General features: G+C 71.1%; 46 protein-coding genes and 7 pseudogenes (1 of these 53 running past the window's edge). 28 read left to right on the top strand and 25 right to left on the bottom strand.

Annotated features, from left to right (window positions below):
• Positions 1-134: 134 nt before the first annotated feature.
• Positions 135-758, bottom strand: a complete 624-nt coding sequence (locus tag ACZ58V_RS19700) for a TetR/AcrR family transcriptional regulator (RefSeq protein ID WP_471291723.1) — start codon at positions 756-758, stop codon at positions 135-137.
• 120 nt (positions 759-878) lie between these two features.
• Between ACZ58V_RS19700 and ACZ58V_RS19695 the strand changes: the two genes are divergently transcribed.
• Entirely contained in the window at positions 879-1829 is a 951-nt protein-coding gene (locus tag ACZ58V_RS19695) for an alpha/beta fold hydrolase (protein ID WP_471291090.1), read from the top strand.
• A gap of 235 nt (positions 1830-2064) precedes the next feature.
• Here the strand turns inward: ACZ58V_RS19695 and ACZ58V_RS19690 are convergent, their stop codons facing one another.
• The 3 genes from ACZ58V_RS19690 to ACZ58V_RS19680 form a co-directional block, all read right to left on the bottom strand.
• Positions 2065-2418 (bottom strand): class I SAM-dependent methyltransferase, encoded by a 354-nt coding sequence (locus tag ACZ58V_RS19690; protein ID WP_471291088.1) that lies wholly within the window; start codon positions 2416-2418, stop codon positions 2065-2067.
• Between the two features lie 170 nt (positions 2419-2588).
• The gene (locus tag ACZ58V_RS19685; RefSeq protein ID WP_471291086.1) at positions 2589-3959 is read right to left on the bottom strand and encodes an RICIN domain-containing protein; all 1371 of its coding nucleotides are present in this window, start codon (positions 3957-3959) and stop codon (positions 2589-2591) included.
• A gap of 31 nt (positions 3960-3990) precedes the next feature.
• Complete coding sequence (locus tag ACZ58V_RS19680; RefSeq protein ID WP_471291084.1) at positions 3991-5421, bottom strand: endo-1,4-beta-xylanase; 1431 nt, start codon at positions 5419-5421, stop codon at positions 3991-3993.
• A gap of 792 nt (positions 5422-6213) precedes the next feature.
• On the opposite strand from ACZ58V_RS19680, the gene ACZ58V_RS19675 reads away from it, so the two are divergent.
• Positions 6214-7680 carry a non-reducing end alpha-L-arabinofuranosidase family hydrolase gene (locus ACZ58V_RS19675; protein ID WP_471291082.1) on the top strand — a complete coding sequence of 489 codons (1467 nt, stop codon included), beginning with the start codon at positions 6214-6216 and terminating at the stop codon, positions 7678-7680.
• A 256-nt stretch (positions 7681-7936) separates the two neighbouring features.
• A pseudogene (locus ACZ58V_RS19670) lies at positions 7937-8215 on the top strand (transposase); the annotation flags it as partial.
• Between the two features lie 262 nt (positions 8216-8477).
• On the opposite strand, the gene yidD reads toward ACZ58V_RS19670, so the two are convergent.
• Positions 8478-8696, bottom strand: a complete 219-nt coding sequence (gene yidD, locus ACZ58V_RS19665) for a membrane protein insertion efficiency factor YidD (RefSeq protein ID WP_471291721.1) — start codon at positions 8694-8696, stop codon at positions 8478-8480.
• A 292-nt stretch (positions 8697-8988) separates the two neighbouring features.
• Between yidD and ACZ58V_RS19660 the strand changes: the two are divergent.
• Positions 8989-9528: pseudogene (locus ACZ58V_RS19660) on the top strand (cellulose binding domain-containing protein); the annotation flags it as partial.
• A gap of 87 nt (positions 9529-9615) precedes the next feature.
• On the opposite strand, the gene ACZ58V_RS19655 reads toward ACZ58V_RS19660, so the two are convergent.
• Complete coding sequence (locus ACZ58V_RS19655) at positions 9616-10569, bottom strand: expansin EXLX1 family cellulose-binding protein (protein WP_471291081.1); 954 nt, start codon at positions 10567-10569, stop codon at positions 9616-9618.
• Between the two features lie 448 nt (positions 10570-11017).
• Between ACZ58V_RS19655 and ACZ58V_RS19650 the strand changes: the two are divergent.
• Positions 11018-12091, top strand: a pseudogene (locus ACZ58V_RS19650) (AraC family transcriptional regulator).
• Between the two features lie 14 nt (positions 12092-12105).
• Here the strand turns inward: ACZ58V_RS19650 and ACZ58V_RS19645 are convergent.
• A pseudogene (locus ACZ58V_RS19645) lies at positions 12106-12550 on the bottom strand (aldehyde dehydrogenase family protein); the annotation flags it as partial.
• A gap of 9 nt (positions 12551-12559) precedes the next feature.
• Between ACZ58V_RS19645 and ACZ58V_RS19640 the strand changes: the two are divergent.
• Positions 12560-12829, top strand: a pseudogene (locus ACZ58V_RS19640) (non-reducing end alpha-L-arabinofuranosidase family hydrolase); the annotation flags it as partial.
• Between the two features lie 43 nt (positions 12830-12872).
• On the opposite strand, the gene ACZ58V_RS19635 reads toward ACZ58V_RS19640, so the two are convergent.
• Positions 12873-15299, bottom strand: a complete 2427-nt coding sequence (locus tag ACZ58V_RS19635) for a SpoIIE family protein phosphatase (protein WP_471291078.1) — start codon at positions 15297-15299, stop codon at positions 12873-12875.
• A gap of 174 nt (positions 15300-15473) precedes the next feature.
• Between ACZ58V_RS19635 and ACZ58V_RS19630 the strand changes: the two genes are divergently transcribed.
• Entirely contained in the window at positions 15474-16961 is a 1488-nt protein-coding gene (locus tag ACZ58V_RS19630) for an aldehyde dehydrogenase family protein (protein WP_471291076.1), read from the top strand.
• A 310-nt stretch (positions 16962-17271) separates the two neighbouring features.
• Here the strand turns inward: ACZ58V_RS19630 and ACZ58V_RS19625 are convergent, their stop codons facing one another.
• Entirely contained in the window at positions 17272-18294 is a 1023-nt protein-coding gene (locus tag ACZ58V_RS19625; RefSeq protein WP_468188951.1) for a TerC family protein, read from the bottom strand.
• Between the two features lie 279 nt (positions 18295-18573).
• On the opposite strand from ACZ58V_RS19625, the gene ACZ58V_RS19620 reads away from it, so the two are divergent.
• Together ACZ58V_RS19620 and ACZ58V_RS19615 are read left to right on the top strand one after the other, a co-directional pair.
• Positions 18574-19938, top strand: a complete 1365-nt coding sequence (locus ACZ58V_RS19620) for an APC family permease (RefSeq protein WP_468188949.1) — start codon at positions 18574-18576, stop codon at positions 19936-19938.
• 88 nt (positions 19939-20026) lie between these two features.
• A complete protein-coding gene (locus ACZ58V_RS19615; protein ID WP_471291074.1) occupies positions 20027-20857 on the top strand; it encodes a ribonuclease BN in 831 nt (276 codons plus the stop codon).
• 27 nt (positions 20858-20884) lie between these two features.
• On the opposite strand, the pseudogene ACZ58V_RS19610 reads toward ACZ58V_RS19615, so the two are convergent.
• Positions 20885-21253, bottom strand: a pseudogene (locus tag ACZ58V_RS19610) (alpha/beta fold hydrolase); the annotation flags it as partial.
• A 14-nt stretch (positions 21254-21267) separates the two neighbouring features.
• On the opposite strand from ACZ58V_RS19610, the gene ACZ58V_RS19605 reads away from it, so the two are divergent.
• Both ACZ58V_RS19605 and ACZ58V_RS19600 read left to right on the top strand, forming a co-directional pair.
• Complete coding sequence (locus ACZ58V_RS19605; RefSeq protein WP_471291072.1) at positions 21268-21546, top strand: hypothetical protein; 279 nt, start codon at positions 21268-21270, stop codon at positions 21544-21546.
• 196 nt (positions 21547-21742) lie between these two features.
• Complete coding sequence (locus ACZ58V_RS19600; RefSeq protein ID WP_471291070.1) at positions 21743-23392, top strand: alpha/beta hydrolase; 1650 nt, start codon at positions 21743-21745, stop codon at positions 23390-23392.
• A gap of 54 nt (positions 23393-23446) precedes the next feature.
• Here the strand turns inward: ACZ58V_RS19600 and ACZ58V_RS19595 are convergent, their stop codons facing one another.
• Positions 23447-23857 carry an MmpS family transport accessory protein gene (locus tag ACZ58V_RS19595; RefSeq protein ID WP_468188942.1) on the bottom strand — a complete coding sequence of 137 codons (411 nt, stop codon included), beginning with the start codon at positions 23855-23857 and terminating at the stop codon, positions 23447-23449.
• Positions 23858-24280: 423 nt separating this feature from the next.
• Positions 24281-26737 (bottom strand): SpoIIE family protein phosphatase, encoded by a 2457-nt coding sequence (locus ACZ58V_RS19590; RefSeq protein ID WP_471291067.1) that lies wholly within the window; start codon positions 26735-26737, stop codon positions 24281-24283.
• A 249-nt stretch (positions 26738-26986) separates the two neighbouring features.
• On the opposite strand from ACZ58V_RS19590, the gene ACZ58V_RS19585 reads away from it, so the two are divergent.
• The 6 genes from ACZ58V_RS19585 to ACZ58V_RS19560 all read left to right on the top strand — a co-directional run bounded on the left by ACZ58V_RS19585 (position 26987) and on the right by ACZ58V_RS19560 (position 33748).
• A complete protein-coding gene (locus tag ACZ58V_RS19585; RefSeq protein WP_468188936.1) occupies positions 26987-28336 on the top strand; it encodes an MFS transporter in 1350 nt (449 codons plus the stop codon).
• Between the two features lie 22 nt (positions 28337-28358).
• The gene (locus ACZ58V_RS19580) at positions 28359-29015 is read left to right on the top strand and encodes a response regulator transcription factor (RefSeq protein ID WP_468188934.1); all 657 of its coding nucleotides are present in this window, start codon (positions 28359-28361) and stop codon (positions 29013-29015) included.
• 26 nt (positions 29016-29041) lie between these two features.
• Positions 29042-30433 (top strand): sensor histidine kinase, encoded by a 1392-nt coding sequence (locus ACZ58V_RS19575; RefSeq protein WP_471291065.1) that lies wholly within the window; start codon positions 29042-29044, stop codon positions 30431-30433.
• Positions 30430-31434: a TAXI family TRAP transporter solute-binding subunit gene (locus ACZ58V_RS19570; protein WP_471291063.1), complete on the top strand. Its 1005-nt coding sequence runs from the start codon at positions 30430-30432 to the stop codon at positions 31432-31434. Before ACZ58V_RS19575 ends, ACZ58V_RS19570 begins: the two co-directional genes overlap by 4 nt.
• 55 nt (positions 31435-31489) lie before the next feature.
• Positions 31490-32434 carry an RNA polymerase sigma-70 factor gene (locus ACZ58V_RS19565; RefSeq protein ID WP_468188928.1) on the top strand — a complete coding sequence of 315 codons (945 nt, stop codon included), beginning with the start codon at positions 31490-31492 and terminating at the stop codon, positions 32432-32434.
• Between the two features lie 102 nt (positions 32435-32536).
• Positions 32537-33748: an NAD(P)/FAD-dependent oxidoreductase gene (locus ACZ58V_RS19560; RefSeq protein WP_471291061.1), complete on the top strand. Its 1212-nt coding sequence runs from the start codon at positions 32537-32539 to the stop codon at positions 33746-33748.
• Between the two features lie 22 nt (positions 33749-33770).
• Here the strand turns inward: ACZ58V_RS19560 and ACZ58V_RS19555 are convergent, their stop codons facing one another.
• Entirely contained in the window at positions 33771-34385 is a 615-nt protein-coding gene (locus ACZ58V_RS19555; RefSeq protein WP_468188924.1) for a TetR/AcrR family transcriptional regulator, read from the bottom strand.
• 70 nt (positions 34386-34455) lie between these two features.
• Here ACZ58V_RS19555 and ACZ58V_RS19550 point away from each other — a divergent pair, with 70 nt between their 5' ends.
• Entirely contained in the window at positions 34456-35058 is a 603-nt protein-coding gene (locus ACZ58V_RS19550) for a peroxiredoxin-like family protein (protein ID WP_471291059.1), read from the top strand.
• A gap of 37 nt (positions 35059-35095) precedes the next feature.
• Here the strand turns inward: ACZ58V_RS19550 and ACZ58V_RS19545 are convergent, their stop codons facing one another.
• A complete protein-coding gene (locus ACZ58V_RS19545) occupies positions 35096-36469 on the bottom strand; it encodes a hypothetical protein (protein WP_471291057.1) in 1374 nt (457 codons plus the stop codon).
• An 81-nt stretch (positions 36470-36550) separates the two neighbouring features.
• Here ACZ58V_RS19545 and ACZ58V_RS19540 point away from each other — a divergent pair, with 81 nt between their 5' ends.
• A complete protein-coding gene (locus ACZ58V_RS19540) occupies positions 36551-37783 on the top strand; it encodes a molybdopterin-dependent oxidoreductase (RefSeq protein ID WP_471291055.1) in 1233 nt (410 codons plus the stop codon).
• Positions 37784-38099: 316 nt separating this feature from the next.
• On the opposite strand, the gene ACZ58V_RS19535 is transcribed toward ACZ58V_RS19540, so the two are convergent.
• From ACZ58V_RS19535 to ACZ58V_RS19525, 3 genes are read right to left on the bottom strand one after another with little or no spacing between them, the layout of a single operon-like run.
• Positions 38100-38864, bottom strand: coding sequence for a class I SAM-dependent methyltransferase (locus tag ACZ58V_RS19535; RefSeq protein WP_471291053.1), 765 nt, complete (start codon positions 38862-38864; stop codon positions 38100-38102).
• Positions 38861-39478, bottom strand: a complete 618-nt coding sequence (locus ACZ58V_RS19530; RefSeq protein WP_403887363.1) for a TIGR04282 family arsenosugar biosynthesis glycosyltransferase — start codon at positions 39476-39478, stop codon at positions 38861-38863. The genes ACZ58V_RS19535 and ACZ58V_RS19530 overlap by 4 nt, the downstream gene beginning before the upstream one ends.
• A complete protein-coding gene (locus ACZ58V_RS19525; protein ID WP_403887366.1) occupies positions 39475-40179 on the bottom strand; it encodes a glycosyltransferase family 2 protein in 705 nt (234 codons plus the stop codon). The genes ACZ58V_RS19530 and ACZ58V_RS19525 overlap by 4 nt, the downstream gene beginning before the upstream one ends.
• A 122-nt stretch (positions 40180-40301) precedes the next feature.
• Here ACZ58V_RS19525 and ACZ58V_RS19520 point away from each other — a divergent pair, with 122 nt between their 5' ends.
• Together ACZ58V_RS19520 and ACZ58V_RS19515 are read left to right on the top strand one after the other, a co-directional pair.
• On the top strand, positions 40302-41033 hold the full coding sequence (locus ACZ58V_RS19520; protein WP_468188913.1) for a response regulator transcription factor: 732 nt from the start codon (positions 40302-40304) through the stop codon (positions 41031-41033).
• Positions 41030-42142, top strand: a complete 1113-nt coding sequence (locus ACZ58V_RS19515) for a sensor histidine kinase (RefSeq protein ID WP_468188910.1) — start codon at positions 41030-41032, stop codon at positions 42140-42142. The genes ACZ58V_RS19520 and ACZ58V_RS19515 overlap by 4 nt, the downstream gene beginning before the upstream one ends.
• 60 nt (positions 42143-42202) lie before the next feature.
• On the opposite strand, the gene ACZ58V_RS19510 is transcribed toward ACZ58V_RS19515, so the two are convergent.
• A complete protein-coding gene (locus tag ACZ58V_RS19510; RefSeq protein ID WP_471291050.1) occupies positions 42203-43204 on the bottom strand; it encodes an NAD-dependent epimerase/dehydratase family protein in 1002 nt (333 codons plus the stop codon).
• 104 nt (positions 43205-43308) lie between these two features.
• On the bottom strand, positions 43309-43935 hold the full coding sequence (locus ACZ58V_RS19505) for a glyoxalase (RefSeq protein WP_468188905.1): 627 nt from the start codon (positions 43933-43935) through the stop codon (positions 43309-43311).
• A gap of 144 nt (positions 43936-44079) precedes the next feature.
• Here ACZ58V_RS19505 and ACZ58V_RS19500 point away from each other — a divergent pair, with 144 nt between their 5' ends.
• The 4 genes from ACZ58V_RS19500 (at position 44080) to ACZ58V_RS19485 (ending at position 49652) form a co-directional block, all read left to right on the top strand.
• The gene (locus tag ACZ58V_RS19500) at positions 44080-44973 is read left to right on the top strand and encodes an SDR family oxidoreductase (protein WP_468188903.1); all 894 of its coding nucleotides are present in this window, start codon (positions 44080-44082) and stop codon (positions 44971-44973) included.
• 167 nt (positions 44974-45140) lie between these two features.
• Positions 45141-46715: an SDR family oxidoreductase gene (locus tag ACZ58V_RS19495; RefSeq protein WP_468188900.1), complete on the top strand. Its 1575-nt coding sequence runs from the start codon at positions 45141-45143 to the stop codon at positions 46713-46715.
• 48 nt (positions 46716-46763) lie between these two features.
• Positions 46764-48137, top strand: coding sequence for a cryptochrome/photolyase family protein (locus ACZ58V_RS19490; protein WP_468188898.1), 1374 nt, complete (start codon positions 46764-46766; stop codon positions 48135-48137).
• A 15-nt stretch (positions 48138-48152) separates the two neighbouring features.
• Positions 48153-49652, top strand: a complete 1500-nt coding sequence (locus ACZ58V_RS19485; protein ID WP_471291048.1) for a cryptochrome/photolyase family protein — start codon at positions 48153-48155, stop codon at positions 49650-49652.
• Here ACZ58V_RS19485 and ACZ58V_RS19480 read toward each other — a convergent pair.
• Positions 49641-50642 carry a MerR family transcriptional regulator gene (locus ACZ58V_RS19480; protein ID WP_471291046.1) on the bottom strand — a complete coding sequence of 334 codons (1002 nt, stop codon included), beginning with the start codon at positions 50640-50642 and terminating at the stop codon, positions 49641-49643. The two genes, ACZ58V_RS19485 and ACZ58V_RS19480, sit on opposite strands and share 12 nt — an antisense overlap.
• Before the next feature lie 113 nt (positions 50643-50755).
• Between ACZ58V_RS19480 and ACZ58V_RS19475 the strand changes: the two genes are divergently transcribed.
• Together ACZ58V_RS19475 and ACZ58V_RS19470 are read left to right on the top strand one after the other, a co-directional pair.
• Positions 50756-51337 (top strand): RNA polymerase sigma factor, encoded by a 582-nt coding sequence (locus tag ACZ58V_RS19475; protein ID WP_471291044.1) that lies wholly within the window; start codon positions 50756-50758, stop codon positions 51335-51337.
• 252 nt (positions 51338-51589) lie between these two features.
• Positions 51590-52198 carry a DUF4397 domain-containing protein gene (locus ACZ58V_RS19470; RefSeq protein ID WP_471291719.1) on the top strand — a complete coding sequence of 203 codons (609 nt, stop codon included), beginning with the start codon at positions 51590-51592 and terminating at the stop codon, positions 52196-52198.
• Here the strand turns inward: ACZ58V_RS19470 and ACZ58V_RS19465 are convergent.
• From ACZ58V_RS19465 to ACZ58V_RS19455, 3 genes are read right to left on the bottom strand one after another with little or no spacing between them, the layout of a single operon-like run.
• Entirely contained in the window at positions 52182-53144 is a 963-nt protein-coding gene (locus tag ACZ58V_RS19465; RefSeq protein ID WP_471291042.1) for a DUF6207 family protein, read from the bottom strand. The two genes, ACZ58V_RS19470 and ACZ58V_RS19465, sit on opposite strands and share 17 nt — an antisense overlap.
• 10 nt (positions 53145-53154) lie before the next feature.
• Positions 53155-54048, bottom strand: a complete 894-nt coding sequence (locus tag ACZ58V_RS19460; RefSeq protein ID WP_471291040.1) for an XRE family transcriptional regulator — start codon at positions 54046-54048, stop codon at positions 53155-53157.
• Complete coding sequence (locus ACZ58V_RS19455) at positions 54045-54275, bottom strand: hypothetical protein (RefSeq protein ID WP_468188883.1); 231 nt, start codon at positions 54273-54275, stop codon at positions 54045-54047. The genes ACZ58V_RS19460 and ACZ58V_RS19455 overlap by 4 nt, the downstream gene beginning before the upstream one ends.
• 501 nt (positions 54276-54776) lie before the next feature.
• Between ACZ58V_RS19455 and ACZ58V_RS19450 the strand changes: the two genes are divergently transcribed.
• On the top strand, positions 54777-55055 hold the full coding sequence (locus ACZ58V_RS19450) for a hypothetical protein (RefSeq protein WP_468188880.1): 279 nt from the start codon (positions 54777-54779) through the stop codon (positions 55053-55055).
• Here ACZ58V_RS19450 and ACZ58V_RS19445 read toward each other — a convergent pair.
• A pseudogene (locus tag ACZ58V_RS19445) lies at positions 55016-55724 on the bottom strand (DNA alkylation repair protein). The gene ACZ58V_RS19450 and the pseudogene ACZ58V_RS19445 overlap by 40 nt on opposite strands.
• Before the next feature lie 149 nt (positions 55725-55873).
• Positions 55874-56012, bottom strand: partial view of an MBL fold metallo-hydrolase gene (locus tag ACZ58V_RS19440; protein ID WP_468188878.1) — the end only. 653 nt of this gene lie beyond the right edge of the window; the window shows 139 of its 792 coding nt (coding positions 654-792); the start codon falls outside the window, past its right edge; the stop codon is at positions 55874-55876.

Genomic DNA, 56012 nt, shown 5'->3' with positions numbered 1-56012 from the left:
CACCCGTCCGGCCGAGTGTCCCTCAAGATGCTCAAGCGCCAGATGTTCGGCCGCGCCGGCTTCGCGTTGCTGCGTAAGCGAGTTCTTCTGGCCTGTTGAGTGTGTTCTCCATGGTCCGTCGCCGGCGCCGATGGCTACGTCAGGGACTGGTGCGCAGGGGCGAGGAAGATTCGGTCGAGGTGGTAGGAGAGGACCGCGGCAGCGGACTCTGCGCTGCGTTGGCCCACTAGGACGCTGGTGCCCAGTCCTGCGGACATGGCCAGCAAGCTGATCGCCTCCGCACTCGGATCCGTTCCGGGCCGCAACTGCCCGTCCGTCGCCGCCTGTGTGAGCAGCTGGGTGACGGTGGCCTCGGCGGTGTCGGGTTCCTTGATGTACGGCTGAGCCGCAAGCGTTGCATCGGTGACCGCCAGGACCGCGTACGCGGTGTACAGGTGGTGGAACACTCGGCTTTCCTCGTCGGTGGGCAGCGCTGCCCAGAGCAGGGCCTCGACGATCGCGCGCGGTCCCGGATCGTCCCCGGCAGCCCGGACGCGGGCGGCCACCCGCTGCCCAAAGCGTTCCGTGACATGCCGCAGCCCGAACAGGAGCAGCTTCTCCTTGGACTCGAAGTAGTACTGCACCAGCCGTAGGGATACCCCTGCTTCCGCCGCCACGTCACGCATCCCCACCGCATGAAGGCCGAGTCGCCCGGAGGCGCGGACCAAAGCCTCCACGATCTCGGTCCGCCGTTCCGCATGGTCCACCCGCTTGGGCACGATCCGCTTCTCCACTTCCATGAGTCGACGCTGTCGAGGCTGCACCGCAGCCTCGTGTTGATACAGTCGTACCACAACACGTGGTACGTTCGTATCACGAACGATCCAGACCCCACGGAGGTGGCCGTGCCCGAGTCCGTCCCGCGTCCCCCATCTGATGTCGGCCGCTACCTCAGTGACATCCGACGTGAGCACTACTTCGCAGCCTGCGACGCGGTCTATGCGCTGGGAGCAACCGCGTCCGCAGAGCAGGACGTGGAGACATCCTTCGGCACCACGCACGTCTACCGTTACGACCCCGCCAATGCGGCCGCCCGCGACCGCACCCCCGCCGTCCTCCTTCACGGCGCAGGGTCCTGCTCCGCCATGTGGTACCCGAACACCCCCGCACTGAGTGCCGCGCGCCCCGTCTACGCACTCGACACCCCGGGGGATCCCGGCCGCAGCGAGCAGCGCGCCCCGATCCACCAGCCCGAGCACGCCGCACAGTGGCTAGACGAAACCCTGACCGCGCTCGGACTCGACCACGTGCACCTCGTCGGCTCCTCCTACGGCGGCTGGCTCGCCCTCAACCAGGCACACCACAAACCCGAACGCCTCGCCTCGGCCACCCTCCTCGACCCCGGCGGCCTGGAGAAAGTGGGACTGCGCTTCTTCGTCTGGATCTTCGCCGGCCTCTTCGCGACCTTCGCCCCCAGAGCGCTACGACCCCGGCTCGCGGCCTGGCTCGACCAGCCCGTACTGGTCGTACCAGAACTGCGCGCCATGGTTCACGCCAGCAGACGCGCCTTCCGCATTCGCCGCCCGTCGCCGCTCCCCCTGTCCGACGCCGAGCTAGCCGGCATCCGCACGCCGCTGTACGTGGTACTCGGCAAGCACAGCTTGATGGTGCATCCGCAGCGGCAGGCCGAGCGCATTCCCCGACTGATACCGGGCGCCCGGGTCGAGGTTGTCGCCGGCACAGGCCACGGACCACAAATAGACCACGCCGAAAAGGTGAACCACCTCATGCTGGACTTCATGGAGTCCGCCGAACGCGACCAGCCGAAGACCGGCGAACGAAAACTCTAGGGACGCGGCCCCGCAGTAACTGGCAAGCGTGACCGCCGGCACATGCCGGAGTCGGCAAGCTGACTCTCCGTAGTCGCGCCACAGAAAGTGGACCAGAGCCCGGGATCCGACACCACTTGTCGCTCAGGGCCGAGAACGCGTCGTTTGCCATGACGACGAAGTCGCAGGCACGCAGGACGAAGCATCTCACCGTGCGGCAGGACGAACTCCACGTGATTCCCCCAGTCCAGCCGCGTCAGGCCGAATTGAGGCCGGGACAGAGTGGTGGACGCCGGTCCCTCGGGCGGTACACACAGCGCGAACAGCGGTCAGTGGCGCGAGAACACCAGCCGCCTCCGGGAACGAGAAGCCGGGCGGCCTCCGGGATCCACTGGCAGGGGTCGCACCACAACGAGGCGCCGTACTCGCTGATCGCCGGGCCGAACGTGCTGTCCTCGTAGGGCACCGTCTCGGCATTGCCCAGGACAAGGGGGAAGTCGATGCCGAACTCCGCCTGCATCGCGCCAGCAGTGGCGAGCTGCTTCTCCGAGAGGTCGATCCCGACCGGGTGGGCTCGCATCCCGTCGAGGTTCCGCTCCTGTCGATCCACAGGAAAGCGTGCTCCTCGAACGCCACGTCTCCCACGGCCTGTTCGCCAGTCGCGCCCAGTCCGAAGGCGTGGGCGCTCCCTGCAAAGACCTCTCCGTCCGTCAATCTGGGATAGACGTCGATGGAGTGGAGCCAGGATCATTCCTGGCTCCACTCAGTGGTGCGGGCGTGTCACTGGAACTGGGCGAAGAACCTCCAGATCTCTGCTTTGGTCCAGGTGGTGACGCCGCTTTCGCCGGGGGAGCCGTCGACCGGACCGGGTATGTGGCCTCCGTCGAACGCGGCCCATTGGACCGGGTATCCGGCACGGCAGCCCGAGTAGGTGGTGGTGATGTGCGTTCGGCTGCCCGGGGTGGGCTCGCGCGGGCTTTGGGCAGTGCAGCCGTTGTTGGCGACGAACTTGTCGCGCAGGGACCGTCCTTGCGCGATGCTGAGGACGTTGTCGCTGATGCCGTGGATTCCGAAGTAGGCGATGGGCTGGGTGCCGCCGCTGCACCCGCTGATCTGAGCGCCGGAGATGACCGCGACGGCCCTGAAGACGTTCGCCCGGCTGCATGCGAGTGCGTAGCTCATACCGCCGCCCCAACTGAATCCCGTGGCGAAGCGCTGTGCCGGGTTGACACAGAGGCCGCCCTCGATCCGCCGGATCATGTCGTCGACGAAGGTGATGTCCTCACCGCCCGAATTGGCCCAGCCGTTGCCGAGGCCCTGGGGGGCGACGAGGATAGCGCTGTTGTTCGACTGCTCCTGTTGGCCGTAGTAGGACCAGGCGTTCCCGCTCGTGCCGCCCGAGGCGACGTCGCCGGCCGTTCCGCCCCGCCAGTGGAACGCGAAGATCAACCGGTAGGGGCGGCTGTTGTCGTAGTTGGCGGGGACCCTGAGGATGAAGCTGCGGCTCTTGCCGCCGCTCTGAATCGTGTGCGTACCGCTCGCCAGGGTCGGGGCGCTGCCGCATCCGCCGCCGCCACCGGCCGACAGCTTGATCATCTGCCATTGCTGGTTGGCGCCGCCCCAGTCGGAGTACTGGACGACGTTGCCGCCGTCGGCGGTGGAGGCGCCCTGCACCTCCACCGCCTTGCCGCTGGTGCGGTTGACCAGCCGGACGTGGCCCGTGTCGGAGTCGGCCAGGCGGAACTGCTGGTTGGCCCCGTTGTGGTCGGCCCACTGCTGGATCGCGGCACCGTCCGCGGTCGAGGCACCGGACACGTCGAGGACCTTGTTCGAATGCCGCGCCTTGAGGCGGTAGAAGCCGTCGCCGGAGTCCACGAACTGCCACTGCTGGTTGACTCCGTCGTTGCGCGTCCACTGGTTGACCCGCGCGCCGTCGGCGGTGGACGCGCCGGAGATGTCCAGCGCCTTGCCGCTGTTGCGGTTGACCAGCACGTACCAGGCATTGGGGTCCACCGTCGCCGCCTCGGCGGGCGCCGGACTCACCGCGCCGAGCATGCCGATCGCGAGGGTCGCCGCCACCACGGCGGCGACTCGGGACCACCAGCGGTGCCTGCGTGGAGGGGCGGGGGAACCCGCACCGTAGGTCTTCATCGATTCACCCTCTCGTCTGAGGCAGGTCCCATCAGGTGCGGGTCCAGCGCTGGTTGCCGCCGTTCGAGCAGGAGTAGAGCTGGATCAGGGTGCCGTTGGCGGTGCCGGCTGCGACGGCGTCGAGGCAGAGGCCGGACTGGACGCCGACGATGGTTCCGTCGGAGTTGAGGCGCCACTTCTGGTTGTCGCCGCCCCAGCAGCCGTAGATCTGGACTTTGGCGCCGTTGCCGGTGCCGGCGGCGTCCAGGCACTTGTTGCCGTAGACCCTGAGCTCACCTGCGGCGGTGTACGTCCACTGCTGGTTGGTGCCGCTGTGGCAGTCCCACAGGTTGAGCTGGGTGCCGTCGGTGGTACTGGAGCCGGGCACGTCCAGGCAGCGGCCCGAAGCGACGCCCTTGACCGGTCCGGCATCGGAAGGGGGCGTGGGGGAGCCACCGTTGAGTGCGTTGAGGACGGCGGTGTAGGCGGGCTTCTTGCTGCCGTCGCCGTTGAACAGCAGCGGCGTGTGCTCCGGTCGCCAGGAGTCGGTGTCGCGCACACCCCAGACGGTGATGCCGAGGCAGCGCGGGACTGCCAGGCAGTCGTTGATCACGTTGGCGTAGGTCGTGGCCGATGCGCCCTGGATGTCGAGCTCGGTGATGGCCACGTCGACGCCGAGGGCGGCGAAGTTCTGCAGGGTGGTACGGAAGTTGCTGTTGTAGGGGCTGCCGCTGTTGAAGTGCGACTGGAACCCGACGCAGTCGATCGGCACGCCGCGCTGCTTGAAGTCCCGGACCATGGCGTACATGGCCTGGGTTTTGGCCCAGGTCCAGTTCTCGACGTTGTAGTCGTTGTAGCAGAGCTTGGCTGCCGGGTCGGCGGCGCGTGCGGTGCGGAAGGCGACCTCGATCCAGTCGTTGCCGGTGCGCTGCAGGTTGGAGTCGCGCCGGGCTCCCGAACTGCCGTCGGCGAAGGCCTCGTTCACGACGTCCCACTGGGCGATCTTGCCCTTGTAGTGGGCCATCACGCCGTTGATGTGGCCGATCATCGCCTGGCGCAGCGAGCTGCCGCTGAGGCTCTGCATCCAGCCGGGCTGCTGGGAGTGCCAGGCCAGGGTGTGGCCGCGCACCTGCTTGCCGTTCTGCACCGCCCAGTCGTAGACGCGGTCTGCGGCGGTGAAGTTGAACTGGCCCCGCTGCGGTTCGGTGGCGTCGATCTTCATCTCGTTCTCGGCCGTCACCGAGTTGAACTCACGGCCGGCGATCGCCGTGTACGCCGAGTCGCCCAGCCTGCCCGAGGCGATGGCGGTGCCGAAGTAGCGGCCACTCTGCGCCGCCGCGGCGCCGAGGGTGTTCTCGGCGGCGTGTGCGGTCGGCGGCGCGACCAGTGCGGCGACCACACCGAGGACGCCGACGACCAGCGCCAACAGCAGGCTGCGGATCTTCCGGCGGACAACCGGTCTGGGAAGGGCGTACGAGCCCATGACTGTGCCTCCAAGGTAGGCATCACGGAAGGACTGAAGCGCAGGGGAATGCGTCGTCCGCTCCCACTCGGCGGGCGGACGGGACGGGCCGGAACCCGGGCAGCACGGAATCACCGGACACCGCGGTCACGGGACCGGGACGCGGCGTCGCGTACCTCTTTGACTGCGCGAAGATCCAGGATGCGCTGGTGCGGACCTCACCGGAACGAGACAGGGTGGCGCGGGTGCTTTGGTGCGTGGATCTGCCGTGCAGCTGTGCGTGGATCTGCCGTGCAGCACGATTACTCAGGGCCGACGTGGTTCGACATCTCGAACTATGACCGGGTTCTCAGGCAGGGATGATTGAGGTACTGACATGGATCGTCAATACTCTCCGCAGAAAAAGTTTCCGTTCCTCGCTCGAAACTTTCGGAATCCTGGCGAGCCGGACGGCGAACCCCTGCGCCACCGTCGGCGGATGCCGTAGGGCCGGAGCCGGGGCCCGGGCCGGGACGAGTGTGCGGACGCCGCTTGCTCGACTTCTCTCCTCCGCGCGGGCACCTTGGACTGATAGGCCGTATCGCCAACTCCTGCGCTTTCCGGTCGGCGTGACAGCTTGTCAAGCCCAAAGGGGAGGCGCGGTTTGTGGACAGATCGGCGACAGGCCTTGACCAGAGGGCAGCACATTCCTAGCTTGTGGCGTCGAAGCATCCGGGAATTCTTCGAAACATTCGAGATTGCCCATGCCCTCCGGCACGTCCGCTCCGCGGCTCATCGGGGTCACCCCACCCCGCCCCCAAAGGAGGCCTACTGATGTGGTTTCGCCACCCGTCCCCGGTCCGCCTGAGACGCTTACTCGCCGTCCTTGCGCCCTTGCTGCTCGTGGCTACCTTCCTCGGCGCCCAGCCCGCCGGCGCGGCGACCGTAGACCCCAACGCCTCGTATGTGCTGGTCAACCGCAACAGCGGCAAGGCCCTGGATGTCCACAACATGGCGACCGACGACGGCGCCCGCATCTCCCAGTGGACCAGGAACGATCAGAACCAGCAGCAGTGGCAGTTCGTCGATGCCGGGGGCGGCTACTACCGCATCAAGTCCCGCCACTCGGGCAAGGTGCTGGACGTCCACAACTGGTCCACCACGAACGGCGGCTCGATCGTCCAGTGGGCCGACCTGAACGGCACGAACCAGCATTGGCGGCTGGCCGACAGCTCGGACGGCTACGTGAGGCTCATCTCGCGCCACAGCAACAAGGCCCTCGAAGTGCAAGGCGCCTCCACCGCCGACAACGCGAACGTCGTCCAGTACGACGACTGGGGCGGCACCAACCAGCAGTGGCAGCTGGTCAAGCTCGGCGGCGTCAATCCCGGCCCGTGCGATCTTCCGTCGACATACCGCTGGACATCAACGGGCGCGCTGGCGCAGCCCAAGCCGGGGTGGGTCTCGCTCAAGGACTTCACCGTCGTCCCCTACAACGGCAGGCAACTCGTCTATGCGACGACGCACGACACGGGGACGAGGTGGGGTTCGATGAACTTCGGCCTGTTCACCAATTGGTCGGAGATGGCCTCGGCCGGCCAGAACACGATGTCGGCTTCCACCGTCGCGCCCACGCTCTTCTACTTCGCGCCGAAGAACATCTGGGTGCTCGCCTACCAGTGGGGCGGGACCGCCTTCTCCTACCGGACGTCGAGCGACCCCACCAACCCGAATGGCTGGTCGTCCCAGCAGGTGCTCTTCTCCGGAAGCATCCCCGACTCCGGAACAGGACCCATCGACCAGACGCTCATCGGTGACGGGACGAACATGTACCTGTTCTTCGCCGGTGACAACGGCAAGATCTACCGGGCCACCATGCCGATCGGGAACTTCCCGGGCAGCTTCGGCACGACCTCGACAGTGGTCATGAGCGATACGACGAACAACCTGTTCGAAGCCCCGCAGGTCTACAAGCTGCAAGGCCAGAACCGCTACCTCATGATCGTCGAGGCGATCGGCTCGCAGGGCCGCTACTTCCGCTCGTTCACGGCCACCAGTCTGAACGGCTCATGGACACCCCAGGCCGCGACCGAGAGCAATCCCTTCGCCGGCAAAGCCAACAGTGGCGCCACCTGGACCAACGACATCAGCCATGGCGAACTGATCCGCACCAGCGCCGATCAGACGATGACCGTCGATCCCTGCAATCTGCAGTTGCTCTACCAGGGGCGCAGCCCCAACTCTGGCGGCGACTACGGCCTCCTGCCCTACCGTCCGGGTCTGCTGACACGGCAGCGCTGACGCCGTGGCGGGCTCGGCGGAAGGGCCGAGCCCGCCCGGGTCAAGCGACCACGTCAGCGCTCATACGGCGACGGGGTGCGGCTCGGGCAACCACCTGGTGCCGCGGCGCTCCGAATTCGAGCTGGTCCGAACCGCCCATCGTGATCCACGAACCGCGCGAGGATCCGTTTGATGTCGCTGAGTTCGGCGGCCGGGCGATCAAGTTGGCCCGGCATCCGGGACGCAAGCGGCATCCGGACCGGCTGGTGTTCCACCCCTGGACTTCTCCCGGGCGGCCGTCGACGGCTCCCGCATACGGGCGTTAGAGGGGCTCCGAGCCCGGACGAAGCCCCGTCGACCGGGGCAGGACGGGCAGTAGGCATCACCTGATCACCGACGCCACCGGCATCCTGCTCGCCGCCGCCCTGACCGGCGGAACCGCAACGACGTCACGCAGCTGATCCCCCTGCTCCAGGCGGTACCGCCGGTGCGGGGCAGACGCGCCCGGCCCCGGCGCCGCCAGGACATGGTGCTGGGCGATCGCGGGTTCACTCACATCACGTTCGAGGTCGCAGACGGCCCGGACCTCTGTGGCGCGTGCATCGCTGGGCAAGTGCCCAAGTGCCCAAGTGCCCAAGTGGCCGTGGCGCCGGTCCAACGGTGGGCGTGACCGGACATATCCTGGCTGAACCTGCCAACGGCCCCGGCCGGAGGCCACAGCGCGCGTGACACCTGCGGCGCCGTGCCGGAATGGGGCAGCGGGCGGCCGGTGATCGGGTACCGGGCCGGACGGGCGGATCCGCGGGCGGGGGTGTCGGTCAGCCGCGGCCCGGCGGCACCGGGTCCCGAAAGCCCCGGCGGCGGGCAGCACCGGGCCGACAGCGCAGCAGACGCCCCAGGATCAGCCAACCGCCGCGCAGGGCTCCGTGGCGATGGAGTGCTTGCACCGCATAGGTGGAGCAGGTCGGGGTGTATGGGCAGCAGGCCGGCCGGGTCGGGCTGACCGCGACGCGGTAGTGGCGTACGGCCCGGTACATCGAGGCGGACACGCGCCCGCCCGGAGAGGGCGCGGCGGGGTCAGCGCCGTGGCCGGCGGCCGTGAGCGAAGGGCGGAGGACGGCGAGCAGCATGGCCGCCTGCGACACACCGCCGCAGCAGCACGGGTGGGCCAGCGTGTCGAGCGTTGCCGCGCAGCATCCTTCGTCCTTCTCGCCGTCCGCTCCCTTCCTCCGGCCGCTCTTCTCGCTTCGCGCCATGATGTCCGTCCTCCCCGTCGCGATCGAAAGATCGTATGACGGTCAGGCGGCGGCTCCGGACCAGGAACAGGCGGACGTGCTGTCGTTCGTCGCACCGTCGGCGATCACCAACTGGAGCTTCGACGTCACGGACTTCGCCCGGCAGGCCGTTTCCGGGGACTCGCGTAGAACAACTGGTACCTGACGAGTGTTCAGGCGGGGTCCCCTGGTAGAACGGCGCGGGCCTCGCCGCGAACTCGTTCTCCTCCACCGTCAACACAGGCTCCTCCGGTGACCTCGGCGGCCCCGGCGGCTCCACGGCCTGCAAGGTGGCGTACGCGACGAACGTCTGGCAGGGCGGCTCCACCGCCGACGTCACCATTACCAACACCGGCTCCTCCCCCGTCGGCGGCTGGACGCTCGCGTTCACCCTTCCCTCCGGCCAGCGGATCACCAACGGCTGCAACGCGAACCTGTCCGGGGCGTCAGGAGCTGTCACAGCGAGCAACGTGGCCCACAACGGAGAGGTGCCGGCCGGCGGCCTGGCGACCTTCGGCTTCCAGGGCACCTCCGGCGGCCCTTCGCCAAGCCCTCCGCCTTCAGCCTGAACGGCAGTGCCCGCACCACCGTGTGACACACGCCCACCCTCCAGGGCCCGCCCGATTCCTCCACGCCGACCGGCGGGCCCGGGAGGCAGAGGGGCCCGGTTCTCGCGGCGGATTCAGTGCCGTGCGAACTGGACCCGCGTCGGCTGCGTGGCTTCCGGTCGCAAGGCGATCCCGTTGATGGTCAGTCGTTCGCCGTAGATGTCGGTGATTCTGATCGCGCCGCCGCACCCGCCACCGTCGGGGGAGAGGAAGTAGTTGTAGTCGGTGCGGGTGAGTTGGCGCCAGTCATTGCCGGTGCGGACCTCCAGCCGCGCGAGCGGGTTGCGGTGGCCGATGGCCTGGACGGCACACCAGTAGGGGCTGGATCCGGTCTTGTAGCGAATCGAGATCGTGCCGGGTGTGTCGGGGCTCAACAGGCTCCAGGTGATGGCGATCCGGCCGGTCGAGGTGGGGGCCAGTTCGGCGAAGGCCTGCTCGCTGAGGTCGAGTTGCCCTGGTGCACAGGGCAGTGGGCATTCGTTGGTGATCCGGACCGTGACGGAGGCGCCGTTTGCCGCGCGGACGAGCACGTAGGACCCGCAGGCCTTGGACGTCTCGTAGTCGGTGGTGTTCATCGCCGCGATCATCATGTCGCCGCTCGGGCCGTACGAGCAGGCGCCGTCCCCGGTCCCGGCCTTGTAGACGGTGGCTACTCCCTGGTAGGTGGCCTTGGGCCGGATCCGTCCGGCCAAGGACGATGTGGCAGGAGCCGTCCGCGGGGAGGCCGATGCCGGCGCCGTCGACGCGGTCGCGGAAGCGGTCGGAGTCGTAGGGCCGGCCGACGGGGTCGCGGAGGCGGCGGGCGGGGAGGCTGTGGAAGGCTTGCGATCCGGCGATGCCGGAGGGCTGGTCCCCTGGGAGTCGGCGACAGCCGTGGCCGGGGCCCGCCCGGCTTCCTCCTCGCGGTCGGACTGCATCGTCATGACCAGACAGACGAGAAGACCTGTGACGACCAGTCCCGTGGTGGTGCCCACCATCAGTCCGCGTCTGCGCCTGCGCTGCCGCGCGGCCCGGCGTGTCTCTTGCATGTTCATCCGTTCGGAAGAGCGTGTCGGCGTTGCGCTACTCAGTAGCCGCAAGAGGCGAAAAAGTTGCCGCCGATTTCCGGTCGGGTCGGGTCCCGGGGCATGAGCGGCCAGGTAGAAGCGCCGGGCGGAATCGTTGTGCCGTCCGCCCCTGCTCTGCCGCCAGCGCGTGAGGCGGAACAGGCAGAGCGGATCGCGGCCTGCCCCAGGAAGCCAGGTGTTCCGTGACGGCAGGGACGGTCGTGTACACGGCGCCGACGGACACGCCTTGCGCGGCGAACGCCAAGGTCGCACCCCTCCGTGCGCCGATCTTGGGGACCGGGTGCCCGGCACCCACCGGGGGTGGAGCATCAAAGGACGCGACAGGCAGGCTCAGGACGCCGGGGGCCGTACAGGGGACTTCGGAGGCCGGAGCGCGCGACCGGTGGGGTTCGAGGAGAAGGTCAGTGCGATGTCCTTTGCCCCGGGTCAGGCTGACCCTCCCGGGACCAGCCGCAGCACGTCGGCGGACGATCCAGCCGAACATCCTGCGCTGTCTCGTCGTGGTCGGCGACGAGCGCGGTGTCTATCTGCGGCTCTCGCTGCAGCAGTTGGGACTCGACGAGACGGTCATGCGCTCCGCCGCGCTGCGGGTGTCGTACCGGCAGGGCAGTGCGGTGATCCGCCGTGCGCTGGAACTCACCGGGGACGAGCGCCTGGGGCTGAGGGTCGGCACGGCGCAGCGCCTGACCGCGTGGGGCCTGCTCGGCTTCGCCCTGATGGCCGGCGACACGCTGCGGCACGCCATCGAGACCGGGGTGAAGTACCAGAACCTGTCCGGGGCGATGGTGGTCTGGTCGGCCGGTGCGGGTGAGGAGGACGATGCCTTCGTGCTGCGCGCCGATCTTCCCGATCCCGCCATGGACCGGGCCGTGGCCGTCTTCCTGAGCGAGGAGGCGTTCGCCTCTGTGGTCACCCTGTCCCGGCTGGCGGTCGGTCCGGCCTTCGCACCGAGGCTGGTGGAGTTCTCCTTTCTTCCGCCGCGCCGACGCGACCTGTACGGTGCCCTGTTCGGCTGTCCGTCCGCTTCGGCGCCCCCGCCAACCGCATGGTCATCGACCCCGCGTGGGCCGGTACCCGGATGCCGGGCCGGGCCCCGGTGAGCTACGCGTCGACGCTGGAGATGCTCGACGCGCAGATGTCTTCCCGTCGCGACCAGCAGGATCTGCTGGAGGTGCTGGAAATCTCCGTCGCGCAGGGCCTCCCGGAGGCGCCCTCGTTCGGTGATCAGGCGCGGCGGCATGCCACGAGCGAGCGGACGCTGCGCCGTCGGCTGGCGGACTGCGGCACGACGTACGAGGCACTGGTCGAGGGGGTGCGGCGGGAGCGCGTCGAACAGCTCCTGCTCCGCCCGGAACTGACCCTGCGCGACATCGCGCGCCGGGCCGGATTCTCCGACGAACGGGCGCTGCGCCGTGCGGTACGCCGCTGGCACGGCACCTCCCCGGTCCAGCTGCGGGAGCGGATACGTTCGGATCGCCTTTGAGGCCGAGGCCGAGGTCAGCGGGTACGGATCCAGATCGCCTTCTCCCGGGTCCACTGGTCGAAGGCGTCAGTGGACTTCTCCGCTCCGCCGAATCCCGACTGCTTCCAGCCGCCGAAGGGGGGGGTGATGTCGCCCTCCCTGTAGGCGTTGACGGAGACCACGCCGGCCTCGATGCCACGGGCCGGCCGCAGCGCGGTGTCGAGGCCGCGTCCAGACCGAGGCGGCGAGTCCGTACTCGGTGGCGTTGGCCCTGCGAACCGCCTGGTCCTCGGCGGTGAAGGTCTCGACGGTGACGACGGGGCAGAACAGCTCCTTGGTGAGGACGTCGCTGCCGTCGGGGGCTCGAGTGATCACGGTGGGCGGGTAGTAGGCGCCGCGCGGAGGCAGCCCGTGGGGCAGCCCCCTGGTGTGGATCTGCGCTCCGCCGGCCCGCGCGGCCTCCACGGCTCCCCCGACCCGGCGAAGGCGACGAGCAACCTCGCCGGCTCCTGGACGCAGCTGGCCGCCTCCGAGAGCAACCCCTTCGCCAAGTCGAACAACGTCACCTTCCCCTCGGGAGCCTGGACCAGGGACATCAGCCACGGCGAGATGATCCGTGCCGGTCACGACCAGACACTGACCATCCCCGCCTGCCGGCTCCAGTACCTCTACCAGGGCATGAACCCCAACGCGAGCGGCGACCACAACACCCTCCCGTGGCGGCTCGGCCTCCTCACCCAGACCAACTCGACCTGCTGACCGGCGCCTGCCGCCTTGAACCGGTACGCGGTCGCTTCCCGCCTCAGTCGGCGGGAAGCGACTGCTCGGCCCAAATGATCTTTCCGTTGGTGATCTGACGGGTCCCCCAGCCCTGGGTGAGCTGGGCGACGAGAAGCAACCCGCGTCCGCCTTCGTCGGAGGTCCGCGCCCGGCGCAGGTGGGGTGCGGTCGTGCTGCCGTCGGACACTTCGCAGATGAGCGTGCGATCGTAGATCAGTCTGAGCTCGATGGGAGGCCTGCCGTACCGGATGGCGTTCGTGACCAGTTCGCTGACGACCAGCTCGGTGACGAACACGGCATCGTCCAGGCCCCACTCGGACAGTTGCCGACAGGCGACTTTGCGCGTCTCGGCGACCGCGGCGGGGTCCGGCGACACCGGCCAGGTCGCCACGTGGGAGGCGTCGAGGGCTCGGGTGCGGGCCACGAGGAGCGCCACATCATCGGAGGGGCGAGCCACGAGAAGGGCCCGCAACAAGGCGTCACACGTGGACTCCAGATCCTGGGCCGGCCGCCGCAGCACCTCGCGCATGGCGGCGATCCCTTCGTCGAGGTCACGGCCGCGGGCCTCGACGAGCCCGTCCGTGTAGAGCACGAGCAGGCTGCCCTCGGCCGGCTCCAGCTCGGTCGACTCGAAGGGCAGGCCGCCCAGGCCGAGGGGAGGCCCTGCCGGAACCTCGAGGAACTCGACGGTGCCGTCAGGTGCCACGAGGGCGGGCACCGGGTGGCCGGCGCGGGCGATCGTGCAGTGCCGGGAGACCGGGTCGTAGACGGCGTACAGACAGGTGGCGCCGATGTCGCCGTCGAGCGGGGCCATGGGGTCGCCCTCACCGGCCGAGCGGTTGACCAGGTCGTCGAGGTGGGTCAGCAACTCGTCGGGAGGAAGGTCGACATCGGCCAGCGTGCGCACGGCGGTGCGCAGCCGCCCCATGGTCGCCGAGGCCTGGATGCCGTGGCCCACGACGTCACCGACGACCAGGGCGACCCGGGCGCCGGACAGCGGAATGACGTCGAACCAGTCGCCGCCGACACCGGCCCGGGCGCTGGCCGGCAGATAACGGGAGGCGACATCCAGGGCCGCCTGCTCGGGGAGACGTTGCGGCAGCAGGTTGCTCTGCAACGTGAGGGAGGTGTCGCGCTCGCGCGTGTAGCGCCGGGCGTTGTCGATGCACACGGCGGCTCGGGCGGTGATCTCCTGGCCCAGCAGCAGATCGTCCTGCTCGAAGCGCTGGGGCCGGCGGTGGCGGGAGAACGTGGCCACTCCCAAGGTGAGACCACGCGCGCGCATGGGTACCGCCAGCACCGAGTGGAACCCGAACTGCCGCATCCGTTCGGCCCGTTGCGGGGCCGTCCGGTCGAGAGCCTCCAGGGCGGCGGGCGTGATGTGCTCGATGACCGGCCGCCCCGCTGCCAGGCAGTCCGCCGCGGTGGAACCCTCCGGGTAGGCCGCCACCGTCCCGTACGGCACCACGGCTTCGGGGCGGCCCTCCAGAACCGACTGAGAGGCGACCCGGCGCAACATCACCGGACCGTGCGGAGAGCCCTGCGGCGGGTCCTCACCTCCCTCGATCCCCGGCAGGAGATCGACCGTGACGAAGTCCGCGAAGCGCGGGACGGCCACGTCCGCGAGTTCCTGAGCGGTACGGGGCAGGTCCAGGGTGCTGCCGATCCGCAGGCTGGCGTCGTCGACCAGGACCAGTCGCTGCCGTGCGAGGTACTGCTCCGTCACCTCGTGCGCCGACAGCAGGACACCTTCGAGTCGCCCGTCGGCGTCCCGCACAGGGACGAGGGACACCGACCACACGCTCTCCCGCTCATGGCCGGCGAGGTGCAGCGCGGCTCCGAGCTCCTGGAGTCGGCCGGTCTCCAGCGCGGTGCGCATGCCCTCCTCGGTCCGTTCGCTCTCCGGGTCGAGGACGATGTCCGTCACCCGCAGGCCGCGCATCTCTCGCTCGGACAGCCCCATCACACGTTCCATGTCCGCGTTCGCCCAGCGCAACCGCAGTCCGGTGTCGTACAGGGCCATCGTGGAGGGAGCCTGGGCGAAACTGCGCCGCACGAACGCGTCGTCCTCAGGCGTCGGCGCCGGCCGGGTCACCGGTGACACCAGCAGCCAGTCGTCGTCCCCGTCGTTCTCCCGGTGATGGGCCAGCAGTCCGACGGTGAGCCGGTGACCGTCCCGGTGCAGCAGCGTGGCCGTGCCGCTCCACCTCGGCAGGCCGGTCAGCGAGTCCAGCACGTGCGCCGGAGCGGCGTCCGCGAGCAGCGCGGCCCCGCTCCGGCCGATCATCTCGGGGGCCCGGTGTCCGAGCAGTCGCCGGGCTCCTTCGTTCCACGCGGTCACCACACCGTGGCCGTCGACGACGACCCTGGCCGTGGCCGCCTCGTCGACACCCTCCTGCGACCAAGCGCTCGGCGGGCCCTCGTCCCGGGCGGACGCGGATCCGATCATGACGTCATCTCGCCTCACTCCCGCCCTGGGGCCGTCTGCCCGGGAGCGCCCTGAACCCGAGGTGCGCCGCACCGTCACTTATTACGACACTAGACAACAAGGGTCGCAGATGTGTGCGAACGGGTCCTCATGGCAGGGCTGCGGCGGCACCGATCCGGGCGGAGGGCGGCATCCATGGCTGTCAACGGCACGAGGTGGCCGGACCGAGCCGAGTGGGCCGGGAAGATCTACAGCGCGGGCTGGCGCGAGTCCGAGGGCGGCACGCGCCAGGTGATCGAACCTGCCACGGGGCACGCGCTGGCCGAGATCGGGGTCGCCGCCCCCGCGGACATCGCTCGGGCCGGCGCTCGGGCCGCCCAGGCCGCCGGCGACTGGGCGGCGGCGGATCCTTCCGATCGGGTCGAGGTCCTGCTGCGCGCCTCCGCCGCCCTGCGTGAACGCAGCGACACCTTCCGCGACTGGATCGTCCGCGAGTCGGCCGGCGTCCCCGCCAAGGGCGACTACGAGATCATCGCCTCCCTCGCGCAACTGACGCACGCCGTCGGACTGGCGTCCCTGCCTCGGGGTGAGGTCCTGGCTCCTCAGGCCCCCGGTGGAACGAGTCTGGCGTGGCGGGTGCCGCTCGGCGTCGTCGGTGTCATCAACCCCTGGAACGCGCCCCTCCTGTTCGCGATGCGCGCGCTGGCTCCCGCCCTCGCACTGGGCAACACCGTGCTGCTCAAACCCGACCCGCTCACCCCGGTGTCCGGGGGTGTCCTCGTCGCGCGGCTCTTCGAGGACGCCGGACTGCCCGACGCAGTGCTGCACGTCCTGCCGGGCGGCGCGGAGACCGGGCAGGCGGTCGCGGCGGATCCCCATGTCGCCATGGTCGCGTTCACCGGCTCCACCGAGGCCGGACGCATGGTGGCCCGAGTGGCGGGTGAGGGGCTGAAGCGGGTCTCCCTGGAGCTCGGCGGCAAGAACGCGCTCGTCGTGCTCGAGGACGCGGACGTGGAGGCGGCCGCCCTGGCCGGAGCCGTGAGCACCTTCGGATACCAGGGACAGGCGTGCGTCGCCGCCGGCCGCCACCTGGTCCACGCCGATCTGGCCGAGGCGTACACCGACGCGCTGGTCGGGCACGCGCGGGCCCTGCGCGTCGGCGACCCCCGCGTGGCGGGCGTCAGCGTCGGCCCGGTCATCAGCGAGCGGCAGGCCACCAGAATCGAGCGCATCGTCGACGAGAGCGTGGCCGTCGGGGCGCGGGTGCTCACGGGCGGCCGACGCGACGGACTCTTCTACCCGCCCACCGTCCTGGACCACGTCGGGCGAGCCATGCCCGCCTTCACGGAGGAGATCTTCGGTCCCGTCGCCCCGGTCATTCCCTTTCACAGTGAGGCGGAGGCCGTCGAGATCGCCAACGACACCGCGTACGGTCTGACGGCTGCCGTGCACTCCGGCTCCGTACCGAGGGCGACCGCTGTCGCCGAGCAGTTGCGCACCGGCATGGTCCACCTCAACGACGTCTCCGCCAAAGACGCCGCGAACGCCCCCTTCGGAGGCATGGGCATCTCCGGCAACGGCTCCCGCATCGGCGGCACAGCCAGCCTGGAACAGTTCACCCAGTGGCGCTGGATGACGGCACCCGGGCCGGGGCCGGGGCCGGGGAGCCTTACGGGCCGGTGACTTGGCCCCTGTTTCGACGCAAGGGGGGCCGGGCGCGATGGGCCCACCAAGTTCCGCGATCTCGGAGGGTCGTCTCAGCTCTGTTCGGCAGCACTGAAGGTCGGAGCTGCGGAGCACGGGAGCAGCTCACCACAGACCGGGCCACCATCCTTGCGGCGCGGCCGAGTCGGACCGCGCCGAAGTCGCACAAGACGGTTGTGGACGACGGGATTACCGCAAGCCCCAGAGAGAAGGGCGCCTGACCATGGCAGATGCCCGTCAGGCGACCTTCTCGGCGCACGTCCAAGCAGCGAGCCCGACGGGCGTGATGTCAGCGCGGTCTGCGCGGCGGATCATCCGTGTTCTCGGCGACCGCGCCTGGTCGCCGGGCCGGCTGCTGCTCCTGGGCGGCGGGAGGTGCCGGAGCGGGGCGCAGCAGGCTGAGTGTGACGGAAGCGGCCAGGACGACGACGATGACCGCGAGGCTGATCGGTGAGGGAATTTCCGGGATGCTGGGGCTGATCAGCTGGTGCGATGCCTGCAGGATGAGCTTGACGCCGATGAAGCCGAGGATGATCGCGAGACCCTTGTTCAGGTAGTGGAAGCGGTCCAGCAGGCCCGCGAGCATGAAGTACAGGGCTCGCAGACCCAGGATCGCGAACGCGTTGCTGGTGTAGACGATGAACGCGTCGTCGCTGACGGCCAGGACGGCGGGGACGCTGTCGACCGCGAAGATCAGGTCCGCGGCCTCGATCGCGGCCACCACCGCGAGAAGCGGGGTGGCCACGCGTTTGCCGGCTTCTTTCACGAAGAACTTCATGCCGGCGTACTCGTCCCGGACGGGGACGATCTTACGGAGCAGCCGCAGGGCGAAACTCTTGCCGGGATCGAAGGTCTCCTCCTCGCCCTTGAGGAGTTTGTAGGTGCTGTAGAAGAGGATGGCGGCGAAGGCGAACAGCACGGCGGTGAAGCGGCTGACCACGGCGACGCCGAGGGAGAGGAAGATCCCGCGGAAGACCAGGGCGCCCATCACACCGAAGAACAGGACGCGATGCTGGTAGGCGCGGGGCACCTTGAAATAGGCGAAGATCACCGCGAAGACGAAGAGGTTGTCCACCGACAGGCTCTTCTCCAGCAGCCACGCGGTGGTGTACTCGGTTCCGGCCGTCCCGCCCAGGACGAGGAAGACGACGCCCGCGAAGATCAGGGCGAGGCCCACCCACAGGCCGCTCCAGGCGGCGGCCTCCTTGAAGCCGATGACGTGCGCGGTGCGGTGGGCCAGCAGGTCCGCCGCCAGCGACACCACCACCGTCGCGGCGAACGCTCCCCACAGCCAGAGCGGGACCTCGAGCACACCGGTCACCCTCTCCGGGGCCCACGCCTGTACGCGGCCCCTCACTACAGGAGTCTGCGGCAATCAGCAGCGCTGAGCGACCCAGGCGCGGAGCGCGGCGGCCCGGGCCCGTCAGCCCGGCGCTGCCCCGGGCCGGGCTGTCACCGAGACGCGTCGGCTCGATGGTGTGCGCCCTGCGGGCAGGTCCCCGATTGCACTACGCCGAGGCATCACTCACGGGCCTGCCGGGCAGGCGAGAGGTTGTTCCGTTCCGTGCCGACCGCCTCAGGGAGTGTTTCCGTGACCGAAACCGGGAACGACGCAGCCGCCGCGGCGGAAAGTGGGGACGACACGCCGCTGCGGCGCGCCATCGGCCCCAGACTGCTGGTCCTGTTCGTGATCGGCGACATCCTCGGCACCGGCATCTACGCCACCACCGGTCAGGTCGCAGGCAAGGTCGGCGGGGCGCTGTGGCTGCCGTTCGTCATCGGCTTCGTCGTGGCCGTCCTGACAGCCGCCTCGTACGTGGAACTCGTCGGGAAGTACCCGAAGGCGGCCGGTGCCGCGCTCTACACCCAGAAGGCGTTCAAGGTCCCGTTCCTCACTTTCATCATCGCCTTCATGGTCATGTGCTCGGGCCTTTCCTCGGCGAGTGCGGCGGCCCGCGCCTTCAGCGGTGACTACCTGTCCGAATTCACGGACTTCTTTCCGCCCACCCTCATCGCGATCCTGTTCATCCTCGCCCTGGCGGCCCTGAACCTGCGAGGGGTGTCGGAGTCCGTGAAGACCAACGTGGTCCTCACCGTGGTCGAACTGACCGGCCTGCTCGTCATTCTCACGATCGGCGCCTGGGCCGTCCTGGCCGGCGACGGTGAGCCCTCACGGCTGGGCGAGTTTCAGTCAGAGGGCACGGGTTTCGCGCTTTTCACCAGTGTGCTGGGGGCGACAGCCCTCGGGTTCTTCGCCTTCGTGGGCTTCGAGGACTCCGTCAACATGGCCGAGGAGACCAAGGATCCGGTGCGGACGTTTCCGCGCGCCATCTTCATCGGCGTCGCCGTCACGGGCACCGTCTACGTCCTGGTCGCCCTGGTTTCCTCGCTGCTCGTCGACTATCGGGTGCTGGAGGGCTCCAGCGGCCCGCTGCTGGAGGTCGTCAAGGCCGGCGGGCTCGACTTCCCGCCGAAACTCTTCGCTCTGATCGCGTTGTTCGCGGTGACCAACTCGGCACTGATCAACATCATGATGGCGTCCCGCCTCTGCTACGGCATGGCGAACGAGCGCATCCTGCCGCGTGCCCTGGGCCGCGTGCTGCCCCGGCGCCGCACCCCGGTCGTCGGCATCGCCTTCGTCTCGCTCCTTGCGATCGGCCTGGTCTCCACCGGGGAGATCGCGGGCCTCGGCGACACCACGTCCTTCCTCCTCCTGTGTGTCTTCGCCGTCGTCAACATCGCCGTCCTCGTCCTGCGCCGCGACCCTGTCGACCACGAGCACTTCCGTACGCCGACCGCGCTGCCCGTGCTCGGTGCGATCAGCTCCCTGATCCTCGCCAGCCCGTTGTCCGACCGGCCCGCGGACGTCTACATCCGGGCGGGCGTGCTGCTGGCCATCGGAATCGGGCTGTGGGCGCTCAACAAGGCGGTGCTGAAGGTACGCGGCGAGGCATGAGCACTCGCCTCCGTGCGGGTGACTGATCCGGGGACCTTTGTGTCGTGCCTTCGCGCGGCGCGGGTTCCGAACGTGGTAGTCGACAGGCATGCCGATGAAGCCTTCCGGTGCCGCGGACCGTTCATCTTGGTTCGGACGACTGCACCGCGTGATCAGCCGTTCGCCAGTCGGGCGGGGATGGCGACGGAGCAGGGATATCGAGCTGTGGTCGCGTTCGCTGGGCTTCGCGGCGCTGGGGTTGCTCACGCTGGTGCCGCTGCTGATCATCGTCTCCGCTGCCGACGCCGAGCACGGGCGGGGGTTCGCGCAATGGCTGGGGGAAGGGCTCGGCGTATCGACGGCCTCCAGGCGGCAGGTCGAACAGTTGTTCACCTGGCCCGGACAGGCCTTGCGGACCACCACCGCCTTCGGCATCGCCGCCCTTGCCGTGTTCGGCCTGACCTTCGGGGCGGCGGTGCAGACCGGCTATGAGAAGGCCTGGGACCTGCCGCCGGCCCGCTGGTGGGCCAGATGGCGGCATGTGGTGTGGCTCGGCGTCCTCACGGGATACCTCTACCTCTCCGCCACCACCACGTTGCGGCGCGAACCTCTGGCAGGTGGAGCCGTGGCGTCGCTGAGTGCCGTGCTGTTCCTGTGGTGGTCCCAGCGCCTGCTGCTCGGCGGGAGGATCCGCTGGCGTGCCCTGCTGCCCGGCGCCGTGGCCACCGTGATCGGGCTGCTCGGCCTGAGGGTCTTCTCCAGGCTGGTCTTCTCACCGTTGATCGCGTCCAACGCCGTCACCTACGGACCCGTCGGAACCGTCCTGGTCATCCAGTCCTGGCTGGTCGGTGTCGGCGTCGTCGTCTTCGGCGGGGCGCTGGTCGGCCGCCTGCTGTACGAAGAACTCCCCCGCATCGCACACGCGCTGAAGCGGCGCTGACCGGCGCACCCATCCTGGTGCTCGTGTGGCGGTGTGGTCCAGGATCGCGGCGGCGAGCGGCGGGTGCACCTCGCGCGGGAGTGCGTACCCCATGCCGGGGATCTCGACGAGGCGTGCGCCCTGAATCGCCTGGGCGAGGTGGTGGGGATGCGGCGGCGGGAAGACCGGTTCGGCGGGAGCAGCGGTGACGAGGGTGGGCACGGCGGTCTGGGCGAGTTGCTCGGTGCGAGCCAGTTCGGAGGCATCGGCCCGGGCATGCGCGGTGCTGGTGGCGTAGTGCCCGGTGTGCTCAACGACCCTTCGCTCCAGGGCGCGGGCGTAGTCGGCGTCGAAGGGAAGCCGATCGCCGCCCAGGATCCGCCGGTGCTCCACCCGCCGCTCCAACTCCGCTTCCAGGTCGCGTCCTCGTGATGCGGGCGCGTGCCTGGACGCGGCCGGTCGCCGGGGTGCCGGAGCGGATCGCCGACGAGCTCGAGCGCTGGCGGGACGCCGGCGTCGACGGCATCAACCTCGCGTACGTCACCAGCCCCGGCACCTTCACGGACTTCGCCGACCAGCTGGCGCCGGTGCCGCAGAAGCCGGGCCTGCTGAAGACGGCGTACGAGGAGGGCACGCCGCGCCAGGAGCTGTTCGGCCACGGCGGCCGGCTGCCCGCCTCCCACCCGGCGGCCCGGCACCGGCGCGGTTGAGATCCGCCGGACCCGCATCCGGCCCCCGTCGAGACGAAGGCCGACGGGGCCGATTCCCTACAACCCGGGGACCACACGGGGCTGTTGTGTCATTCCCAGGGTGGAGGGGAGTGCAGCCCCAGCGAGTGATCCGCATGCGTCGCCGGTTCCGGAAAGATCTTTCCCGTCCGAACATGCGACCGGAAGGATCGATATCGTGCGCAGACGACGTCTCGCGCCCCTGTTGGCCGTGAGTGTCACGGCAACGCTGGCTCCCGCGCTCGCCACCTCGACGGCAACCGCCGCCCCGGCCGCCACCCCGTCGACCGCCCCTTCGTCCGTCGCCGCCAAGGGCGCGCTGGACCGGTATGTGCAGCAGAAGCCGCAGTGGAAGCGCTGCGAAGCCGACGCTCCGGCGGAGTTCGAGTGCGCCACGATCGAAGTCCCGCTGGACTACCGGGTTCCCGGGGGCAAGCGGATCGACTTAGCGATATCCCGGATCAGGAGCACCGCGCCCGGCAAGCGCCACGGCGTCCTGTTCTCCAACCCGGGCGGCCCCGGCGGGCCGGGGCTCTACATGCCGCTGGGGCTGCAGGAAAGGCTCCCCGAGTCCGCACAGCGGAAGTACGACCTCATCGGCTTCGACCCGCGCGGTGTGGGACGGAGCAGCCCGGTCTCCTGCGATCTGACGCCGGAGGAGGAGAACTGGCTGCGGCCGTACAAGGAGGAGACGTTCGACAAGGACGTCGCCTGGGCACGCGACGTCGCGAACAAGTGCGAGGAGAAGGCGGGCGACACGCTCGCGCACATCACCACGCGCAACACCGCGCGCGACATGGATCTGCTCCGGGCGATCCTCGGTGAGAAGAAGATCTCGTACGTGGGTTACTCGTACGGCACCTACCTGGGCGCCGTCTACACCCAGCTCTTCCCGGGGCGGGCCGACCGGTTCGTGCTGGACAGCGCGGTCGATCCGGCACGCGCCTGGCGAGGGATGATCCAGTGGTGGGCGGAGGGCGCCGAGCCCGCGTTCGACCGGTGGACCGGGTGGGCCGCCGAGCGTTCGGAGAAGTACGGCCTCGGTGGCACCCCGAAGGAGGTCGACCGGACCTTCTGGGACCTGGTCGCGCAGGCAGAGGAGAAGCCCATCGAACTTGAGGGGCAGCCGATCACCGGTGATGACATCCGCAGCGGTATGCGCGGTGCGGTCTTCAGCCCGCAGGAAGCCACCGAGGCGATCGTGGAGCTGAAGAAGGCGGCGGCCGGCGAGCCCGCCTCCGCGAAGAAGCTCGCGGCGTTGACCGGATCCGAGAGGACCGGGGCGGCAGGCGCCGCCGCCGATGCCGCCGAGGTGCCGTCCGACAACATGACGGCGAGCTTCTGGGCCGTGGTGTGCGGCGACAACTCGGCCGCGTGGTCCCGCGATCCTGAGAGCTACCGGCAGGACGCCATCGAGGACAAGGGCCGATACCCGCTCTACGGTGACTTCGCGTCCAGCATCAAGCCCTGTGCGTTCTGGGACAAGTCCGTGGAACCGGCGACGAAGGTGAACAACAAGGTCCGCTCCCTGGTCGTCCAGAACGAGTGGGACTCGCAGACCCCGCTGCCCAGCGGCCAGGCGCTGCACGCGGCCCTGAAGGGCTCGAAGATGGTCACCGTCCTCGGCGGCGAGGGCCATGGCGTCTACCCGAACGGCGACGCCTGCACGGACGGCACGGTCACCGGCTACCTGCTCTCGGGCAAGCTCCCCGCGAAGGACGTGACCTGCGAGGCGACGGCCGACTCGAACGCGGAGGCACGGAAGAACCGGAAGCGGGACGCACTCCCCGGGTCCCCGCTCCCGGAGCGCGCCCCGGACCGTTTCTGATCCCGGTCGCATGGCGGGACCTCCTGGCGGGGGTCCCGCTCAGACCTCCCGGAGTTACCCCGTGACCGGGGACTCCGCGGTGCAACCGCCGGCGGTCACCAGCCCCTTGGCACTCTGCTCCTCAAGGACCTCGCCCTTGTAGGTGATCTTGCACGCGACCTGCGCGCCTTCGGGGTCCGCGGCGACCGGCATGACCGCCGCGGGCATGATGCCGCGCAGCTTGACCGTCTTCCTCCAGGGCAACTCGGGCTTCGACACCGACTCGATCTTCGGCTCCAAGGCCTTGCCACCACCGCCGTGGAACTCGATCGAGTCGACGTTCTTCCCCGTCACCTCGTAGGTGACCTCGTACGTCTCGTCCACGGCCTTGTCGACCTGGTCGACCGCCTCGGAACAGGAACTGAGGCCGAACGCGAGACCGGCGACGGCGACGGAACAGACGGCCGCGCGGATGGTGCGCTGCATGGGATCCCCCCGGATCGTGAAAGTCGAGCCCGCAGCCAACCGCAAAGGGAAAGCAGAGTCAAACGGTTTCGCGGCCAACGATGCGCAGGTCAGGCGACTTCAAGACGTGATGTCTTGGAACTCAGGCCTGCGCGCTGCACACCGTCCGCCGCGGAGGCGGGTGATGCGGCGACCCCCAGGACGAGCGCGGAAGCGAACACCCCGCTCGCACGAGCGTGTTGAATACGCAATTCTCCTTCTCCCCTGTGCCGGCGGTGAATCTCTGTCTCGCCCGTTCGGTCGGGCCAGAAGGAGATTGCCGAGGCGGAGAAGCGCGGACAAGAGGTGAGCTGTCCGGGACAAGGGCCCTTGGTGTCCTGCCTGGTAGGAGGCCTGTCCGGATGTTGTCCGACGCCCCCGCCCCCGCCACCGCCACCCGCCCGATCACATCGCGGCCGGCCCGGAGTCGCCGGTCGACAGGGCCTGTTCCGCCCAGATGGTCTTTCCGCGGCGCGCGTGGCGGGTGCCCCATCTCCGGCTGAGCTGGGCGACCAGGAGCAGGCCGCGGCCGCCTTCGTCGTAGGTGAGGGCGCGGCGGAGGTGCGGGGCGGTGCTGCTGGTGTCGGACACCTCGCAGATCAGGTTGCGGTCCAGGATCAGGCGCAGTTGGATGGGCGGCTCGGCGTGGCGGATGGCGTTGGTGATCAGTTCGCTGACCACGAGTTCGGTGACGAACGCGTCCTCTTCCAGGTTCCACTCCTGCAACTGCCGAGTGACGCTGCGCCGGATCCGGGCGACCTCGGACGGTTCCGGGGGTACGTCCCAGGTGGCCACATGGTCCGAATCCAGGGCCTTCGTTCGGGCCAGCAGCAGCGCCACGTCGTCGGCCGCGCGGTCCGGGAGCAGGGCCTGCAGCACGTCGTCGCAGGTGCTCTCCAACGAGGATCCCGCTCGGGCCAGCGTCTTGAGCAGGTCGTCGACCCCCTGGTCGATGTCGCGCCCACGTGTCTCGACGAGACCGTCGGTGTACAGCGCGAGCAGGCTGCCTTCGGGCAGCTCGATCTCGGTCGACTCGAACGGCAGACCGCCCAGCCCCAGGGGCGGCCCGGCGGGAAGGTCGAGCAGAAACGGTTCGCTGCCGGGGATGAGCAGCGCCGGCGCCGGATGGCCCGCGCGGGCCACGCAGCAGCGTCGGCTGACCGGGTCGTAGACGGCGTAGAGACAGGTGGCGCCGACGTCGGCGGCGCTGCCGGGCGCGTCCTCGCCCTCGGCCGACAGCCGGTCCACCAGATCGTCCAGGTGCGTCATGAGCTCGTCGGGCGGGAGGTCGACGTCTGCCAGGGTGCGCACGGTCGCGCGCAGCCGCCCCATGGAGGCCGAGGCCTGGATCCCGTGCCCGACGACGTCACCGACGACGAGGGCCACCCGGGCGCCGGAGAGCGGGATGACGTCGAACCAGTCGCCTCCCACACCGGCCTGCGCGCTGGCCGGCAGATAGCGCGAGGCGGTCTCTACCGCGGGCTGCCGGGGATGCCCCTGCGGCAGCAGGCTGCTCTGCAGGGTCAGCGCGGTGGTGCGCTCCCGGGTGAAGCGGCGGGCGTTGTCGATACTCAGAGCGGCCCGGGCGGTGATCTCCTGTCCCAGGAGCAGGTCGTCCTCCGTGAAGGGTTCCGGACTCCGGTGCCGGGTGAAGGTGGCCACGCCGAGCGTGATGCCGCGGGCCCGCATCGGCACCGCCAGGACCGAGTGGAAGCCGAAGCGTCGTACCCGTTCCGCCCGATCCGGGGCCTGGCTCTCCCACCTGGCCACCCCGGCCGGGGTCACCTCATGGATGAGGGGCTGTCCCGAGGCGAGGACCTCGGCCGCCGGCGACACGTTCGGGTAGACGGCGACCGTACCCAGCTCCACCACGGCTTCGGGGCAGCCCGGAAGCACCGACTGGTTGGCCACCCGGCGCAGCATGACCGGGCTGGGCAGGGTCATGGCGCGCAGTTCCTGGTCGTCCTCGATGTCGGGGAGCAGGTCCACGGTGACGAAGTCCGCCAGCTGCCCGACGGCGACGTCGGCCAGTTCCTGAGCGGTCTGGGTCAGATCGAGGGTGGTACCGATACGGACCCCGGCCTCGGCGACCAGGGCGAGGCGCTGCCGGGCCAGGTGCTCCGCGGTCGTGTTGTGGGCGGACAGGAGGACGCCCTGCACCATGCCGTCGGGGTCGTGCACGGGCGCCAGGGTCACCGACCACAGGCTCTCCCACCGATCGCCGGACAGTTGCAGGGCGGCCCGCAGGTGCTGTCGTTCGCCGGTCTCCAGGACCCGCCGCATCAGGTGTTCGGTGCGGGCGCTCTCCGCGTCGAGGACGATCTCCGACACCCGTAGCCCGCGCATCTCGGCTTCGGTCAGACCCATCACGCGTTCCATGTCCGCGTTGGCCCGCAGCAGCCGCAGCCGCGTGTCGTAGAGCGCCGTGGTGCAGGGGGACTGGGTGAGCGACCACCCGAGCAGGCTGTCCTCGTCGAGCTCCGTACGGGAGCGGGCGACCGGTGAGACGAGAAGCCACTCATGGCCGTGGCCGTCGCTGGAGGGGCCCCGTTCACGGCGGTGGGCCAGCAGACTCACCCGGACGAGGCGGCCGTCCCTGTGGCGGAGGGTCACCGCGCCGTTCCACCGGCGTAGTCCCGCGATGGACCGCAGCGTGCCGGTGGGCGGCTCCTCGGCGAGCAGCACGGTCGCGGAACGGCCCGTGACCTCCGGCTCCCGGTACCCCAGCAGCCGTCGTGCGCCTTCGCTCCACCCGGTCAGCCTGCCGTGTGCGTCCACGACCGCCCTGGCCGTTGCCGCCTCTCCGTCGGCCTGCACCGGCTCCGCCACCGGCTCGTCCCCGGTGGTTCCCGGTTGCCTCATCGCGCCATCCTGCCCAAAGCAGCACCGGACCCTGATCGCTATACACGGTATTGAGTGCAAACCAGGATAATTGAGTATTCATCCGTGGTCACCATGTGGCGAGGGACCTTGCGGCTCTTGGCGGCAGACGTCCCGGCCTCGGCGGCCGGGAAGCCCTAAGGGACTGTAAGGACTTGGCTCCCGACATTGAGCGGCCCTGTGCGCGCCGTCGACTCTGTGTGCTTCCGGGCCGCAGACAAGGGAGTTCCGATGGCCACACAGACCACCGCCGAGCGTGCGCGCAAACCGCGCCGCGACGAACGCAGGGTCGTCAGCAACATCATGCGCGGATCGATCGGCAATCTGATCGAGTGGTACGACTGGTACGCGTACACCGCGTTCAGCGTCTATTTCGCGTCCGTCTTCTTCCCCTCCGGCGACCAGACGGCCCAGCTGCTGAACACCGCGGCGGTGTTCGCCGTCGGCTTCCTGATGCGGCCGATCGGCGGCTGGGTGCTGGGCCGCTACGCCGACCGCCGTGGCCGCCGCGCTGCGCTGACACTGTCGGTGACACTGATGGCGGCCGGTTCGCTGATCGTCGCGCTGACCCCGTCGTACGGCTCGATCGGGGTCGCCGCGCCGGTCCTCCTGGTCACCGCGCGGCTGCTGCAGGGGCTCTCGGTGGGAGGTGAGTACTCGACCTCCGCCACCTATATGTCCGAGGTGGCCACACCCGGTCGCCGCGGCTACTACTCGAGCTTCCAGTACGTCACGCTCATCGCCGGCCAGCTGACGGCGCTCGGCCTGCAGATCGTGCTGCAGCAGGTGCTCAGCCCCGCGCAGATGGACTCCTGGGGCTGGCGGATCGCGTTCGTCGTCGGCGCCGCGGGAGCGGTGATCGTGCTGTGGCTGCGGCGCGGCATGGACGAGTCCGAGAGCTTCGAGCGCGCCGCGTCGGAAGGCGAGAAGGAGCAGGACGGCCCGGCCCGCGGCAGCCTGCGGCTGCTGCTGTCCTACCCGCGCCAGTGCCTGGTCGTCGTGGGGCTGACCATGGGCGGCACGCTGTTCTTCTACACGTACACGACCTACCTGCAGAAGTTCATGGTCAACACCAGCGGCATCGCCAAGCCGACGGCCGCCTGGATCAACTTCTTCGCACTGCTCGTGTTCGTCCTGCTCCAGCCGGTGATGGGGCTGCTCTCCGACCGGGTGGGGCGGCGTCCCCTGCTGATCGCGTTCGGGGCGCTGGGCACCGTGGTGGTGGTGCCCTCGCTCACCCTGCTGTCGCACACCAGCGACCCCGTGTACGCGTTCCTGCTCATGGTCGGGCCGCTGGCCGTCAGCTCCCTGTACACCTCGATCAGCGCGGTGGTGAAGGCCGAGCTGTTCCCGACCTCGATCCGGGCGCTCGGCGTCGGCCTGCCGTACGCGCTGACCGTGGCCGTGTTCGGTGGTACCGCCGAGTACATCGCTCTCTGGTTCAAGAAGGCCGGACACGAGAACTGGTACTTCTACTACGTGACCGCCTGTGTCCTGATCTCGCTGCTCGTCTACATTCGGATGCGCGAGACCTCCGACGCGTCGCCGCTGGACGAGGACGATTCCCGGTCTCGCGACTGACGAGGCGGGAAAGGAGGCAGCCGTGCGGGTGCTGCTGGCCGAGGACGACGACGGTGTGGCGGGCGCGCTGACCGAGGCCCTGTACGACAACGGCCACGCGCCGGCCAGGGTGAAGCGCGGCGAGGACGTCCTCGCCCGCCACCGGCAGGCGGACCTGCTGCTGCTCGACCTCGGCCTGCCCGACCTGGACGGCCTGGAGGTGCTGCGCAAGCTGCGCGCGGTCAGCACCCTGCCGGTGGTGGTGCTGACCGCGCGGGGCGACGAACGGTCGGTGGTGCGCGGCCTGCGGCTGGGCGCCGACGACTACCTGGTCAAGCCGGTCCGGCTGGCCGAGCTGCTGGCCCGCATCGAGGCCGTCACCCGCCGCGCCACGCCCGCCGCCCCGGCGGCGCGCACCGTCCGCGTCGCCGACGTCGAGGTCGACCTCGACGCCCGCCGGGTGACGGTCGGCGGCGCGGAGGTGCGGCTGACCACCAAGGAGTTCGAGGTGCTCGCCGCGCTGGCGGCCCGGGCCGGCACGGCGGTCAGCCGCCAGCAGCTGATGGACGAGGTGTGGGGTGACGCCTTCCTCGCCGTGTCCCGCTCGCTCGACGTGCACCTCACCCAGGTGCGGGCCAAGCTCGGCCGCCCCGAGGTGCTGACCACCATCCGCGGCTTCGGCTACCGCTTCGGCGACTGAGCCGGTTCGCACGGCAGGCCCTGTTCATGCGCACCCGCGTCCTCACCGTGGTCCTGGCCTTCGTGGTCCTCGCCGTGGCCGGCTTCGCCGTCCCGCTGCTGGCCGTCACCTCGGCGCAGCGCACCCAGCAGCTCGTCGCGGCGCGCACCGCCGACCTCGACCGTTTCGCCGGGCTGGCCGAGCAGGCCGCCGAGAGCGACGACACCGGCGCGCTCACCGCCGACGTGCGGCGCTACACCGAGCTGTACGGCGAGGCCGTCGTGGTCGTCGACGCCCGCCGCGCCCCGGTGGTGCAGACGGGCGGCCTGCGCGCCGCCGACCCGGCCGTCGCCCGGCTCGTCGACGCGGCGCTGCGCAACCAGCCCGTCTCCCCCGGAGGGACGCTGCGGCCCTGGTCCCGGGCCGACCGGCTGCTCGCCCGTCCCGTGGGCACCGGCACCAGGGTGTCCGGCGCCGTGGTGCTGCGGGCCTCGGTGCGGGTCGCCGCGGACGACATCGCCCTGCGCTGGGCGCTCGTCCTGGCCGGGGCCGGTCTGGTCGCCGTGGCCTGTGTGCTGCTCGCCCGCCGGGCCACGCAGTGGGTCGTACGGCCGCTGCACCGCCTCGACCGTGCGGTCGGCGCCCTGGCCGCGGGGCTGCCTCCCGAGCACGCGCGGGCCGGTGGCCCGCCGGAGCTGCGCCAGCTGGCCACCGGCTTCAACCGCATGGCCGACGGGGTCACCACCGCGCTGGAACAGCAGCGCCGGCTCGTCGCCGACACCTCGCACCAGCTGCGCAACCCCCTGGCCGCCCTGCGGCTACGCGTCGACTCGCTCCAGCCCCATCTGCGCACCTCCGCCACCCGTACCTACACCGGGGTGACGGCCGAACTCGAACGCATGGAGCATCTCCTCGACGACCTGCTCACTCTGGCGAACGCCGAGCACCGGGCCGGCGAACTGGCCGTCACGGACGCGCGGGAGGCGTGCTGCGACGCGACGGCGGTCGCCGCGGCCCAGGCCCGGCTGTGGCAGCCGGTGGCCGAACAGGCCGGAGTCAGCCTGGAGTTCGTCGCCGGTCCCGCCGTTCTCATGGCCTGTCCGGAGGGAGAGCTGGCCCAGGTGGCCGACATCCTCTTCGACAACGCGATCAAGTACGCGGGGAGCGGCGCCAGCGTGGAGGCGCGCTGCCTCATCGAGGGCCCGGACGCGGTGCTCGAGGTACGGGACGACGGGCCGGGCCTCGCGACCGGCGAACTCCCCCGGGCGGGCACCCGCTTCTGGCGCTCGGAACGGCACCGCGAGGTACGCGGCAGCGGCCTCGGTCTGGCGATCGCCGAGCGGCTGGTGGCCGGTCACGCCGGACACGTCGAGTTCACGGCGGCCGAACCGCACGGCCTGCGCGTCCGGGTCGTGCTCCCGAAGGGGCACACGGCATGACCGGCCCCGCCCGCACCATGACCCGCCGCACGGCCCTGCGCGCCGCACTCGGCGTGGCGGGCACCGGCCTGCTCGCGGGCTCGGCGGCGGCCGACGCACGGCGCGCGGACAGCGGCCCGCAGGGAGATCTGCGGATCGCGACCGGCGAGACCGACGGCTTCTACACGGCCTTCGGCCGGCTGCTCGCCGCCCAGGTCACGGCCGCCTACCCGCGGCTGTCCTGCGAGGTGGTCAACAGCGAGGGCAGCGTGGACAACGTGCGGATGCTCCAGGCCCGGCGGGCCGACGTGGCACCGGCCCTGTCGGACATCGCGTGGGCGGCGTACGGCGGCACCGCACCGTTCGACCGCCGCGTCCCGCTGCGTGCGATCGGCCGGGTCTACGAGAACTACGTGCAACTGGCCGTGCGCGCCGACGCGCCCCTCCACACGGTGACCGACCTGGCGGGCCGCACCGTCTCGCTGGGCGCGGCCGCGTCCGGCGGAGCGGTGCTCGGCGACCGGCTGCTGCGCGTCGCGGGCCTGACGCCCGGCACCGACGTACAGGTCCGGCATCTGCTGATGCCGGAGGCGGCCCGTGCGATGCGGGCCGGAACGATCGACGCCCTGCTGGTCGCCGGGGGCGTACCGCTCCCGGTGCTCTCCTGGCTCGAGACGCACCCCGGTATCCGCCTGCTGCCCCTGTCCGGCCTGCTGCCCCGGCTGCGCGCCGGCCTCGGCCCGGCGGGATCGGGTCTGGAGGCGGTGTCGGTGCCGGCCGGGGCGTACCGGAAGACTCCCGAGGTCCCCACCATCGGCGTCGCCAACCTCCTGCTCTGCCGCCCCGACTTCCCCGCCCCGGTCGCCGCCGCCCTCACCCACGTCCTGGTCCGCCGGGCCACCCGCCTCGTCCCGGCCCCGGCCCTCGGCACGCAGTTCCTCGACGCCCGCAGCCTGATCTCCACGGGCGCCGTCCCCCTGCATCCGGGGGCGGTCGCCGCCTATCGCGAACTGCACGGGTAGCGGCGGCGCTTCGCTTCTGTCCCTCAGCAGCCACGCCCGGGCTAAGATCCCGGTCATGGCCCTGACCATGAACGACGTGGACCGGTTCGAAGCTGCCAGGCCCCGCCTGGAGGCCATCGCCTACCGTCTCCTGGGTTCGGCGAGCGAGGCCGAGGACGCCGTGCAGGAGACCTTCCTGCGCTGGCAGGCCGCCGACATCGACCGCGTCGAGGTCCCCGAGGCCTGGCTGACGAAGGTGCTCACCAATCTGTGCCTCAACCAGCTCACCTCGGCCCGCGCGCGGCGCGAGACCTACGTGGGCCAGTGGCTCCCCGAGCCGGTGCTCGCCGGGGATCCCATGCTCGGCCCGGCCGACACCGCCGAACAGCGCGAATCGGTCTCGTACGCGGTCCTCGCCCTGCTGGAGCGCCTCTCCCCCAACGAGCGGGCGGTGTACGTCCTGCGGGAGGCGTTCGCCTACCCGCACCGGGAGATCGCCGAGATCCTCGACATCACCGAGGCCGCCGCCCAGCAGATCCTCCACCGCGCCAAGAAGCACGTCGCCGACGGCAAGGCCCGCACCGAGGTCGACGAGGCCGCCGCCCGGCGGATCGTCGACGAGTTCCTCGCGGCCGCCACCAGCGGCCGGACCGAGCCGCTCGTGCGGCTGCTCACCCAGGACGCCATCGCGGTCGGCGACGGCGGCGGGAAGGTCCCGGCCCGCGCCCGGGCGTTCGAGGGTGCCCTCGCCGTCGCGAAGTTCATGCGGGGCCTGTTCAAGCCCGGTAAGGCCAAGCGCGACCTGGTCGGCGGCTCACCCGACGTCTACGCCACGACCGCCAACGGCGACCCCGCACTCGTGGTGGTCCTCGACGGCCGGGTCATCGGCATCATGTGCCTGGAGGTCGCCCCCGACGGCATCGCAGCGTTCCGCAACCAGGTCAACCCCGACAAGCTCGAACGCGCGACCAGACGGTGGGCGGCCACCGACCACGGCGATCCCCTGCTCCGGGTCTTCTGACCCAGCCGACCCCATGTGACGTGCTTCACATCGCGTTCCTGTCAGGAAACGGCGGGCCGCCCGGTTCAAGGGGCGAATCCCGCTCGAGACAGGAGTCCGGAAATGCAGCACCGCATCGTCGTCCTCGGAGCCGGCTACACCGGAGCCATCGCCGCCGGCCGCCTCGCCAGGCGGCTGCACCGTGAAGACGTCGCCATCACCCTCGTCAACGCCGAGCCCGACTTCGTCGAGCGGGTCCGGATGCATCAGCTCGCGGCCGGCCAGGATCTCAGGCCCCGGCCCTTCAGCGAGATGTTCGCGGGCACCGGCGTCGAACTGAAGCTCGCGAAGGTCACCGGCGTCGATGTCGACCGCAGGACCGTCGCCGTCGTCGACGCGAAGGGCCCCGGGGAGCCGCAGGCCGAGGAGCTGGAGTACGACACCCTCGTGTACGCCCTCGGCAGCGACTGGAACGACCAGGGCGTCCCCGGTGTCGCCGAGCACGCCCACCAGATCGCCGGCCGTCCCGGGGCACTCCGGTTGCGCGAGCGCCTGGCCCGCCTGGACGCCGGAGAGTCCGTGGTCGTGGTCGGCGGCGGGCTCACCGGCCTGGAGGCCGCGACCGAGATCGCCGAGGCCCGCCCGGACCTCGACGTCGCCCTCGCCGCCCGCGGCGAACTCGGCGACTGGCTCTCGGCCAAGGGCCGCCGGCACCTGCGGAAGGTCTGCGACAAGCTCGGCATCACCGTCCACGAGCACTCCTCCGTCACCGGCGTCGAGGCCGACCGCGTCACCACCGCCGACGGCGGGACGATCCCCGCCGCGGCCACCGTGTGGACCACCGGCTTCGCCGTCCACCCGCTCGCGCGGGCCACCACCCTGGACGTCACCGACACCGGCCAGATCCTGGTCGACGGAACGATGCGCTCGGTCTCGCACCCGGACGTGTACGCCATCGGCGACGCGGCCCTGGCCATGGGCCCCGGCGAGAAGCCGCTGCGGATGTCGTGCGCCTCCGGCACCCCCATGGCGTGGCAGGCCGCCGACGCCATCGCGGCCCGTCTGACCGGCGGGAATCTCCCGAGCGCGTCGATCCGCTACTTCAACCAGTGCATCTCGCTGGGCCGCAAGGAAGGCCTGATCCAGTACGTCACCGCCGACGACCGCGCCGTCCGGGCGGCCCTGACGGGCCGGCTCGCCGCCGCCTACAAGGAACTGATCTGCAAGGGCGCGGCCTGGAGTGTCAGCAACCCGATGCTCGGCATGCCGACCCGCCGCCGCCACGTCGTCCGGCAGCCGGCCCGGGCGGAGTCGCCGGTCAGGACAGCGGCCTGACGCGCACGGCAGCCCGACGGCCTCATACCCCGAGGCCGTCGAGCAGCATGGCGAGCCCTCCCAGGAACTCCTCGTCGGCGTTGATGTTCCGGGCGTCTCGCGCGGTTTCGGTCATGTGGGGGAACTCGGCGGGCGGCAGCTCGGTGATGGCTGTCGTCCCCGGACCGGACAGGGGCCCGAGGTGTTCCAGCTGGATCGCTCCGATGACGTAACCGAGCAGGCCGCGCAGGGCGACCACCCGACGGTCTCCCTCGATCCCCGCCTCGGTGAGGATGGCGGTCACGGTCTCCGACCAGCGCAGCACTCCGAGGGAGTGGTGCCGGTGGGTGATGGTCAGGGGGACGACCGCCGGATGGGCGCCCACGGTGTCGCGCAGACGCCGCACCATGACCTCGATCCGCTCGCGACATGACGCGCCGGGATCCGGTGGCTCGGTGTCCACGGCGTTCAGCACGAGCTCGACGACGAGCCGTTCGAGCTCCTCGCGGTCGTGCACGTATCGGTAGAGCCCCATGGTGCTCATGCCGAGCTCCTGGGCGACGGCGCGCATCGACAGCCCGGCGAGCCCGTCGCGGTCGATGACGGCGAGGGCGGCCGAGGCGAGCTGATCAGGGGTGAGGGAACGCGGACGTGGCATGACGGTTGACAGCGTACGGCATACGCCTACGCTGGTAGGCGTATGCCGTACGCCAACGGAGGGAACGTCCATGCGCCTGTCCCGTAGTCCGGTGGAGCCCGGGTCCACCGTGAACGCACGCACGCTCACCGCTGTCTCCGGCGACGAGGTCGCCGTTCCCGACCCCGACCGGCTGATCCATCTCCAGTTCCGGCGGTTCGCCGGCTGCCCGGTCTGCAACCTGCATCTCCGGTCGGTGATCCGGCGACACGAGGAGATCGAGGCCGCCGGTGTACGCGAGGTGGTGGTCTTCCACTCGCCCGCCGAGGAACTGTCGCCCCACACGACCGATCTCCCGTTCTCCGTCGTCGCCGACCCCGGCAGGCGGCTGTACACGGAGTTCGGTGTGGAGCGGTCGCCCCGCGCCCTGCTCAGCCCGCGAGCCTGGGGGCCGATCGTCCGGGCGGTCCTCAGCGGCGCACGGGAGGTCGCACGTGGGCGGGAGCGCCTGCCCTCGACCAGCCCGCACGGCGGCCGGCTCGGCCTGCCCGCCGACTTCCTCATCGCACCCGACGGCCGCGTCCTCGCCGCCAAGTACGGCGAGCACGTCTACGACCAGTGGCCGGTCGACGAACTGCTGCAACTGGCGTCCCGCACACCGCGCACGCCCCGCACGAATCCCGCGGCCCGATGACCGAGGGCCACGTCGTCGCACACGAGGGCTTATGCGGTCACCACCCGGTGGACAGCAGATGGTTGAGCAGCAGCCCGAGCAGCGCCTGGGCGGTGAGCCAGGCGCGGGGGCGGGGCAGGAACGCGCACGCCGGGAGGAGCCACACAGCGAAGGGCAGCCAGATGCGTTCCGTCTCCGCCTTGCTCATCCCGGACAGGTCGGCGACCAGCAGGGCGAGGAACGCGGCGGCCACGAGGAGCGCGAGGCGGGTCTCGGCGGCCCGGTCGGGGGTGTCGGTGCGGCGATGGAGCAGCACCGCACCCGTCCGGCGCAGGCCCGCCGCGGTCGCCAGGCCCGTGATGAGCACCGTGCAGGCCAGGTTGGCCCACACCCAGTAGCCATAGGGCCGGATGCCGCCCGCGCCCTGGTGGTAGCGCGTGACCAGCAGGTGGTACGCCTCCCACCAGTCGAACCCGGCGAGCGTGAACGCCGTGGGAACGACGGCCAGTCCGGCGAGCAGCGGCACCAGCAAGGCGGGGCGCTCCCGGATCCCGTGCCGGCCGAGCGCCAGTACCGCCGCCGCGATCAGCGCGACGAGTGTGAGGCCGTACGACAGGTAGCAGGTCAGTCCGAACAGCAGCCCCGACGCGCCCGCCCACCAGAGCGACCGTCTGGTGACCGCCAGTGCCAGCAGCGCCACCGCCCACGCCGCCACCGCCGCGAAGTACGCGTCGGCCGAGGTGCCCATCCACACGGCGGCCGGGGCCAGGACGAGAAAGGGGGCGGCCCTGCGCGCGAGGGCCTCGTCGGCCAGGGCACGGATCGTCACCAGTACGGCCACGCAGGCCGTCGCTCCGACGATGACGCACCACATGCCCGCCCAGCCTCCGCCCCGCAGCCCGATCCGGTCGAGCAGCACGAAGGTGAGCGTGGCGGCAGGCGGGTGGCCGGCGATGTGGGCGGGCCAGTTGTCGGGGGAGTCGAGAAGGATGTGGTGGGTGAAGTCCCGCAGGGCCGCCGGGATGTCGTCGAAGCGGTCGATGACCTGGAGGTATTCGTAGCGCGTGGTGAGTCTGTGCGCGATGCCTCGGTCCCAGCCGTCGATCAGGGCGAGGGAGCAGATCCACGCCGTGGCCGTGCCCCAGGCCAGGGGGAGCAGGGCCCGCCAGGGGAGGCGGGCCGCGAGGCCGGGGCCGTAGGCCACGGTGGCGATCGCGACCACGAGGGCCGCGGGAGTGCCGGGGCCCACATGCGGGCCCCAGGACGCCAGGAGTGGAGGCCAGTCGACGAACAGCGTGCGGCTGGTGCCCTGGATGTGGCGGCCGATCAGGACGGCCGCCGTCACGAGCAGTGCGGCGGCCCCGGCGGCGTACAGGTCACGGCGGAGGGAGCGGTTCACAGTCGGAACGCTAGGTCGACGGGGTGGGCGCATGCCGCTGTCCGGGCCGGACGTCAGCGTTTCGTCATGGGTTGCGCACCCTTTCCCGGGGTGGTCCGGGCCTACCGTCGGGACATGCGAGACGACCCACGGCTTCCTTCCTCACCGGGCTTCTGGCGCAGCCCCCTGCGCGGCCCCTGGTTCACCTCGGTGCTGGGCCTCGTCCTGCTCGTCGGCATCACCGTGCTGTTCGTGACGGGACTGGTCTCGTACGCCGCCTACAACCCGGACCTGTCGCCGGTGAACGACCAGACCCCGGACAAGGGGATCCTCGGCTTCTACCTCTTCGCCTGGCCGACGCACCCGCACTGGCTGTACCGGCTCAACCAGGGCGTCCACGTCACCCTCGGCATCAGCCTGATCCCCGTGCTGCTGGCCAAGCTCTGGTCAGTGGTACCGAGGCTGTTCGCGCTGCCGCCGGCCCGCTCGCTCGCGCACGCCCTGGAGCGGATCTCGCTGCTGCTCCTGGTGGGCGGCGCGCTGTTCGAGTTCGTGACCGGTGTGCTCAACGTGCAGCTCGACTACGTCTTCCCGGGCTCCTTCTACCCGCTGCACTTCTACGGAGCATGGGTGTTCTTCGCCGCCTTCGTCGCCCATGTCCTGCTGAAGATGCCTACGGCCCTGCGCAATCTGCGGCACCTTCGGGAAGAGAAGAACGACCTCGTGACTCCGCGTCCCGCCGAGCCGACCGTCTCGCGGCGGGGTGCCCTGTGGTTCGTCGGGGGCGGCTCGCTGCTGCTGTTCGCGACGACGGCCGGGCAGAACTTCGACGGTCCGCTGCGGCGCACCGCCCTCCTCGCACCGCACGGCGGCGGTGAACCCGGCAGCGGCCCGAACGGGTTCCAGATCAACAAGACCGCCGCGTACGCCGGGATCGACGCGGCCGAGACGGGCGAGGACGCGTGGCGGCTCGTCGTGACGGGGCGTACGGGCACCGTCCGCCTCAGCCGTGCCCAGCTCGCCGGACTCTCCCTGCACAGCTCGGCGTTGCCCATCGCCTGCGTGGAGGGCTGGTCGACGTCGGACCAGTGGTGGCGCGGGGTGCGGCTGCGCGACCTCGCGGCGCTCGTCGGGTACGACGACGACCCGCCGGACCTGTTCGTCGAGTCCCTCCAGGCACGCGGCGCCTTCCGCAGGGCAGCCCTGCGCGCCAACCAGGTGGCCGACGCGCGCTCCCTGCTCGCCCTGTACGTCAACGGCGAGGACCTGTCCCCCGACCACGGCTACCCGGCGCGGATCATCGTGCCCGCGGCACCGGGTGTGCTCAACACCAAGTGGGTGGCCCGGATGACGTTCGGAGACCTGTGATGCGACGGCCGCGGATCCCTGCCGGGAGCCCCTTCACCCTTCTCCTGCTCGCCTGCTCGTTCGCGCTCGCCGCCTACGCGGGTGTACGGCTCCTCGCCGGCGACTGGTTCGGTGTGACGCTGTGGTTCGTGGGCGCGGCACTGCTGCACGACCTCGTCCTGCTGCCCCTGTACGCCGCCCTGGACCGGACGGTCGTACGGGGACTCGAGGCGGTCCGCCACCGGGAATGGATCATGTACCTGCGCGTGCCGGCGGCCCTCTCCGCGCTACTGCTTCTCGTGTGGTTCCCGCTGATCGGCGGCATGGTGGAGAGGCGCTACCGGTCCGCCACCGGCCTGCCGGCGGACGTGTTCCTCGCCCGCTGGCTGCTGATCACCGCCGTCCTCTTCGGCGGCTCGGCGCTGCTGCTGGCGGTGCGCTTGCTGCGGGTGCGCAGGGCGGTGAAGCGCCGTCCGTCGGCCGTCCACTGACCGGCCCTCGTCCAGCCCCGGGCGTATCGGAGCAGGGCCGGCGTGCCGAGTCGCGCCCAGGGGAACGGGGCGTCGGCACCGTGTGGGTCCGTGAGGTCGACGACCCGTACCTGGGCGCGTTCGTCGATGTCCACCGGGGCAGTCTCGGCGATCAGCAGGCCTCCGGGGCACAGGAGTTGGGCGACCCGGTCGAGCAGGGCGCGCGGGTCGCCGCCGATGCCGATGTTGCCGTCCATGAGCAGGACGGCGTCCCAGCGGCCCTCGCCGGGCAGCGGCTCGAACACCGAGCGCCGCAGCGCCTGGCCACCGAGCCGCACGGTGTGGTCGACGGCGACCTCGCTGACATCGATGCCGAGGACGACCCGGCCCCGGGCGGCGAGCTCCGCGACCAGCCGCCCGGGCCCGCACCCCACGTCCAGCACGGTCCCCTCGCATCGGTCCAGCACGTCCCGGTCGACGGCGTCGGCCCGGGCACACCAGCGTTCCACCTCCAGCGGCAGCAGCCAGCCGTCGGAGCGGCGCAGGAACAGGGGGCCACGGCCGGCGCGCAGGGCGGCGGCGTAGGGGTCGGCGGCCGCCCAGGCGAGGGCGGTGGCGGGTGCGGTGCTCATCGGGGCGTGACCGGCGCGTACCGGGCCAGCCGTGCGGCGAACCGGCCGTGCGGGGCGAGGAGGGCGACCGCCTCGGCGTCGGCGGCGGTGTCGACGTCCCGCAGCCGGGGCAGGTCCCGTACCCGCAGCCCGGCCAGGACGAGCCGCTCGCGCTGGACGGCCCCGGTCACCGGCGTGGACATCGGGACGCCGCGCAGCAGGGCGGGATCGGGATCGGCCAGGCCCAGTGTCCAGAAACCGCCGTCCTCCGCCGGTCCGAACCAGGCGTCTCCCTCGCCGAAGTCGACGGTGAGCAGCTCGGGCGTCACCTGGGGCGTGTCCATACCGATGAGCAGGGCCGGTCCGGTACACCGCGCGAAGGCGTCCGCCAGCCGCTCGTCCAGTCCGCCGGCGCACTGCCGTACGACCTCGAAGCCGGCCGGCAGCCAGGGGCCGGGCTCCCCGTCGAGGACGAGGACCCGGCGGTCGGCCGGGGCCGCCGCGACCGCGTCCAGGGTGTCGGCGAGGGACGCCTCGGCGAGGGACGCGGCCTCCCGGGGCGTGAACGGCGGGGTGAGCCGGGTCTTGACCCGACCGGGGCGCGGCTCCTTGGCGATGACGAGGAGTGTGGTCACCGTGCGTCCCTTTCGACGGCGGGAGCCTCGCCGGGCGCTTCGGCCAGGACGCGGCTCATGTCCTGTACGGCATGCCAGGTGCCGCGCCACGTGCCCGTCACCTTCGAGGCCCCGGTGCGTGGCAGATACGGCACGTCGTACTCGGCGATCCGCCAGCCGGCATCGGCCGCGCGGACCACCATCTGGAGCGGATAGCCGCTGCGCCGGTCGGTGAGGCCGAGGGCGAGCAGCGGCTCGCGGCGGGCGGCGCGCAGGGGGCCGAGGTCGCGCAGACGCAGCCCGGTGCGGCGGCGCAGCATCCGCGCGAGCGCGAGGTTGCCGGCACGGGCGTGCGCGGGCCAGGCGCCCCGGCCCTGCGGGCGCCGCCTGCCGAGCACGAGGTCGGCCTCGCCCTCGCGCACTTGGCGCACGAAGGGGACGAGGAGCGACGGGTCGAGGGAGGCATCGCAGTCGCAAAAGCACACCACGTCGGCGGTGGCGGCGGTCAGCCCGGCGTGGCAGGCCGCGCCGAAGCCCCGGCGCGGCTCGCTCACGACGGTCGCGCCGAACGCGCGGGCGACCTGGGCCGAGCCGTCGGTGGAACCGTTGTCGACGACGAGTGCGCGCCAGCCCGGCGGGATCCGTTCGAGAACCCAGGGCAGGGCCTCGGCCTCGTTCAGGCAGGGCAGCACCACGTCGACGTCCGAAGGAATCGTCTTCACGGTTTCACCCTACGAACGCGAATCAGGCATATCGGACTGCCGCTCCTTACGAAACGCGGACATCGGCGGCCCGGAGGGCTCCGGGCACGGCATCAGAGGCGGCCCGGTGCCAGGCTGGGGGCATGCAGCAGCCCCATCAGCAGGACGAGGCCCTCGCCGGGTCCCCGCGGATCCTGGTCGTCGACGACGATCCGACCGTCGCCGAGGTCGTCGCCGGGTATCTGAACCGCGCCGGTTACGTCGTCGACCGCGCGGACGACGGCCCGACGGCCCTCACGCGTGCCGCCGCGCACTGGCCGGACCTGGTCGTCCTCGACCTGATGCTGCCCGGGATGGACGGCCTGGAGGTGTGCCGGCGGATGCGCGGGCACGGACCGGTGCCGGTCATCATGCTCACCGCCCGTGGCGACGAGGACGACCGCATCCTCGGCCTGGAGGTCGGCGCCGACGACTACGTCACCAAGCCCTTCAGCCCCCGCGAACTGGTCCTGCGCGTGGAGTCGGTACTGCGCCGCAGCAGGCCCGCGGCCCCCGGGCACCGGCTGGGGGCGGCCGGTCTGACCGTCGACCCGGCGGCCCGCCGGGTCACCAGGAACGGCTCCGAACTCGCCCTCACCCTCCGCGAGTTCGACCTGCTCTCCTTCTTCCTGCGGCACCCTGGGCGGGCCTTCGGCCGTGAGGACCTGATGCGGGAGGTGTGGGGGTGGGACTTCGGCGATCTGTCGACGGTCACCGTCCACATCCGCCGTCTGCGCGGCAAGGTCGAGGACGACCCGGCCCGGCCCCGGCTGATCCAGACCGTGTGGGGCGTGGGCTACCGCTTCGACCCCGCCGGAGAGGAGACCGGGTCGTGAACGACACCCTCCTCATCGCCCTGTACGCCTTCGCCGGAGCGGCGGCCACCGGCCTGGCCGGAGCGGGCGCACTGCGCCTGATCCGGCGCCGCTCGCTCACCGCCTCGCTCGCCGTGGTCGCGGCGGTCGGCGTCGTCGCGATGCTCGCGGGCACCCTCGCCGTCGCCTGGGCGATGTTCCTGTCGGCTCACGACCTGACCGTGGTCACGACGGTCGTCGCCATGGCGGCCGTCGTCTCCCTTGCCACCGCGCTACTGCTGGGCCGCTGGGTCGTGGCCCGCAGCCGCGAACTCGCCGTGGCCGCACGCTCCTTCGGCGACGGTGGGGACTTTTCCGCTCCCGACGGACCGACGACCGCCGAACTGGAGTACCTGAGCCGCGAGTTGGCCGCCACCAGCGCCCGCCTCGCCGAGTCCCGGGACCGGGAACGAGCGCTGGAGACCTCCCGGCGCGAACTCGTCGCCTGGATCTCGCACGACCTGCGCACCCCGCTGGCCGGTCTGCGCGCCATGTCCGAGGCCCTGGAGGACGGCGTCGCCGCCGACCCCGACCGCTATCTGAAGCAGATCCGCACCGAGGTCGAACGCCTCAACGGCATGGTCGGCGACCTCTTCGAACTCTCCCGCATCCACGCCGGCACCCTGCCCCTGAGCCTCACCCGGATCTCCCTCTACGACCTGGTCGGCGACGCGCTGGCGGGAGCCGACCCGCTCGCCCGGGAACACGGGGTGCGGCTGGTGGGCGACCGTGTCGAGCCGGTACCCGTGGAGGTGGACGGCAAGGAGATGAGCCGGGTGCTCGGCAATCTGCTGGTCAACGCCATCCGCCGGACCCCGGCCGACGGCACGGTCGCCATCGCCGCGGAACGTTCCGCCGAGGGCGTGGTGCTGTCGGTGACGGACGCCTGCGGAGGCATCCCCGAGGAGGATCTGCCGCGCGTCTTCGACACCGGCTGGCGCGGCACGCACGCTCGGACGCCCCCGGCCGGCGCGGGCCTCGGCCTCGCCATCGTCCGGGGGATCGTGGAAGCCCACCAGGGCCGGGCCACCGTACGCAACATCCCCGGCGGCTGCCGTTTCGAGGTGGTGCTGCCCGCCACCGCTTCCTGAACACGGGCAGCACCACCGGTCTTTCGCGAGCCGGGGCCCGAGGGGCCGCGGGACAGGACGCTACGCGTCCCGCATCCCGGCCCGTGCGAACTCCGCCATGCCCTCTGCGAACCCGACTTCCGGCTTCCACCCCAGTCCGTCCCGCAGCCGCGACGAGTCCGCGGTGATGTGCCGTACGTCCCCGAGCCGGTAGTCGCCGGTGACGACGGGATCGGGCCCGCCGTACGCGGTGGCCAGCGCCCGCGCCATCTCGCCGACGGTGTGCGGGTCGCCGCTGCCGGTGTTGTACGCCGTCAGCACGCCCCGGGGCGCCTCGGCCTCCAGTGCCACCGCGCCCGCCCCCGCCACGTCGCGGACGTGCACGAAGTCCCGCCGCTGCCGCCCGTCTTCGAACACGCGCGGTGCCTCGCCCCGGGCGAGCGCCGAGCGGAAGAAGGAGGCGACACCGGCGTACGGGGTGTCGCGGGGCATGCCGGGCCCGTACACGTTGTGGTAGCGCAGCGACACCGCCGAGCCGCCCGTGCAACGGGCCCACGCGGCGGCGAGATGCTCCTGGGTCAGCTTGGTCGTCGCGTACACGTTCCGGGGATCGGCCGGAGCGTCCTCGCCGACCAGCCCGGGGACGAGATCAGTCCGGCAGACCGGACACGGCGGTTCGAACCGGCCCGCGTCGAGGTCCGCGACGGCACGCGGCCCGGGCCGTACGACCCCGTGCCGGGGGCACTCGTACCGCCCCTCCCCGTAGACCACCATCGATCCGGCCAGCACGAGACGCCGTACACCTGCCTCCGCCATGGCGGCGAGCAGCACGGCCGTCCCGAGATCGTTGTGCGAGACGTACGCCGCCGCGTCGGCGACCCCGTCCCCGAGCCCGACCATCGCGGCCTGGTGACACACGGCGTCCACACCGGCCAGGGCGCGGCCGACGGCGTCCGGATCACGCACGTCGGCGCCGGGCTCCTCCCGCATGTCGAACACGACCGCCTGGTGCCCACGCTCCCGGAGCACGGCGACGACATGGGACCCGATGAACCCGGCACCGCCGGTGACCAGTACGCGCATACGGCCACGCTAGGCCCGCACCGGCGCGGCGCCACGGGACCGCGCCGCTACGTCATGACTCCGTAAGGTCGCGCGCCGTGCGTCGAACCGGGACAACACCCGCTTCACAGCGACGCGTTCTCCGGCGCCGTCGCCCAGGCGAAGCCGTCCGGGTCGGTGAAGGTCCCGGCGTCGCTGTCGACCGTGAGCCGGTGTGATCCGGTGCCGTCGGGTGAGATGCCGACGAGCTTGGCCAGGCCCCGGCGCTTGTACAGGGCCAGCTTGACCGGACCCGACCCGGTGGCGAACTCGACGTACTTGCCGCCGAAGCTCTTCGCCACGGCGAGGCCGTGATCGACGTAGAACTGCTTGCTGGCCTTCACGTCCTCGACGCCGAGCAGGAGCACGATCTCGTCGATCTGCCGGCTGGCCGGGCCGGTGTTCTTCTTGGACGACGAGGCCACCTGCCAGATCGTCCCGTCCGGGGCCTGCACGACGCCCCCGTAACCCCAGAGCGACTTGGCGGCGGGCTTCAGGGTCACGGCACCGGCGTCCACGGCGGCGTCGACCAGGGCGTCCACGTTGGCCGGCTGGGACACCACGAGCGACAGGGTGAACCCGCGGAAGCCGGTGCTCGGTGCCTCCGAGGCCCGCAGGCGCACCTGACCGCCCAGGCCGAAGGCGGTGGTGAGGAAGCGCTCGGCGGCGGCGGGGTCGGCCACCTCGAGGGTGACGGATTCGATGGAAGTCATGACGTCGACGCTAGAGCGGCTTCGGAACCCACGCTTCTCGAATCCTGACCGGAACGGCGACGGGGGCGGGATGCCCGGCGTGCCGACGGCCCGCTCCGCGCCTAACGTGGGCCGGGCCAGCGCCGCAGCGGAGAGGAACGTGCCATGCCGGTCGCTCAGAGCCCCCTGCACGGTCGGACCGCCGTCGTGACCGGTGCCGCGCGCGGCCTCGGGGAGGCGATGGCCCGGGAGCTGTGCCGCCGTGGCGCGAGGGTGGCGCTGCTCGGCCGTGAGGAGCGGACGCTGGCCCGGGTGAGGGACAGCCTTCAGGGCGTGTCCGAGTGCTGGGAGGCCGATGTCACGGACGAGCGCCGGATGGCTCGCGTCGCCGACGAGATCCGTGCCCGGTTCGGACCACCCTCGGTGGTGATCGCCAACGCGGGAGTCGCCGAGGGCGGACCGTTCGCCGAGGCCGATCTCGACGTCTGGCGCCGGGTCGTCGAGGTGAACCTCGTCGGCAGTGCCGTCACCGCGCGGACGTTCCTGGCGGACCTCCTGGACACGCGGGGCTACTTCCTCCAGGTCGCGTCGCTCGCGTCCATCGGGGCCGCGCCGATGATGAGCGCCTACTGCGCGTCGAAGGCCGGGGTCGAGTCGTTCGCTCACGCGCTGCAGGCCGAGGTCGCCCATCGGCATGTGGGCGTGGGAATCGCGTACATCAACTGGACGGACACGGACATGGTCCGCGACGCCGACGCGCACGCGGTGCTGCGGGAGTTGCGCGGCCACATGCCGCGGCCGGCACGCAGGGTGTATCCCGTCTCGTATGTCGCTGGCCGGCTGGTCACGGCGGTCGAGCGGCGCCGGCCCTCGGTCTACATGCCCCGTTGGCTGCGGTACACCCAGGTGGTGCGGGCTGCGATGCCACCGGTCGTCACGCGGCTGTCGCGCCGGGAACTGCCGCGTCTCGCCGCCCACGAGCCGTTCACCGCCACGGGGCTGCTCGGTGCCGGAGGCCGTGCCGACCAGGCGGCCGGCGTCGACACTCCGCCCGGTTGAACGCCCGCTCGGCGGTGTCGTGCATCCGTAGGTCGCGACGCGTCCGAAGTGGTCCGTGTGAGAGCGAATGCGGCCGGTCGCCCCACCGCGACAGGCGCTGTCCCGCTGGTGCGGCCATGCTCGAGGGAGCGAGGCCACAACGCCGGAGCGCACACGTGGAGGAGCCGATGGTGGAGACAGGCGGGCAACGGGACGCACAGCGGCTGCACTGTCTGGTGACCGGAGCGTCCGGGTACATCGGCGGGCGTCTGGTGCCGGAACTGCTCCAGGCCGGCCACCGGGTCCGGTGTCTGGCCCGCTCCCCCGGCAAACTTCGCGATCACCCCTGGGCGGGGCGCGCCGAGACGGTCCGGGGGGATGTCACGGACGCCGATTCGGTCGCCTCCGCGATGCGCGGTGTCGATGTCGCGTACTACCTGGTGCACTCCCTGGGGTCCGGTGCGGGATTCGAGGACACCGACCGCAGGGCGGCCCGGGTCTTCGCCGAGCAGGCGCGCGCCGCCGGTGTGCGGCGGATCGTCTACCTCGGCGGGCTCACACCGCAGGGCGTTCCCGAGGAGTCCCTCTCCCCGCATCTGCGGTCCAGGGCCGAGGTGGGGCGCGTCTTCCTCGACGCGCCGGTGCCGGCCACGGTGTTGCGGGCGGCGGTCGTCATCGGATCGGGATCGGCGTCCTTCGAGATGCTGCGCTATCTGACCGAGCGGCTGCCGGTCATGGTCACGCCCAGTTGGGTGCACACCCGGACTCAGCCGATCGGTGTGGAGGACGTGCTGCGGTACCTGGTCGGTTCGGCCTCGATGCCGGATGACGTCGACCGTGCGTTCGACATCGGCGGGCCGGATGTCCTCACGTACCGGGAGATGATGGACCGGTACGCCGAGGTGGCAGGGCTGCGGCGCAGGCTCATCGTTCCGGTGCCGGTACTCACCCCGAGGCTGTCCAGCCACTGGGTCGGCCTGGTCACCCCGGTGCCCGCCGCGCTCGCCCGGCCGCTGACGGAGTCGCTGCGCCACGAGGTCGTGTGCCGCGAGCACGACATCGCCCGGTACGTGCCCGACCTCCCGGGCCGGCCGCTGCCGTTCGACGCGGCGCTGGCACTGGCGTTGCGCAAGGTGCGGGAGGCGCAGGTCGTCACCCGCTGGTCGTCCGCCTCCGTGCCCGGGGCGCCCAGCGATCCCCTGCCCACCGACCCGGACTGGGCGGGCGGCAGCCTCTACGAGGACGAGCGGCACCTCTCGGTGGACGCCTCCCGGGAGTCGCTGTGGAAGGTGATCGAGGGCATCGGCGGCGACAACGGCTGGTACTCCTTCCCGCTCGCCTGGACGGTCCGGGGCTGGCTGGACCGTTTCGTCGGCGGTGTCGGTCTGCGCCGCGGGCGACGGGACGCCGAGCGCCTGCGGGCCGGCGACTCACTGGACTTCTGGCGGGTCGAGGAGATCGAGCCGGGCCGGCTGCTGAGGCTGCGGGCGGAGATGCGCCTGCCCGGCCTGGCGTGGCTGGAGATGTACGCGGAGACGGACGACGCGGGCCGCACGTGTTACCGGCAGCGCGCCCTCTTCCATCCCCGGGGTCTGCTGGGGCACGCCTACTGGTGGTCCCTCTCCCCGTTTCACGCCGTCGTCTTCGGCGGCATGGCCCGCAACATCACCCAGGCCGCCGCCAAGGGCATGAGCGCGCGCCGGGCCGGCCCGCGTTCCGGCCGCATCCGGATCACGCGCCGCGACCGAAGAGTCAGGCAGTAGAGATCCACATCGCGATCCACATCGCACGGCGCCTTCAGGAGAATCACCATGACCGTCGCGGTCGTCCTGTTCACCTCGGATCTGCGGGTGCACGACCATCCGCCGCTGCGCGCCGCACTGGCGTGGGCGGACGAGGTGGTGCCGCTCTTCGTCCGCGACCCCGGTGTCCACGCGGCGGGCTTCGACGTGCCCAACCGCAGCGCCTTCCTCGCCGACTGCCTGGCCGACCTCGACGCCTCGCTGCGCCGGTGCGGCGGCCGGCTCGTCGTCCGCAAGGGCCCGGTCGTCCAGGAGGTCTGCGCGGTGGCGGCGGAGTGCGAGGCGACGGAGGTGCACCTCGCGGCGGGCGTCACCGGCTACGCCCATCGCCGGGAGGGGCGGTTGCGGGACGCGCTGTGGGGACAGGGCGTGGCGCTGCACGTGCACGACAGCGTGATCACGGCCGTCGCACCCGGCGCCGTGACGCCCGCGGGCAACGACCACTTCGCCGTGTTCACCCCCTACTTCCGCCGGTGGTCGCAGGAGCGGCTGCGGGATGTCTGCCCGGCGCCGCGCGTCGTGCGCGTCCCTGACTCCGTGCGGGGCGAGCCGCTGCCCTCCCGGGACGAGCTGTCCGGCGTCTCGCCGGGCCTGCCCACCGGGGGTGAGGCTCCTGGGCGCGACCGGTTCTCCCGCTGGGTGCGGAGCGGCCTCTCCGCGTACGAGGACCGGCACGACGATCTGGCGGGCGACGCGACCTCCAGGCTCTCGCCGTATCTGCACTTCGGTGCCCTGTCGCCGGTGGAAATGGTCCAGCGGGCACGCGAGCGCGGCGGGCCGGGGGCGGAGGCGTTCGTACGGCAGCTGTGCTGGCGCGACTTCCACCACCAGGTGCTGGCGGCGCGCCCGGACGCCTCACATGAGGACTACCGGACCCGGCACGACCGGTGGCGGACCGAGGACGAGGCCGCCGAGGACATCGCCGCGTGGCGGGACGGCCGCACCGGCTACCCGGTCGTCGACGCGGCCATGCGCCAGCTGCGCCACGAGGGCTGGATGCACAACCGGGCGCGGCTCCTGGCGGCGAGCTTCCTGGCCAAGACCCTGTACGTGGACTGGCGGATCGGCGCCCGGCACTTCCTGGACCTGCTGGTGGACGGCGACATCGTCAACAACCAGCTCAACTGGCAGTGGGTCGCCGGGACCGGCACCGACACCCGCCCCCACCGCGTCCTCAACCCGGTCGTCCAGGGCAAGCGCTTCGACCCGGCGGGAGGGTACGTACGGCGGTGGGTGCCGGAACTGGCGGACGTGGCCGATGCCCGCGTCCATGAGCCCTGGCGGCTGCCCGAGGGTGAACGGGCTCAGGTGGAGTACCCGCAGCCGCTGATCGATCTCGGTGAGGGCCTGGCACGGTTCAAGCACGCGCGCGGCCGGGACTGACGGCGGGAGCGCCTCATGCACTGGCTCTTCGGTGATCAGCTCGGTCCGCACTTCCTGCGGCCGTCCGAGGACAGCGGCCTCGCCCGTGACACGCCGCTGCTGATGATCGAGGCCCGGTCGGTGTTCCGGCGCCGGCGCTTCCACCGGGCCAAGGCGCACCTGGTGCTGTCCGCCATGCGTCACCGGGCTGCCGAACTCGGCGACCGCGTCACCTACGTACGCAGTGACACCTACCGCGAAGGGCTCGCCCGGGCGGCGCGCGGCCGGGCCCTGACCGTTCACCACCCGACCTCGTACGCCGCGCTGCGGCTGGTGCGCTCGCTGCCGCAGGTCACGAAGGGCCCGGCGCGCGGATTTCTGGTGTCCATGGACGACTTCGCCGCCTGGGCCGGCGGTCAGGGCGGCAGGAGCTTGCGTCAGGAGGACTTCTACCGCTGGGTCCGGCGCGGACACGACCTGCTGATGGACGGCGACCGGCCCGCGGGCGGCCGGTGGAACCTCGATCACGACAACCGGCAGCCGCCGCCCCGTGACGCGACCGCCCTGCCGGTCGACCGTCCCTACCGGCCGCGCGAGGACGACATCGACGAGCGCGTCCGTCACGACCTCGACCGCTGGGAGAAGGACGGCGACGTGTGCTTCGTCGGGCGGGACGGGCCACGCCTCTTCCCCGCGACCCGCGCCGAGGCCCGGGCGGCGCTGCGTCGCTTCGTCGAGCGCCGGCTCACCGCGTTCGGCCCGTACGAGGACGCCATGCTCGCCGCCGACCCCGTCATGAGCCACAGCCTGCTGTCGTCCTCGCTCAACCTGGGCCTGCTCGATCCCGCCGAGTGCGTCGAGCGGGCCGAAGCGGCGTGGCGCGAGGGGCGGGCGCCGTTGAACAGCGTCGAGGGCTTCGTCCGGCAGATCGCCGGCTGGCGCGAGTACGTGTGGCAGCTGTACTGGCACTTCGGCGAGGACTACCGGAACTCCAACGTGCTGCGCCACACCGCCCCGTTGCCGGACTGGTGGAACGACCTGGACGCGGACGACGTGGACGCGCGCTGTCTGCGCACGGTGCTGTCCCAGGTACGCGACACGGGATGGACCCACCACATCCCCCGGCTGATGATCCTCGGAAGCCACGCGCTTCAGCGGGGCTGGGATCCGGCCGCGGTCACGGACTGGTTCCACCGCTGCTTCGTCGACGGCTACGACTGGGTGATGGTGCCCAATGTCGTCGGAATGTCCCAGTACGCAGACGGCGGCCGTATGACCACCAAGCCGTACACGTCCGGCGGGGCCTACGTGAACCGGATGAGCGACCTGTGCGGGTCGTGCGTCTACCGGCCCGCGGACCGGACCGGCGCCCGGGCGTGCCCCTACACCGCGGGGTACTGGGCCTTCCTCGACCGGCATCGCTCCGCACTGGAGCGCAACCATCGCATGGCCCGGGCGGTGCGCGGCCTGGACCGGCTCGCCGACCTCGCCGACGTGCGACGCCAGGAGCGGGCCCGCGGTGACTCACCTCCCTGACACGGCCGACTCCACCACCGCGAGGGCCTCGGCCAGGCCGGGGGGATGGGGCAGTCCGGCGAGCGTCTGACCGGCCCATCCCGGGCCCAGGGTCAAGACGAACGGCTTCCTGCGGGCACCGCGCACACCCCATCGCATCGCCGCCACGTGCTGGGCGAGTGGCCGGCTGGCCGTGGTGCGGGACTGCGCCCACAGGCCCACCGCGGCCGGTCCGGTCCTGCGCACCGACGCGATGACCGATTCGACGGGCATCGCGGCACCGAACATGCGTACCGGCAGACCGCGTTCGGACAGCGCGGCGGTCAGCACCTCCAGCGGCAGGGTGTGGTTCTCCCCCGGTACGCAGGCGAGCACCGTGGTGATGCCCGGGCCGTCGGCGGTCACGGGTGGTGTACTGCGTCGCAGCGCCCCGGAGATGTGCCACGACAGGAAGTGCTCCACCTCGACGTACTTCTCGCCCGAGCTCTCCCACTTGCGGCCGGCCGCCTGCAGGGTCGGCATGATCACCTCCGTCCAGGCGGTGACCAGTCCGTGGTCGGCGATCGCCGCCAGCAGCAGTTCGTCCAGGGCGGCGGCGTCGAGGCGCAGGGCGGCACGGGCGATCCCCCTCGACTCCTGCCGCACGTCGCCGAGTCGCATACCGCTCCCGGCCCGGCTGCGGCCGCGGGGCAGCGGTCGCGGCGGTGGGAGCGGTGGCCGTGTGCGCGGGGTCGCGTCCGGCGGCGCGGCGCCGAGCGCCATGCGCGCCGCCTCGGCAGGGGGCAGCCCGGTCGCCGTCAGGGCACACATCCGCTCCAGACGGGCCACGTCCGCGGCGGTCCAGCGCCGGTGCCTGCCGCCGGTGTGCGCGTCGGGACCGATGCCGTAGCGGCGGTCCCAGGAACGGACCGTGGTGGGCGCCACCCCGAAGCGTCTCGCCACCTCTCCGGTGGTGAGCCCGCCGCTCCCCGGGTACTCGTCGTGTCGGCCGTCGCCGTCACCTCTGCTCACAGACCCCACTGTACGACGCACAAACGATGCATGTTGCCTGCGTCGTTTATGCGTCACAACACTGGGACGCGTGCGGAAGGCCGCACCTCGCGCATGGCAGGAGGAACCAGGCCATGACCATCGACACTCGAGAAGAAACCAGGTACGAGGACGAACTGGCCCACGGATTCCGTGCCGCCGACGAGGACGCCTTCGCCGCGGTCTACCGGCGCTGGGCCCCCTTGGTCCACACCTTGGCCACCCGGTCGCTCGGCGATACACACGAGGCCGACGACGTCACCCAGCAGGTGTTCCTCGGCGCCTGGCGTGGCCAGGCCGGCTTCCGCCCGGAGCGGGGCCCGCTGGGCGCCTGGCTCGTGGGCATCACCCGACGCAAGATCGTCGATGCGCTGGCCGCCCGGAGCAGACGGCTGGCTCTCGCCGACTCGCTCGCCCACACCGACGACACGCCCGGACGGGACGTGTCGGCGGCGGAGGACGTCCTGGACCGGGTTCTGCTGGTGAACGAGTTGTCCTGTCTGCCGTGGCACCAGCGGTACGTGCTGTGTCTGGCCTTCTACGAGGACCTCACCCAGGCTCAGATCGCGGAACGGACCGGCATGCCCCTCGGCACGGTGAAGAGTCACGCCCGCCGTGGCCTGCAGCGTCTGCGCAGGGCGATCGAACCGGGCCAGGTCCGCTGGACGGGCACCTAGGCGCGCCACCGAACCCGCCCGCGGAAGCCACCGAAGCCACCGAAGCCACCGAAGCTACTGAAGCTACTGAAGCTACTGACAAAAGGTGCATACCGCGCATCCACGGCGGTCGCCCTTCCCGAAACGACATCGAGACCCCGCAACGTGCGGAGCCGTTTTCGAAGGGATCACCCCATGATTTCCCGGACCTCTCTCGCTGTCGCCGCATCGGCCGCCGCCTGTGCCCTGGCCCTGGGCGCCACCGCTCCCGCCATGGCGGGTACCGCCTCACAGGACCAGGCCATGGTGTCCGTATTCCACGGCATTCCCGGGATGACCGTCGATGTCTACGCCAACGGTGACGAGCTGATCGGCGACTTCAAGCCCGGCACGGTGACCGACCCGCAGGCGCTCGACGCCGGTACGTACGACATAGAGATCTTCGAAGCAGGCCAGAACCCGGACGGCACACCCGCCCTCGAGAAGGAGATCAAGGTGCCCGAAGGCGGGAACGCCACGATCGCGGCCCACCTCACCGCCGACGGCGCACCCCAGCTGACGGCGTTCACCAACGATGTCTCGCAGGTCGACGAAGGCAAGGCACGCCTCACCGTGCGCCATGTCGCCGCCGCACCGGCCGTCGACGTCCGCGCGAACGGGCAGCCCCTCTTCACCGGCCTGGAGAACCCCAAGGAGGACACCACTGAGGTCGCGGCAGGCACCGTGAAGGCCGATGTCGTGCTCGCCGGCACGGACACCGTGGCCATCGGCCCGGCCGACCTGCCCCTCAAGGACGGGACGGCCAATGTCGTCTACGCCTGGGGCAGCGCCGATGACAAGAACCTGGCCCTGGCGACGCAGACACTCAACGCCACGAAGTAGGTTCGGTGGGCCGGCGGTCCAGGAGGTAACGCAGCCGCACATCGCGACGGTCCGCTCCCCTGGCCGTGCGGTCCGCGACGGCCGATTCCCAGCAGGCCGCGATGGCTTCCCGGAAGAAGCTGGAGGCGGACTCGTCGCGTGCGGCGGTCTCCACCAGCACCCGTTCCGGCTCGTGCACGGACTCCCCGGAACGATCCGCGGCGTCGGCTCGCGGCCTGGTGCGGTTGGGCAGGTCGGTGGCCGGCGGCTGGGCCTGTCGTACGGACCGGGAGACCGCTGACGTCGCGGCCAGGATGATCTCGAGCTGTTCGGCGAAGTGCGGGCCGGGGAGCGGGATTTCGTAGCCGGGGTTGCGGGCGTATCCGGCGGCGACGGCGTTGGTGACATAGGACTTGACCGCGGTGAACGTCTCGGTGTGGTCGCGGGGGGCGGTCGGGGCCAGGCGGCTGAGGATGCGCAGGACCGTGGGGATGCTGGTGTCGACGCCGAGGCCGCTGTCGGCCGGTGCGTCGTCGCCGGCCTGCTTGTGCCACAGGGTGGCCGCCTGCCTGTCGCCGAGCGCGAGGTGATGCAGGTGGAGGCAGTAGGAGGCGGCGGGTTCGCCGGCTCCGGCGGCGTACTGCCACCAGAAGCGCGCTCCGTCCCGCTCGTCGGCGAGTTGCAGGACGCAGCCCAGGATCCAGGCGCCGCGCGGGGAGGGCAGCTGTTCGGTGACGAAGTCGGCGAGCTGGCCGGGCGTGGCGTGGACGACGACCGCCTCGCACAGGGCCCGCAGACTCCGGGCGGCGTTGTCGTCGGCCAGGTCGCCGCCGCCGACGTCCCACAGCGGTGTGCCGTCCGGGGCGAAGGCCGGGTAGGCGGTGTCCTCGTACGGGACGGTGTCCGACGGCACCTGGGGATCGTGCATCAGAAGCGAGCGGGAGAGGAGATCGTCGATGGCGGTCATGGCGGGGTGCTCACTCCCGGTTGTCATGGCGGTGGTAGGTGCCTTCCAGGGCGCCTCGGGCGTGGTGGTCGATGGACTGGGTGATGGCCGTGGACAGGCCGACGACGTCGGGGATGGCGTCGGGGTGGATGCCGCACAGATAGCGCAGGACGGTGACGTCGAGCTGGTTCTGGGGAAGCCGGGCGACGGCGTCGAAGAAGTCGGCGAGCCGGCCGATGCGGGCGAACCGGGCGGTGAGATCGTCGATCCGGCTCTGGTCGACGGTCTGGAACGCCGCCGGGCGCAGGTCGGGATGTCCGGCCGGGTGAAGGTGCGCGCGTAACAGCACGCGGGAGCGCAACAGCCGCCAGGCGTGGCGGGGGACGTTGGGGCCGGCGACGGCGTCGTCCCAGCCCAGCCAGAGGATGTCGCAGGCTTCCGAGACGACCCAGTGGGCGCGCCGGTCGCTCTGCAGGAAGGCGCGGGCGTAGGCGGTGTAAGGGGGGCGCATGGCCTCGGTGAAGCCCTGGTGCGCGAGCGGGGGCCGTTCCGGCGGCAGCGGCTGGACGGCGTGTATGCGGCTCTCGATCCACGCGGAGTCCTTGGCCGCTTCGCGTGCCGCCGCCGTCCACAGCCGGCGCAGCGGCCAGACGGGGATGTCCAGGGCCCGGACGACGCTGTAGGTGATCTCCCAGCCCGGGTAGTAGCCCTTGCCGCGCAGCAGTTCGCTGATGCGGGCCTTGGAGTAGCCGGAGCGGCCGACGAGGTCGTCGAGTGTGAGCCCCGTGGCGAAGAGCCTGTTGCGCACCGGCTCCAGCCAGGCCCGGTGGGAGGGGCCCACCTGCTCGCCGATCGACTCCGGTTTGCGGCCGCGCCTGCTCGGCGGCTCACCGTCGGGCTGCTCGTACGCGGAGAACGGGGTCATCGCACCGACTCCTCGGGTCCGGCCGCTATGGCCGTCGGGGCGGCGTCCACCGGGGTGTGGCGCGGGGACTGCGTGGCGTGGAGGGCGGCGACGATCTGCTGTACGAGCAGTCCGAGCGACGGCAGCAGCGCGGCCACTGCCGCGAGGTGCCCCAGCACGGTCATCACCGTGCTCCACGCGAAGACCGCCACCATCACGACGACGATCAACACCTGCTTACTGGACATCGCACCTTGTCTCTCAACTCGAGGCGTCTGGAAGGCTCTTCCCCGGCGGTGCTGAGGCGCTGCGGAAGAGTTGGACGTCAGCATGGTGTGTCGACCGCCGGACACTCAACGTGATCATGAAATTACGGAACAATGCCGCCGGGTGTCCCGGTGCCCACAGCGCGCCTCACTTGGCCATGTCGGTCACCCGCACGCGCAAAACATGGCGGATTGAACGCTTTTGAAGGCGGAAACGTACTTCTCCTCGCGACACCGGGGGCAAGGCGCACCATGGAACACGGACGCCTCCCCGGGCGTCGGACCTTCCAGTCTGGAAGGACGAGCGGTCCCTTCGTGCTGAAGAACGACCGGAGGGGACCGCACCGCTCCCGCCCAGACCCCGTGCTGGGCGGGAGCCACTGTCGCACAGGCCTGTTCGGGTGACGCAAGACGCGCGCTTCCATGGATATACGGACAGAATGCGCGTAGACGGCTCACCAACCGGCAGGTCAGGAGACAGTCGTGGCAGAGGCACCCAACGGGGACGTCGAATTCCGCAACGCCATCATGGACGTTTTCGTCAAGTACCCCGAGGCGCAGCGCAGATACGCACTCGCGAGCCTGGAACTCGAGAACGAGATGGGCATCGACTTCGAGACCCAGGTCGGATACTCCCGGATCGACGGCAACAAGATCATCACCGAATTCCGGGATCGGGACACGAGCGTCAAGGCCCAGCTCTGCTTGAAGTGGAACTTCGACTACAGCCGCTGCCTCCATTGGCGAGAGGCACCGGAGTAACGAGGCGGCGTCGCGCCGGCACCCGGCTGACCGTGCCGTCGGCGCACCATCCCGGCGATCCAGACGGGCGCGAACGGGGGACGTGCAGCCGGGGGACGTCCGATAGTCCTTGAGCACCTCAAGGCGCTCGCCGATGCCGATGGCACGGGTGCGGTGCTCGGGGTGCTCGATCCCGATCTGGGCCAGGCAGTGCTTCATCGCCCGCTGCAAGCGGTCCGGGGCGTCCTTCATCTCCGCCTCGATGACATCGAGCAGTCCTGCGAGGTCGAGGCTCCCGGGCTTCTTCGCCACGCGTTCGGTGGTCAGCGCCCAGCCGGCGCTCGCGACCACGGGATCCGGGTCGGCTGACCGGGCCGAGCGCAGCTCCTCGGAGTGCGGGCTCTTCTTCACCACGTAGTTCACGAGCCAGTCGCGCACCTTGGGTGTGCGCGCCTCGCGCAGCATGACGTCCAATTGATCACGCTCGAATGCCCTCGGGCGCCAGATCAGGAGCGCCGGCAGTCTCGCCGCGGTGTCATCCGTCTCCCAGAGCCGGTGCGCGAGTTCCTGCTGCGTCTTCAGCCGCGTCGCGAGCGCTCGCAGCTCGCCGAGGTTCACACCGTGATCGTCACCGTGCCTCTCGTTCACCTCGCACGCCTTCGGGTCCTCGAGCGCGGCCAGCTCGGCCATCACCTCGGCGACCGTCGTCTGTGTCAGCGCCGTCTCGGCCACCTCGGCCTTCTGTCCCTCACGAGCGGCATTCACCCTACGACGGAACCCGGCCTCTGACTGTCCTCCGTCGTCGGCCGGGTCCTCCAGGGGGCGTGCGTCCGCCGTGATCAGCCCGGGTGTCCCCAGTCCAGGCGGTCGGCCAGCCCCGCGGCGGTGAAGGCGGTCTGGAGTTCGTCGCGGCCCTCGGTGAAGTGGGTCCAGCTGTCGTAGTGGACGGGGACGACCCGGCGAGCGCCGAGGATCCGC

The sequence above is a fragment of the Streptomyces sp. NPDC040589 genome, from assembly GCF_055594445.1.
This window is presented reverse-complemented; position numbering and strand designations above follow the sequence as displayed.

Excerpts from the sequence above, each read along its gene's own strand:
- ACZ58V_RS19685 (WP_471291086.1), bottom strand. The coding sequence starts at position 3,959 with ATGAAGACCTACGGTGCGGGTTCCCCCGCCCCTCCACGCAGGCACCGC.
- ACZ58V_RS19680 (WP_471291084.1), bottom strand. The coding sequence starts at position 5,421 with ATGGGCTCGTACGCCCTTCCCAGACCGGTTGTCCGCCGGAAGATCCGC.
- ACZ58V_RS19675 (WP_471291082.1), top strand. The coding sequence starts at position 6,214 with ATGTGGTTTCGCCACCCGTCCCCGGTCCGCCTGAGACGCTTACTCGCC.
- yidD (WP_471291721.1), bottom strand. The coding sequence starts at position 8,696 with ATGTACCGGGCCGTACGCCACTACCGCGTCGCGGTCAGCCCGACCCGG.
- ACZ58V_RS19655 (WP_471291081.1), bottom strand. The coding sequence starts at position 10,569 with ATGCAAGAGACACGCCGGGCCGCGCGGCAGCGCAGGCGCAGACGCGGA.
- ACZ58V_RS19635 (WP_471291078.1), bottom strand. The coding sequence starts at position 15,299 with ATGATCGGATCCGCGTCCGCCCGGGACGAGGGCCCGCCGAGCGCTTGG.
- ACZ58V_RS19630 (WP_471291076.1), top strand. The coding sequence starts at position 15,474 with ATGGCTGTCAACGGCACGAGGTGGCCGGACCGAGCCGAGTGGGCCGGG.
- ACZ58V_RS19615 (WP_471291074.1), top strand. The coding sequence starts at position 20,027 with ATGCCGATGAAGCCTTCCGGTGCCGCGGACCGTTCATCTTGGTTCGGA.
- ACZ58V_RS19605 (WP_471291072.1), top strand. The coding sequence starts at position 21,268 with ATGCGGGCGCGTGCCTGGACGCGGCCGGTCGCCGGGGTGCCGGAGCGG.
- ACZ58V_RS19595 (WP_468188942.1), bottom strand. The coding sequence starts at position 23,857 with ATGCAGCGCACCATCCGCGCGGCCGTCTGTTCCGTCGCCGTCGCCGGT.
- ACZ58V_RS19590 (WP_471291067.1), bottom strand. The coding sequence starts at position 26,737 with ATGAGGCAACCGGGAACCACCGGGGACGAGCCGGTGGCGGAGCCGGTG.
- ACZ58V_RS19585 (WP_468188936.1), top strand. The coding sequence starts at position 26,987 with ATGGCCACACAGACCACCGCCGAGCGTGCGCGCAAACCGCGCCGCGAC.
- ACZ58V_RS19575 (WP_471291065.1), top strand. The coding sequence starts at position 29,042 with ATGCGCACCCGCGTCCTCACCGTGGTCCTGGCCTTCGTGGTCCTCGCC.
- ACZ58V_RS19570 (WP_471291063.1), top strand. The coding sequence starts at position 30,430 with ATGACCGGCCCCGCCCGCACCATGACCCGCCGCACGGCCCTGCGCGCC.
- ACZ58V_RS19565 (WP_468188928.1), top strand. The coding sequence starts at position 31,490 with ATGGCCCTGACCATGAACGACGTGGACCGGTTCGAAGCTGCCAGGCCC.
- ACZ58V_RS19560 (WP_471291061.1), top strand. The coding sequence starts at position 32,537 with ATGCAGCACCGCATCGTCGTCCTCGGAGCCGGCTACACCGGAGCCATC.
- ACZ58V_RS19555 (WP_468188924.1), bottom strand. The coding sequence starts at position 34,385 with ATGCCACGTCCGCGTTCCCTCACCCCTGATCAGCTCGCCTCGGCCGCC.
- ACZ58V_RS19550 (WP_471291059.1), top strand. The coding sequence starts at position 34,456 with ATGCGCCTGTCCCGTAGTCCGGTGGAGCCCGGGTCCACCGTGAACGCA.
- ACZ58V_RS19545 (WP_471291057.1), bottom strand. The coding sequence starts at position 36,469 with ATGCGCCCACCCCGTCGACCTAGCGTTCCGACTGTGAACCGCTCCCTC.
- ACZ58V_RS19540 (WP_471291055.1), top strand. The coding sequence starts at position 36,551 with ATGCGAGACGACCCACGGCTTCCTTCCTCACCGGGCTTCTGGCGCAGC.
- ACZ58V_RS19535 (WP_471291053.1), bottom strand. The coding sequence starts at position 38,864 with ATGAGCACCGCACCCGCCACCGCCCTCGCCTGGGCGGCCGCCGACCCC.
- ACZ58V_RS19520 (WP_468188913.1), top strand. The coding sequence starts at position 40,302 with ATGCAGCAGCCCCATCAGCAGGACGAGGCCCTCGCCGGGTCCCCGCGG.
- ACZ58V_RS19510 (WP_471291050.1), bottom strand. The coding sequence starts at position 43,204 with ATGCGCGTACTGGTCACCGGCGGTGCCGGGTTCATCGGGTCCCATGTC.
- ACZ58V_RS19505 (WP_468188905.1), bottom strand. The coding sequence starts at position 43,935 with ATGACTTCCATCGAATCCGTCACCCTCGAGGTGGCCGACCCCGCCGCC.
- ACZ58V_RS19500 (WP_468188903.1), top strand. The coding sequence starts at position 44,080 with ATGCCGGTCGCTCAGAGCCCCCTGCACGGTCGGACCGCCGTCGTGACC.
- ACZ58V_RS19495 (WP_468188900.1), top strand. The coding sequence starts at position 45,141 with ATGGTGGAGACAGGCGGGCAACGGGACGCACAGCGGCTGCACTGTCTG.
- ACZ58V_RS19490 (WP_468188898.1), top strand. The coding sequence starts at position 46,764 with ATGACCGTCGCGGTCGTCCTGTTCACCTCGGATCTGCGGGTGCACGAC.
- ACZ58V_RS19485 (WP_471291048.1), top strand. The coding sequence starts at position 48,153 with ATGCACTGGCTCTTCGGTGATCAGCTCGGTCCGCACTTCCTGCGGCCG.
- ACZ58V_RS19475 (WP_471291044.1), top strand. The coding sequence starts at position 50,756 with ATGACCATCGACACTCGAGAAGAAACCAGGTACGAGGACGAACTGGCC.
- ACZ58V_RS19470 (WP_471291719.1), top strand. The coding sequence starts at position 51,590 with ATGGCGGGTACCGCCTCACAGGACCAGGCCATGGTGTCCGTATTCCAC.
- ACZ58V_RS19465 (WP_471291042.1), bottom strand. The coding sequence starts at position 53,144 with ATGACCGCCATCGACGATCTCCTCTCCCGCTCGCTTCTGATGCACGAT.
- ACZ58V_RS19460 (WP_471291040.1), bottom strand. The coding sequence starts at position 54,048 with ATGACCCCGTTCTCCGCGTACGAGCAGCCCGACGGTGAGCCGCCGAGC.
- ACZ58V_RS19455 (WP_468188883.1), bottom strand. The coding sequence starts at position 54,275 with ATGTCCAGTAAGCAGGTGTTGATCGTCGTCGTGATGGTGGCGGTCTTC.